General features: G+C 60.3%; 55 protein-coding genes, 1 tRNA gene and 1 riboswitch (2 of these 57 running past the window's edge). Of the genes, 35 read left to right on the top strand and 21 right to left on the bottom strand.

What is annotated here, in order from left to right; all coding sequences use genetic code 11:
* On the bottom strand, positions 1 to 289 hold the 5' end (the start) of the coding sequence (rpoE, locus tag U5A08_RS07390; RefSeq protein ID WP_003172477.1) for an RNA polymerase sigma factor RpoE/AlgU. It extends 293 nt beyond the left edge of the window; only the first 289 of its 582 coding nucleotides appear in the window; the start codon lies at positions 287 to 289; its stop codon lies beyond the left edge, outside the window.
* 462 nt (positions 290 to 751) lie between these two features.
* On the opposite strand from rpoE, the gene nadB reads away from it, so the two are divergent.
* Positions 752 to 2,368: an L-aspartate oxidase gene (gene nadB, locus U5A08_RS07385; RefSeq protein WP_253394004.1), complete on the top strand. Its 1,617-nt coding sequence runs from the start codon at positions 752 to 754 to the stop codon at positions 2,366 to 2,368.
* Here nadB and U5A08_RS07380 read toward each other — a convergent pair.
* A complete protein-coding gene (locus U5A08_RS07380) occupies positions 2,337 to 2,786 on the bottom strand; it encodes a protein YgfX (protein ID WP_321851012.1) in 450 nt (149 codons plus the stop codon). The two genes, nadB and U5A08_RS07380, sit on opposite strands and share 32 nt — an antisense overlap.
* Entirely contained in the window at positions 2,770 to 3,024 is a 255-nt protein-coding gene (locus tag U5A08_RS07375; protein WP_247400426.1) for an FAD assembly factor SdhE, read from the bottom strand. Before U5A08_RS07375 ends, U5A08_RS07380 begins: the two co-directional genes overlap by 17 nt.
* 140 nt (positions 3,025 to 3,164) lie before the next feature.
* On the opposite strand from U5A08_RS07375, the gene ygfZ reads away from it, so the two are divergent.
* Together ygfZ and U5A08_RS07365 are read left to right on the top strand one after the other, a co-directional pair.
* Positions 3,165 to 4,106 carry a CAF17-like 4Fe-4S cluster assembly/insertion protein YgfZ gene (gene ygfZ, locus U5A08_RS07370; protein WP_253394002.1) on the top strand — a complete coding sequence of 314 codons (942 nt, stop codon included), beginning with the start codon at positions 3,165 to 3,167 and terminating at the stop codon, positions 4,104 to 4,106.
* Between the two features lie 36 nt (positions 4,107 to 4,142).
* Positions 4,143 to 4,964: an HDOD domain-containing protein gene (locus U5A08_RS07365; protein ID WP_253394001.1), complete on the top strand. Its 822-nt coding sequence runs from the start codon at positions 4,143 to 4,145 to the stop codon at positions 4,962 to 4,964.
* On the opposite strand, the gene U5A08_RS07360 is transcribed toward U5A08_RS07365, so the two are convergent.
* Both U5A08_RS07360 and U5A08_RS07355 read right to left on the bottom strand, forming a co-directional pair.
* Positions 4,965 to 6,350, bottom strand: coding sequence for a sensor histidine kinase (locus tag U5A08_RS07360; RefSeq protein WP_321851009.1), 1,386 nt, complete (start codon positions 6,348 to 6,350; stop codon positions 4,965 to 4,967).
* Positions 6,343 to 7,014, bottom strand: coding sequence for a response regulator (locus U5A08_RS07355; protein WP_253393997.1), 672 nt, complete (start codon positions 7,012 to 7,014; stop codon positions 6,343 to 6,345). Before U5A08_RS07355 ends, U5A08_RS07360 begins: the two co-directional genes overlap by 8 nt.
* A 235-nt stretch (positions 7,015 to 7,249) precedes the next feature.
* On the opposite strand from U5A08_RS07355, the gene U5A08_RS07350 reads away from it, so the two are divergent.
* The 6 genes from U5A08_RS07350 (at position 7,250) to U5A08_RS07325 (ending at position 16,319) form a co-directional block, all read left to right on the top strand.
* Complete coding sequence (locus U5A08_RS07350) at positions 7,250 to 8,542, top strand: OprD family porin (protein ID WP_321851008.1); 1,293 nt, start codon at positions 7,250 to 7,252, stop codon at positions 8,540 to 8,542.
* Positions 8,543 to 8,583: 41 nt separating this feature from the next.
* Positions 8,584 to 9,573, top strand: coding sequence for a Bug family tripartite tricarboxylate transporter substrate binding protein (locus tag U5A08_RS07345; RefSeq protein ID WP_321852186.1), 990 nt, complete (start codon positions 8,584 to 8,586; stop codon positions 9,571 to 9,573).
* A gap of 61 nt (positions 9,574 to 9,634) precedes the next feature.
* On the top strand, positions 9,635 to 10,093 hold the full coding sequence (locus U5A08_RS07340) for a tripartite tricarboxylate transporter TctB family protein (protein ID WP_253393993.1): 459 nt from the start codon (positions 9,635 to 9,637) through the stop codon (positions 10,091 to 10,093).
* A 1-nt stretch (position 10,094) separates the two neighbouring features.
* Positions 10,095 to 11,609 (top strand): tripartite tricarboxylate transporter permease, encoded by a 1,515-nt coding sequence (locus U5A08_RS07335; RefSeq protein WP_253393991.1) that lies wholly within the window; start codon positions 10,095 to 10,097, stop codon positions 11,607 to 11,609.
* Entirely contained in the window at positions 11,602 to 12,630 is a 1,029-nt protein-coding gene (locus U5A08_RS07330; RefSeq protein WP_321851007.1) for an AbrB family transcriptional regulator, read from the top strand. The genes U5A08_RS07335 and U5A08_RS07330 overlap by 8 nt, the downstream gene beginning before the upstream one ends.
* 122 nt (positions 12,631 to 12,752) lie before the next feature.
* Positions 12,753 to 16,319: a YncE family protein gene (locus U5A08_RS07325; protein WP_321851006.1), complete on the top strand. Its 3,567-nt coding sequence runs from the start codon at positions 12,753 to 12,755 to the stop codon at positions 16,317 to 16,319.
* A 120-nt stretch (positions 16,320 to 16,439) separates the two neighbouring features.
* On the opposite strand, the gene U5A08_RS07320 is transcribed toward U5A08_RS07325, so the two are convergent.
* From U5A08_RS07320 to ung, 4 genes are all read right to left on the bottom strand, one after another.
* Positions 16,440 to 18,710, bottom strand: coding sequence for an autotransporter outer membrane beta-barrel domain-containing protein (locus tag U5A08_RS07320; protein ID WP_321851004.1), 2,271 nt, complete (start codon positions 18,708 to 18,710; stop codon positions 16,440 to 16,442).
* Between the two features lie 306 nt (positions 18,711 to 19,016).
* Positions 19,017 to 20,954, bottom strand: a complete 1,938-nt coding sequence (locus U5A08_RS07315; protein WP_321851002.1) for a hypothetical protein — start codon at positions 20,952 to 20,954, stop codon at positions 19,017 to 19,019.
* 364 nt (positions 20,955 to 21,318) lie between these two features.
* The gene (locus U5A08_RS07310; RefSeq protein WP_321851000.1) at positions 21,319 to 23,325 is read right to left on the bottom strand and encodes a hypothetical protein; all 2,007 of its coding nucleotides are present in this window, start codon (positions 23,323 to 23,325) and stop codon (positions 21,319 to 21,321) included.
* A 141-nt stretch (positions 23,326 to 23,466) separates the two neighbouring features.
* Entirely contained in the window at positions 23,467 to 24,159 is a 693-nt protein-coding gene (gene ung / locus U5A08_RS07305; protein ID WP_253393978.1) for a uracil-DNA glycosylase, read from the bottom strand.
* Between the two features lie 136 nt (positions 24,160 to 24,295).
* Here ung and U5A08_RS07300 point away from each other — a divergent pair, with 136 nt between their 5' ends.
* The gene (locus U5A08_RS07300) at positions 24,296 to 25,408 is read left to right on the top strand and encodes an enoyl-CoA hydratase/isomerase DspII (protein ID WP_321850997.1); all 1,113 of its coding nucleotides are present in this window, start codon (positions 24,296 to 24,298) and stop codon (positions 25,406 to 25,408) included.
* 3 nt (positions 25,409 to 25,411) lie between these two features.
* Here U5A08_RS07300 and U5A08_RS07295 read toward each other — a convergent pair whose 3' ends face one another.
* Positions 25,412 to 25,846, bottom strand: coding sequence for a DUF3757 domain-containing protein (locus U5A08_RS07295; RefSeq protein ID WP_253393974.1), 435 nt, complete (start codon positions 25,844 to 25,846; stop codon positions 25,412 to 25,414).
* 154 nt (positions 25,847 to 26,000) lie between these two features.
* Positions 26,001 to 26,345, bottom strand: coding sequence for a hypothetical protein (locus tag U5A08_RS07290; RefSeq protein WP_253393972.1), 345 nt, complete (start codon positions 26,343 to 26,345; stop codon positions 26,001 to 26,003).
* 313 nt (positions 26,346 to 26,658) lie between these two features.
* A riboswitch (guanidine-I (ykkC/yxkD leader) is annotated at positions 26,659 to 26,760 on the top strand.
* A 60-nt stretch (positions 26,761 to 26,820) separates the two neighbouring features.
* Here U5A08_RS07290 and U5A08_RS07285 point away from each other — a divergent pair.
* The 14 genes from U5A08_RS07285 (at position 26,821) to U5A08_RS07220 (ending at position 40,029) form a co-directional block, all read left to right on the top strand.
* Positions 26,821 to 27,888, top strand: coding sequence for a putative urea ABC transporter substrate-binding protein (locus U5A08_RS07285; RefSeq protein ID WP_321850992.1), 1,068 nt, complete (start codon positions 26,821 to 26,823; stop codon positions 27,886 to 27,888).
* Between the two features lie 12 nt (positions 27,889 to 27,900).
* Positions 27,901 to 28,716, top strand: a complete 816-nt coding sequence (locus tag U5A08_RS07280; protein WP_321850989.1) for an ABC transporter permease — start codon at positions 27,901 to 27,903, stop codon at positions 28,714 to 28,716.
* Positions 28,713 to 29,477 carry an ABC transporter ATP-binding protein gene (locus U5A08_RS07275; protein ID WP_321850988.1) on the top strand — a complete coding sequence of 255 codons (765 nt, stop codon included), beginning with the start codon at positions 28,713 to 28,715 and terminating at the stop codon, positions 29,475 to 29,477. Before U5A08_RS07280 ends, U5A08_RS07275 begins: the two co-directional genes overlap by 4 nt.
* Positions 29,474 to 30,199, top strand: coding sequence for an urea amidolyase associated protein UAAP1 (locus U5A08_RS07270; protein WP_321850986.1), 726 nt, complete (start codon positions 29,474 to 29,476; stop codon positions 30,197 to 30,199). Before U5A08_RS07275 ends, U5A08_RS07270 begins: the two co-directional genes overlap by 4 nt.
* 9 nt (positions 30,200 to 30,208) lie before the next feature.
* Positions 30,209 to 30,838 (top strand): urea amidolyase associated protein UAAP2, encoded by a 630-nt coding sequence (locus tag U5A08_RS07265; RefSeq protein ID WP_321850984.1) that lies wholly within the window; start codon positions 30,209 to 30,211, stop codon positions 30,836 to 30,838.
* Positions 30,839 to 31,071: 233 nt separating this feature from the next.
* The gene (uca, locus tag U5A08_RS07260) at positions 31,072 to 34,695 is read left to right on the top strand and encodes an urea carboxylase (RefSeq protein ID WP_321850982.1); all 3,624 of its coding nucleotides are present in this window, start codon (positions 31,072 to 31,074) and stop codon (positions 34,693 to 34,695) included.
* 59 nt (positions 34,696 to 34,754) lie between these two features.
* The gene (locus tag U5A08_RS07255) at positions 34,755 to 34,967 is read left to right on the top strand and encodes a cysteine-rich CWC family protein (RefSeq protein ID WP_321850980.1); all 213 of its coding nucleotides are present in this window, start codon (positions 34,755 to 34,757) and stop codon (positions 34,965 to 34,967) included.
* Positions 34,967 to 35,659 (top strand): pseudouridine synthase, encoded by a 693-nt coding sequence (locus U5A08_RS07250; RefSeq protein ID WP_321850979.1) that lies wholly within the window; start codon positions 34,967 to 34,969, stop codon positions 35,657 to 35,659. The genes U5A08_RS07255 and U5A08_RS07250 overlap by 1 nt, the downstream gene beginning before the upstream one ends.
* 304 nt (positions 35,660 to 35,963) lie before the next feature.
* Positions 35,964 to 36,848: an alpha/beta fold hydrolase gene (locus U5A08_RS07245; RefSeq protein ID WP_321850977.1), complete on the top strand. Its 885-nt coding sequence runs from the start codon at positions 35,964 to 35,966 to the stop codon at positions 36,846 to 36,848.
* Between the two features lie 142 nt (positions 36,849 to 36,990).
* Positions 36,991 to 37,064, top strand: a tRNA-Gly gene (locus tag U5A08_RS07240).
* A 737-nt stretch (positions 37,065 to 37,801) separates the two neighbouring features.
* Positions 37,802 to 38,296: an ImmA/IrrE family metallo-endopeptidase gene (locus U5A08_RS07235; protein WP_253393954.1), complete on the top strand. Its 495-nt coding sequence runs from the start codon at positions 37,802 to 37,804 to the stop codon at positions 38,294 to 38,296.
* 10 nt (positions 38,297 to 38,306) lie between these two features.
* The gene (locus tag U5A08_RS07230; RefSeq protein WP_321850975.1) at positions 38,307 to 38,828 is read left to right on the top strand and encodes a hypothetical protein; all 522 of its coding nucleotides are present in this window, start codon (positions 38,307 to 38,309) and stop codon (positions 38,826 to 38,828) included.
* 347 nt (positions 38,829 to 39,175) lie between these two features.
* Complete coding sequence (locus U5A08_RS07225; RefSeq protein ID WP_253393949.1) at positions 39,176 to 39,700, top strand: DUF3833 domain-containing protein; 525 nt, start codon at positions 39,176 to 39,178, stop codon at positions 39,698 to 39,700.
* A gap of 23 nt (positions 39,701 to 39,723) precedes the next feature.
* The gene (locus U5A08_RS07220) at positions 39,724 to 40,029 is read left to right on the top strand and encodes a DUF6482 family protein (RefSeq protein WP_253393947.1); all 306 of its coding nucleotides are present in this window, start codon (positions 39,724 to 39,726) and stop codon (positions 40,027 to 40,029) included.
* A 104-nt stretch (positions 40,030 to 40,133) separates the two neighbouring features.
* Here the strand turns inward: U5A08_RS07220 and U5A08_RS07215 are convergent, their stop codons facing one another.
* From U5A08_RS07215 to U5A08_RS07200, 4 genes are all read right to left on the bottom strand, one after another.
* Positions 40,134 to 40,427: a helix-turn-helix domain-containing protein gene (locus tag U5A08_RS07215; RefSeq protein ID WP_253393945.1), complete on the bottom strand. Its 294-nt coding sequence runs from the start codon at positions 40,425 to 40,427 to the stop codon at positions 40,134 to 40,136.
* Positions 40,427 to 40,741, bottom strand: coding sequence for a hypothetical protein (locus U5A08_RS07210; RefSeq protein WP_321852184.1), 315 nt, complete (start codon positions 40,739 to 40,741; stop codon positions 40,427 to 40,429). Before U5A08_RS07210 ends, U5A08_RS07215 begins: the two co-directional genes overlap by 1 nt.
* Positions 40,742 to 40,930: 189 nt before the next feature.
* Entirely contained in the window at positions 40,931 to 42,124 is a 1,194-nt protein-coding gene (locus tag U5A08_RS07205) for an MFS transporter (protein ID WP_321850970.1), read from the bottom strand.
* Positions 42,121 to 43,284 carry an MFS transporter gene (locus tag U5A08_RS07200; RefSeq protein ID WP_253393941.1) on the bottom strand — a complete coding sequence of 388 codons (1,164 nt, stop codon included), beginning with the start codon at positions 43,282 to 43,284 and terminating at the stop codon, positions 42,121 to 42,123. The genes U5A08_RS07205 and U5A08_RS07200 overlap by 4 nt, the downstream gene beginning before the upstream one ends.
* A gap of 95 nt (positions 43,285 to 43,379) precedes the next feature.
* On the opposite strand from U5A08_RS07200, the gene U5A08_RS07195 reads away from it, so the two are divergent.
* The 5 genes from U5A08_RS07195 (at position 43,380) to U5A08_RS07175 (ending at position 46,071) form a co-directional block, all read left to right on the top strand.
* Positions 43,380 to 44,273, top strand: a complete 894-nt coding sequence (locus tag U5A08_RS07195) for a LysR family transcriptional regulator (RefSeq protein ID WP_321850968.1) — start codon at positions 43,380 to 43,382, stop codon at positions 44,271 to 44,273.
* Between the two features lie 168 nt (positions 44,274 to 44,441).
* Entirely contained in the window at positions 44,442 to 44,624 is a 183-nt protein-coding gene (locus tag U5A08_RS07190) for a type II toxin-antitoxin system HicA family toxin (protein WP_253393937.1), read from the top strand.
* Between the two features lie 22 nt (positions 44,625 to 44,646).
* On the top strand, positions 44,647 to 45,057 hold the full coding sequence (locus U5A08_RS07185; protein ID WP_253393935.1) for a type II toxin-antitoxin system HicB family antitoxin: 411 nt from the start codon (positions 44,647 to 44,649) through the stop codon (positions 45,055 to 45,057).
* An 88-nt stretch (positions 45,058 to 45,145) separates the two neighbouring features.
* On the top strand, positions 45,146 to 45,478 hold the full coding sequence (locus tag U5A08_RS07180; RefSeq protein ID WP_253400349.1) for a hypothetical protein: 333 nt from the start codon (positions 45,146 to 45,148) through the stop codon (positions 45,476 to 45,478).
* Between the two features lie 92 nt (positions 45,479 to 45,570).
* Positions 45,571 to 46,071 (top strand): methylated-DNA--[protein]-cysteine S-methyltransferase, encoded by a 501-nt coding sequence (locus U5A08_RS07175; protein WP_253393933.1) that lies wholly within the window; start codon positions 45,571 to 45,573, stop codon positions 46,069 to 46,071.
* An 85-nt stretch (positions 46,072 to 46,156) separates the two neighbouring features.
* On the opposite strand, the gene U5A08_RS07170 is transcribed toward U5A08_RS07175, so the two are convergent.
* The 4 genes from U5A08_RS07170 to U5A08_RS07155 all read right to left on the bottom strand — a co-directional run bounded on the left by U5A08_RS07170 (position 46,157) and on the right by U5A08_RS07155 (position 48,841).
* Positions 46,157 to 46,684, bottom strand: a complete 528-nt coding sequence (locus tag U5A08_RS07170; RefSeq protein WP_016975135.1) for a DUF4142 domain-containing protein — start codon at positions 46,682 to 46,684, stop codon at positions 46,157 to 46,159.
* A 119-nt stretch (positions 46,685 to 46,803) separates the two neighbouring features.
* On the bottom strand, positions 46,804 to 47,445 hold the full coding sequence (locus tag U5A08_RS07165) for a LysE family translocator (RefSeq protein WP_321850964.1): 642 nt from the start codon (positions 47,443 to 47,445) through the stop codon (positions 46,804 to 46,806).
* 54 nt (positions 47,446 to 47,499) lie between these two features.
* Entirely contained in the window at positions 47,500 to 47,910 is a 411-nt protein-coding gene (gene fos, locus U5A08_RS07160) for a fosfomycin resistance glutathione transferase (RefSeq protein ID WP_321850962.1), read from the bottom strand.
* Positions 47,911 to 47,923: 13 nt separating this feature from the next.
* A complete protein-coding gene (locus U5A08_RS07155) occupies positions 47,924 to 48,841 on the bottom strand; it encodes a LysR family transcriptional regulator (RefSeq protein ID WP_321850961.1) in 918 nt (305 codons plus the stop codon).
* A gap of 77 nt (positions 48,842 to 48,918) precedes the next feature.
* Between U5A08_RS07155 and U5A08_RS07150 the strand changes: the two genes are divergently transcribed.
* Entirely contained in the window at positions 48,919 to 49,407 is a 489-nt protein-coding gene (locus U5A08_RS07150; RefSeq protein WP_253393927.1) for a DMT family transporter, read from the top strand.
* 11 nt (positions 49,408 to 49,418) lie between these two features.
* Here U5A08_RS07150 and U5A08_RS07145 read toward each other — a convergent pair whose 3' ends face one another.
* Positions 49,419 to 50,093 carry an NAD(P)H-binding protein gene (locus U5A08_RS07145; protein WP_321850959.1) on the bottom strand — a complete coding sequence of 225 codons (675 nt, stop codon included), beginning with the start codon at positions 50,091 to 50,093 and terminating at the stop codon, positions 49,419 to 49,421.
* 109 nt (positions 50,094 to 50,202) lie between these two features.
* Between U5A08_RS07145 and U5A08_RS07140 the strand changes: the two genes are divergently transcribed.
* A complete protein-coding gene (locus tag U5A08_RS07140) occupies positions 50,203 to 51,390 on the top strand; it encodes an MFS transporter (RefSeq protein WP_321850958.1) in 1,188 nt (395 codons plus the stop codon).
* Here U5A08_RS07140 and yiaY read toward each other — a convergent pair.
* Positions 51,357 to 52,505 carry an L-threonine dehydrogenase gene (gene yiaY / locus U5A08_RS07135; protein ID WP_247406975.1) on the bottom strand — a complete coding sequence of 383 codons (1,149 nt, stop codon included), beginning with the start codon at positions 52,503 to 52,505 and terminating at the stop codon, positions 51,357 to 51,359. The genes U5A08_RS07140 and yiaY overlap by 34 nt on opposite strands.
* Positions 52,506 to 52,628: 123 nt before the next feature.
* Here yiaY and U5A08_RS07130 point away from each other — a divergent pair, with 123 nt between their 5' ends.
* From U5A08_RS07130 to U5A08_RS07115, 4 genes are all read left to right on the top strand, one after another.
* Positions 52,629 to 53,645, top strand: a complete 1,017-nt coding sequence (locus U5A08_RS07130) for a DUF4917 family protein (RefSeq protein ID WP_253393921.1) — start codon at positions 52,629 to 52,631, stop codon at positions 53,643 to 53,645.
* A gap of 110 nt (positions 53,646 to 53,755) precedes the next feature.
* Positions 53,756 to 54,295, top strand: coding sequence for an RNA polymerase sigma factor (locus U5A08_RS07125; RefSeq protein ID WP_253393920.1), 540 nt, complete (start codon positions 53,756 to 53,758; stop codon positions 54,293 to 54,295).
* Entirely contained in the window at positions 54,292 to 55,260 is a 969-nt protein-coding gene (locus U5A08_RS07120; RefSeq protein WP_321850956.1) for a FecR family protein, read from the top strand. The genes U5A08_RS07125 and U5A08_RS07120 overlap by 4 nt, the downstream gene beginning before the upstream one ends.
* Positions 55,261 to 55,388: 128 nt before the next feature.
* Positions 55,389 to 56,358, top strand: partial view of a TonB-dependent receptor gene (locus tag U5A08_RS07115; protein WP_321850955.1) — the 5' end (the start) only. 1,589 nt of this gene lie beyond the right edge of the window; 970 of the gene's 2,559 nt are visible here — the first part of the coding sequence; its start codon is at positions 55,389 to 55,391; the stop codon falls past the right edge of the window.

Here is a 56,358-nt window from a genome sequence, read left to right as displayed (position 1 = left end):
TATCCGGTGGGCGGCGTCCGCGAGACACCAGATAGTTCTTCGCCGTGTTGATGGCGATGCGGTAGAGCCACGTGTAAAACGCACTGTCACCGCGAAAATTGCCCAGTGCACGGTATGCCTTGATAAAGGCTTCCTGTGCAACGTCCTGCGCTTCATGGGTGTCGTGCACAAACCGCACGATCAACCCGAGAATTTTGTGCTGGTATTTCAGCACTAGCAGATCAAAAGCTCGCTTGTCGCCGCGTTGAACGCGCTCGACCAGCTGCTGATCCTCTTCCTGGGTTAGCATGAACACTCCTCGTTGTACTTGAAGGAGGCTTGCATAACTGAACGATCAGGCTTGCAAACATAGACTCGGACTTTCCGCAAAAGTTCTCCCCTCCAAGCAAGTTTCCGGCATGCACTGATTTGGCACACACGAAAAACGCAGCACGGGCAATGCCGGCTGCGCGAATAATCTTGTCGCCGGTTCCCTGACGCGTCCAATGCTCCCGACGGGCCAATAAACTCAACGTTTTCCCAGCTTTCGGGCAACCTGCTATTGAGTCGGGGCTTATGCAAAAAGTTCCCACTTCAATAACCGGTCTATTTACCTTGGCCGTGCACCGTAATTTCACACTGCCACGAATGCGCGGCTATTGTGCCGCTCCCCCCCTCTATATACTAGTAGCCCGTGTGACCCTTTGATTCGCCGATCCAGGCGTCCTGTTTGCGCCAGCCCCTGTGGATCGCTTTTTGCGGAATCCTTCAAATGAGCCAACAGTTTCAACACGATGTCCTGGTGATTGGCAGCGGCGCGGCCGGCTTAAGCCTTGCGCTGACCCTCCCCAGCCACCTGCGCATTGCAGTGCTGAGTAAAGGCGACCTGGCCAATGGCTCGACGTTCTGGGCCCAGGGCGGTGTTGCCGCCGTGCTGGACGACACCGACACGGTGCAGTCCCACGTCGAAGACACCCTCAACGCCGGCGGCGGCCTGTGCCACGAAGACGCGGTGCGCTTTACCGTCGAACATAGCCGCGAAGCGATTCAATGGCTGATCGACCAGGGCGTGCCGTTTACCCGTGATGATCACGCGGGCAGTGATGACGGCGGCTTCGAGTTCCACCTGACCCGCGAAGGCGGGCACAGCCATCGGCGCATCATCCACGCCGCCGACGCCACCGGTGCCGCGATCTTCAAGACCCTGCTCGAACAAGCCCGCCAACGCCCGAACATCGAATTGCTCGAGCAACGGGTCGCCGTCGACCTGATCACCGAGAAACGCCTGGGCCTGCCGGGCGAGCGCTGCCTCGGCGCCTACGTGCTCAACCGCAACAGCGGCGAAGTCGACACCTACGGCGCCCGCTTCACCCTTCTCGCCTCGGGCGGCGCGGCCAAGGTCTATCTCTATACCAGCAACCCCGACGGTGCCTGTGGCGACGGCATCGCCATGGCCTGGCGCTCGGGCTGCCGGGTGGCCAACCTGGAATTCAACCAGTTCCACCCCACCTGCCTGTACCACCCGCAGGCCAAGAGTTTCCTGATCACCGAAGCCCTGCGTGGCGAAGGCGCACACCTGAAACTGCCGAATGGCGAGCGCTTCATGCAGCGCTTCGACCCGCGCGCCGAACTGGCCCCACGCGACATCGTCGCCCGCGCCATCGACCATGAAATGAAGCGCCTGGGCATCGACTGCGTCTACCTGGACATCAGCCACAAACCCGAAGCATTCATCAAGACCCACTTCCCGACGGTCTACGAGCGCTGCCTGACCTTCAACATCGACATCACCAAAGGCCCGATCCCGGTGGTGCCGGCCGCGCACTATACCTGCGGCGGCGTGATGGTCGACCAACACGGGCGCACCGACGTACCCGGCCTGTACGCAATCGGCGAAACCAGCTTCACCGGCCTGCACGGTGCCAACCGCATGGCCAGCAACTCGCTGCTCGAATGTTTCGTCTATGCGCGCTCGGCGGCGGCAGACATTCTTGAACAATTGCCGCACATCCCCGTACCCGCCGCCCTTCCCCGCTGGGACGCCAGCCAGGTGACCGATTCGGACGAAGACGTGATCATCGCCCACAACTGGGACGAACTGCGGCGCTTCATGTGGGACTATGTAGGCATCGTGCGCACCAACAAACGCCTGCAACGCGCGCAACACCGCGTGCGACTGTTGCTGGATGAGATCGACGAGTTCTACAGCAACTATAAAGTCAGCCGCGACTTGATTGAGTTGCGCAACCTGGCCCAAGTGGCGGAACTGATGATCCGCTCGGCCATGGAACGCAAGGAAAGCCGGGGCCTGCATTACACCCTCGACTACCCGCAGATGCTGCCCGAGGCCCGCGATACTATTCTGGTGCCAACCACCTACGGCGACTGAACTTCAGGCGAACCCGCAGGCGCCGGTGGACATCGGCGGCCTGCGAATCGCTGGGCACGCAGATCGACCGCACCGCCCATTCGCCCTGTACCCGATAGCGCAGCACTACGATCAACGGCAGCGCCAGGCTGTCGGGACGTAGCTGCACGCGGTGCCAGCCACGCGCAGCGCTCCATAACTGCCACCCGTTTTCATCACGGCGCAGGCCGCGAATCGACGAACGGTGAGTCAGCCGGATATGGCGCGGGATAACCCAGGCGGCGTGAGCCAGGCACAGCAACAGGCCAAGGCTTGAATAAGGCAGGTCGAGCAGCAGCAGCGCACCCAGCGCGAACGACTGGGCAAGGAGATAGGCCGCCAGCAACAGCCGCGAGGCCTGCCAGCGGCATTCGAAGACGGGATTACTTGGGCTGGACACGATCCAGAATCATCCGAACCATGCGCTGCAGCTCCGGATCTTCCGATTCGGCGCGTTCCATGAACCAGCCAAACATGTCCTGGTCTTCGCATTCCAGCAGGCGGACGTAACAGTCGCGATCCACTTGGTTGAGCGTCGAGTAAACCTCTCGGACGAACGGCACCAACAACACATCCAGCTCAAGCATGCCGCGACGGCTGTGCCAGTAGAGGCGATTAAGTTCTACATCTTCGACCATGGAACGCTCCTCAAATAGATTGCAAGTATACAGGCCCTAAGGCGCCGGAACAGTCGGCTTTGGTCGCCCCCTACAGAAACTATCCATTTGTCGGGCGCCCCTCTATGATGCACCTATGACTTTTTGACCTGCGATGACCCATGGCTGACTCTGCTTTCTTCTGCCCCCTCACCCACGAAGGCGTTCTGGCCGTCCGCGGCGCCGACGCTGCCAAGTTCCTGCAAGGCCAACTCACCTGTAACCTTAATTACCTGAGCGACACCCAGGCCAGCCTCGGCGCGCGCTGCACGCAGAAAGGCCGCATGCAGTCGAGCTTTCGCATCCTGTTGCAAAGTGATGGCGTGCTGCTTGCCATGGCCACCGAGTTGCTGGAACCGCAACTGGCGGACCTGAAGAAGTACGCGGTGTTCTCCAAATCCAAACTCACCGACGAAAGCGCCGCCTGGGCGCGTTTCGGCCTGGCGGACGCGGATCAGGCGCTGGCAAGCCTCGGTCTGGAGCTGCCGGCCGCGACCGACAGCGTCGCCCGCAGCGAACAGTTGATCGCTATCCGCGTATCCCCAGGTCGCATCGAACTGTGGGCGCCCGCCGAGCAAGCCGAAGCCGTGCGCAGCCAATTGGCCGCGCAGTTGCAACAGGCTGACTTGAATGAATGGCTGCTGGGCCAAGTCCGCGCCGGCATCGGCCAGGTCATGCCGCAGACCCGCGAGCTGTTTATCCCACAGATGCTCAACCTGCAGGCCGTGGGCGGCGTCAGCTTCAAGAAAGGCTGCTACACCGGCCAGGAAATCGTCGCGCGTATGCAATACCTGGGCAAACTCAAGCGTCGCCTGTACCGCCTGAGCCTGAATGCCGCTGAATTGCCCGAGCCCGGCACCCCACTGTTTTCTCCCAGCCACAACAGTTCGATCGGCGAAGTGGTGATCGCGGCAAAAGCTGACCAAGGGGTTGAACTTCTGGCCGTACTGCAAGCCGAAGCTGCCGAGAGTGGCGATGTGCATTTAGGCACCCTCGAAGGTCCCGGCTTGCAACTGCTTGAGCTGCCGTACCAACTGGACCGGGATCGAGAGATCCAGCACTGATCGCCGCACCCCTTTGCAACACCTTAGAGAGCATGAATGAACGAGCTGGCGGAAAAAGTCCAACAGGCTTTGATTGCGGCCATCAACAACGATGACCTGGTGCTACCGACATTACCGGAAGTGGCCCTGAACATTCGTCAGGCCGCCGAAGACCCGGAGATCGGCATCAGCCACTTGAGCAAAGTGATCGGTCGCGACACCGCGTTGTCGGCGCGCTTGATCAAAGTGGTCAACAGCCCGCTGTTGCGGGCCACGCAGGAAGTCACCGACCTGCACACCGCCATCACCCGGCTGGGCACCAACTACAGCAGCAACCTGGCGATCGGCCTGGTGATGGAGCAGATCTTCCACGCCCGCTCCGAAGTGGTCGAACAGAAAATGCGCGACGTCTGGCGCCGCAGCCTGGAAGTGGCCGGCGTCAGCTATGCCTTGTGCCGCAGCCACAGCCAGCTCAAGCCGGACCAGGCAGCACTCGGCGGGCTGGTGCATCAGATCGGTGTGCTGCCGATCCTGACCTACGCCGAAGACCATTACGAATTGCTCTCTGACCCGGTCAGCCTCAACCACATGATCGAGAGCATCCACCCGATGCTCGGCGACAAACTGCTGGCTGTCTGGGACTTCCCGGAAATGCTGGCGAAACTGCCAGGCCAATACCTCGACCTGGAACGCGACTCTGCGAGCCTCGACTATATCGACCTGGTCCAAGTTGCCGTGCTGTATTGCCATCGTGGCACCGCGCATCCGCTGGCGGATGTGCCGGTCTCCAGCCTGCCGGCGATCAAGAAACTGCGCCTGGACCCTTACAGCGACAGCGTGCGTGCAGAGCTGGATGAAGCACGGTCGATGTTCTACTGATCAACCGGCGATAAAACTGACCCGCACTTTCAAGCCTGCCGATTCGCCATCATGCAGGCTGATCTGGGCCAGATGCGCGCGACAGATTTCACCGACAATCGCCAGGCCCAGGCCAGAGCCCATGCCCTGCTGGCTGCGGCGATAGAAGCGCTCGAACACGCGGTCGCGCTCGCCCAGCGGAATGCCCGGGCCATCATCTTCCACTTCCAGCACCGCCGGCGCCGTCACGCGCAGGATCACATTGCCGCCGGGCCGCGTATGGGCCAGGGCGTTATCCACCAGGTTGCTCAGCAGTTCGTTGAGCAGCGTCGGTTCCCCGCGCAGCCACACGGGAGTATCCGCCTCCAACGCCAGCGCCACCCCACGCGCATGGGCCAACGGCGCCATGGCCATGCCCAGCTCGCGGGCCAACTGGCTGAGGTCGAGCAATTGCGCGCCACCTTCGGCAATCGCCCGTGCGCCGTTTTCAATGCGCGCCAGGGACAGCAATTGATTGGCCAGATGGGTCAGGCGGTCGGTGCCTTGCGCAGCAGTTTCCAAGGTGCTGCGCCAGATGGCCGGGTCTTCGGCGCGCAGGCCGAGTTCCAGGCGCGCCTTGAGCGCGGCCAGTGGCGTGCGCAGTTCGTGGGCAGCGTCGGCGATAAACTGTGCCTGACGCTCGAACTGGCCCCGCAGGCGTTCGGTGAAATGGTTGAGGGAACGCACCAGCGGGCCGAACTCAAGCTGCACTTCGACCAGTGGTAATGGCCGCAGGTCATCGGGCTGGCGCTCTTCCACGGCCGTGCGCAGGCGCTCCAGCGGGCGCAGCGCCGCGCTCACGGCAAACCACACCAGCAACAATGCGCCGATGGCGAGCATGCCCAGGCGCAGCAAGGTGTCGGCCATCAGGCCGCGGGCCATGCTGACGCGCGCTTCATCGGTCTCGGCCACGCGGATTTCCGCCATGCCGTTCATGTTCGGTTCGGAGACCGCCTTGAGCAGGCTCACTACGCGCACTGCCTGGCCCTGGTACGTGGCGTCGTAAAAACGTGCCAACGCCGGGTAGTCATCGGTGCGCGGCGTGCCAGGCGGCGGGCCGGGCAGGTTTTCATAACCGGAAATCAGCTTCTGATTGATGTCATTGACCTGGTAATAAATACGCCCGGCGCTGTCGTAGGCAAACGTGTCCAGGGCCACATATGGCACATTCGCGCTCAAGGTGCCGTCGACCTGGGTCAGGCCGGCGGCAATCGTGCGTGCCGAGGCCAACAAGGTGCGGTCATAGGCGGTGTCGGCGGCTTCGCGGCCGTTCCAGTAGGCGCTCATGCCGCTGGCGACCATCAACAGCACCAGCAACAGCGCCAGGTTCCATAACAGCCGCCAGCGCAGGCTGCTGGGCTTATGCATCGCGGGCTTCCAGCAGGTAGCCGAGGCCACGGAACGTCACGATGGCGATGGGCTGGCCGTCGAGTTTCTTGCGCAGGCGATGTATGTAGATTTCGATGGCATCCGGGCTGGCCTCTTCGTCGAGGCCAAACACCTGGGAAGCCAGTTGCTCCTTACTCATCACCCGGCCCGGCCGCGCGATCAGCGCTTCAAGCACGGCTTGCTCGCGGGACGTGAGGGTCATCAACTCGCCGCCGACCGTGAAGCGGCGGGTGTCGAGGTCGTAGACCAGCACGCCGCACGCCTGCTGGCGCTCGCCGCCGAGCACGCTGCGCCGCAACAGCGCCTTGACCCGCGCCTCCAGCTCCGTCAGCTCGAACGGCTTGGCCAGGTAGTCGTCGGCGCCCAGGTTCAGGCCATGCACGCGGTCTTTCACATCACTGCGCGCCGTCAGCATCAGCACTGGCAGATTTTTCCCACGCGCTCGCAAACGCGCCAGCACCTCGAAACCATCCATGCGCGGCAAGCCCACATCAAGGATCGCCACCGCGTATTCCTCACTGCTCAAGGCCAGGTCAGCGGACACGCCATCGTGCAATACGTCGACGGTCAACCCCGTGCTCTTGAGCGCCTGGGCGACACTTTCAGCCAGTTGCAAATGGTCTTCAACCAGGAGGACGCGCATGGATTTCTACCTCATTCGGGGGTGGTCGGCGCCACGCTTTGCGAGGCAGTTTACAGGCGCGGCCTGGCCTGTGAAGCCCGAAAACATTGAAAGGCAACTGAAAGGTTAGTGAAAGCTTCGCCGTTTAGCATCCAGCCACGGTAGGCCATGCCCGCCGAGCTACCTGACCCGTAGCGCCCGAAAAACGCCTCGAAGCGTTTTCGCCAAAATAAGAACAATAACGGAGTACTCAACGATGCTGTCGACACAGCCCCAGGCTTACCCGCCTGTGCGTTTTTCCCGCCTGACCCAGACCGCCCTTGCCAGTGCCGCCGCCCTTGCCGGCTTTTCGCCGCTTGCCCAAGCCGCCTTCTTCGAAGACAGCAGCGCGACCCTGGAAACCCGCAACATGTACTTCAACCGCGACTTTCGCGACGGCACCAGCGCGCAGCAATCCAAACGTGACGAATGGGCCCAGGGCTTCATGCTCAACCTGCAATCGGGCTACACCGACGGCACCGTCGGCTTTGGCGTGGATGCGCTGGGCATGCTCGGCGTCAAGCTCGACTCCAGCCCCGACCGCACCGGCACCGGCCTGCTGCCCACGCATGACGATGGCCGCGCCGCCAACGAGTATTCCAAGCTGGGCCTGACCGGCAAAGTGAAGATCTCCGCCACCGAGCTGAAGATCGGCGCGCTGATCCCCGAGCTGCCGATCCTCAAGCCCAACGACGGGCGCATCCTGCCGCAAACCTTCAACGGCGGCCTGATCACCTCGAAAGAATTCAAAAACCTGGTGTTCACCGGCGGCCGCCTGGATAAAGCCAAGGACCGCGACGACACCAATTACGAGGACATCGCCCTCAACAACAAGAACAGCCGCTTCCTCAGCGGCGCCACCGGTAAGCATTTCAACTTCGGCGGCGTCGACTACAAGTTCGCCGACAAGATCACCGGCAGCTACCACTTCGCCCAGCTCGATGACGTGTACCGTCAGCACTTCCTCGGCCTGGTGGCCGCGCGCCCGATGGGCCCCGGCACCTTCGGCGCCGACCTGCGCCTGGCGATCAGCGATGACACCGGCGTCGCCCGTGGCGGTAAAATCGACAACACCTCCCTCAACGGCCTGTTCAGCTATGCCCTAAATGGCCATAAGCTCAGCGCCGGCTACCAGCACATGTCCGGCGACAGCGCGTTTCCGTATGTGGATGGCAGCGACCCGTACCTGGTCAACTTCGTGCAGATCAACGACTTTGCCGGCGCCGAAGAGCGCTCCTGGCAGGCACGCTACGACTTCGACTTCGCCAAGCTGGGCATTCCCGGCCTGAGTTTCATGAGCCGTTACCTCTCGGGTGACCATATCAAGCTCAAGAACGGCGAAACCGGCAAGGAGTGGGAGCGCAACAGCGAGATCAAGTACGTGGTGCAAAGCGGCACGTTCAAGGATGTGGCCGTGCGCCTGCGCAATGCGACCTATCGCTCCAACTATTCAGCCCGTGATGCGGACGAAGTACGCCTGCTGGTCAGCTACAGCGTCGCGCTCTGGTAAGCAGTGCCTGGTAATAGCCACTCATAACAACAACGACGGAGATCACCATGACCCTTTCATTGCGTAAATTCGCCCTCGCCGCCGGCTGCATGCTGTTCGCCGGCCAACTGCTGGCCGCCGACGAACCCAAGCGCCCGGAATGCATCGCGCCGGCCTCCCCCGGCGGCGGTTTTGACCTGACCTGCAAACTGGCGCAAAGCGCGCTGGTCAACGAGAGGCTGCTGAGCAAGCCGATGCGCGTGACCTACATGCCCGGCGGCGTCGGCGCGGTGGCCTACAACGCCGTGGTCGCGCAACGCCCGGCGGACGGTGGGACCCTGGTGGCCTGGTCCAGCGGTTCGCTGTTGAACCTGGCCCAGGGCAAGTTCGGGCGTTTCGATGAAAGCGCCGTGCGGTGGCTGGCGGCAGTCGGCACCAGCTACGGCGCGATTGCGGTAAAAAGTGATTCGCCTTACAAAAATCTCGACGATCTGGTGCAAGCACTGAAGAAAGATCCGAGCAAAGTGGTCATCGGTTCCGGCGGCACCGTGGGTAGCCAGGACTGGATGCAAACCGCCCTGATCGCCAAAGCCGCCGGGATCAACCCACGCGACCTGCGCTATGTGGCGCTGGAAGGCGGCGGTGAAATCGCCACCGCCCTGCTCGGTGGGCATATCCAAGTGGGCAGTACCGACATCTCCGACTCCATGCCGCACATCCTCAGCGGCGACATGCGTCTGCTCGCGGTGTTCTCTGACGAGCGCCTGGACGAGCCGGAAATGAAGAATATTCCCACCGCCAAAGAGCAAGGCTACGACATCGTCTGGCCGGTGGTACGCGGCTTCTACCTCGGGCCAAAAGTCAGCGATGCCGACTACGCCTGGTGGAAAGATGCCTTCGACAAACTGCTGGCCTCCGAAGACTTCGCCAAGCTGCGTGACCAGCGCGAGCTGTTCCCATTCGCCATGACCGGCCCGGAGCTGGACACCTACGTGAAGAAACAGGTGGCGGACTACAAAGTGCTGGCCAAAGAGTTCGGCCTGATCCAGTAATCGCCCCCTCTGCCGTTCGGCCACGCCCTGCTGAACCCGGGGCGTGACCCAGGAGTTCTAGATGCTCTTACAACGCATATTCGCCGCCGTGCTGCTGCTGGCCTGCGCGGTCCTGGCATTGATGGCCTGGCCCTACCAGGCGTCGTTTTCCTACGAACCCGTGGGGCCTCGGGCCTTTCCACTGCTGATGCTCGGGCTGATGAGCCTGGCGCTGATCTACATGCTGTTTCGCCCGCAGCCGACCAAACACACCGAAGAAGAACCCGCGCTGGACCGCGCCACCCTGATCAAGATCGGCATCTGCGTCGCACTGTTGATCGTGTTTGCCGGCACCTTCGAATCCCTGGGTTTCATTCTCAGCAGCATGTTGATCGGTATTCCAATGGCACGGCTGTATGGCGGCCGCTGGTTGCCCGGTGCGGTGATCATCACCTTGATGAGCGTCGGCCTTTATCTGCTGTTCGATAAAGCCATGGACGTTCCGCTGCCCCTCGGCCTGCTCGACGTTCTGGAGAACTGATATGGATACTTTCGGCTATTTGGGCCAGGGCTTCGGCGTGGCACTGTCCCCCTACAACCTGGTGACCGCGCTGTGCGGCACCTTGATCGGCACCGTGGTCGGCCTGCTGCCGGGCCTGGGCCCGATCAACGGCGTGGCGCTGTTGATCCCCATCGCGTTCGCCCTGGGCCTGCCGCCGGAGTCGGCGCTGATCCTGCTGGCGGCCGTGTACCTGGGCTGCGAATACGGCGGGCGTATCAGCTCGATCCTGCTGAACATCCCGGGCGAAGCCTCCACCGTGATGACCACCCTCGACGGTTACCCGATGGCCCGCAAAGGCCTGGCCGGTGTGGCCTTGTCGTTGTCAGCGTGGAGTTCGTTCATCGGCGCGTTTATCGCCACCTGCGGCATGGTGCTGTTTGCCCCGCTGCTGGCCAAATGGGCGATTGCTTTTGGCCCGGCGGAATATTTCGTACTGATGGTGTTCGCGATTGTCTGCCTCGGCGGCATGGCCGGTGACAAACCGCTGAAGACCTTTGTCGCGGCGCTGATCGGCCTGTTCCTGTCGGCGGTGGGCATCGACGCCAACAGCGGCGTGTACCGTTTTACCGGCGATAATATCCACCTGACCGACGGCATCCAGTTCGTGGTGTTGGTGTTGGGCCTGTTCTCCATCAGCGAGATCCTGTTGCTGCTGGAAAAAACCCACCGTGGCCAGGAAGCGGTAAAAGCCACCGGACGGATGATGTTTAACCTGAAGGAAGCCTCGTCGGTGTTTGTGGTGAACATCCGTTGCGGCCTGCTCGGTTTCATCATGGGCGTATTACCGGGCGCCGGTGCGACCTTGGCGTCGGCGGTGGCCTACATGACCGAGAAACGCCTGGCCGGGGCCAGCGGTAAATTCGGACAGGGTGACATGCGCGGTCTGGCGGCACCGGAAACCGCCATCGGCGCCTCCGCCTGCGGCGCGCTGGTGCCGATGCTGACCCTGGGCGTACCGGGTTCGGGCACCACGGCGGTGATGATCGGCGCCCTGTCGCTGTATAACATCACGCCCGGCCCGCTGTTGTTCCAACAGCAACCGGATATCGTCTGGGGCCTGATCGCCTCGTTGTTCATCGCCAACACCATGCTGGTGATCCTCAACATCCCGATGATCCGCCTCTTCACGCGCATCCTTGCCGTACCGAACTGGGCGCTGGTGCCGGTGATCGCGATCATCACTGCAATCGGGGTGTACGCGGTTCACGCCACCACGTTCGATCTGTTCCTGATGATCGGGATCGGCATCTTCGGCTACATCCTGCGCAAACTGGACTTCCCGCTGTCGCCGGTGTTGCTGGGCTTTATCCTCGGCGGCCTGATGGAACAGAACCTGCGCCGTGCGCTGTCGATCTCCAACGGTGCGCTGGAGATCCTGTGGTCGAGCCCGATCACCTTCGGCGTCTGGGTATTGACCGCCGTGATGCTGCTGTTGCCGCTGGTACGCATCTACCGCAAACGTGCGCTGCAGCGGCGTGCCGTGGCCGATGTCTGAAGTCACCTTTAAACATTGGTGGGGAACACCGCTGGTCGGTCTGGCCGGCGGTTACCTGGCCAGCCTGATCGGCTGGCCATTGCCGTATATGGTCGGTTCATTGCTGGCGATCATCCTCGTGCGTTGCCTCACGCCGTGGCAGTTGGCGGAGATTCCCGGCGGGCGCAAAGGCGGCCAATGGGTGGTGGGTATCGGCATCGGCCTGCACTTCACTCCGCTGGTGATCGAACAGGTGATGAGCCACTTCGGTTTGATCTTCTTCGGCGCGCTGGTTACCAGCCTGTCGAGCGTGGTCGGCGTGTGGTTGATGCGCCGCAGTGGTGAAGACCGCGCCACCGCGTTTTTCTCCAGCATGCCGGGCGGTTCCGGCGAGATGGTCAACCTCGGCGCGCGCAATGGCGCGGTGCTCAGCCGGGTCGCGGCGGGGCAGAGTCTGCGAGTGTTGGTGGTGGTGCTGTGCGTACCGGCGATCTTCAAGTATGTGCTCGACGGTGGCGCGCCGCAGTTTCATCCAGCACCCGTGAGCTGGGCCTGGCTGGCGCTGCTGTTTCCCGCCGGCGCGCTGGTGGCCTGGGGCTGGCAGCGCTTGCGTCAGCCGAACCCATGGTTGTTCGGGCCGCTGCTGGTGAGTGCCACCGCCAGTGTGGTGTGGGACCTGCACATCGGCCTGCCCGACGGCGGCAGCCAGCTCGGCCAGTGGCTGATCGGCAGCGGCTTGGGTTGCCACTTCAATCGTCAGTTCTTTCGCAGTGCGCCGTCGTTCATGGCGCGCACCTTGATCGGCACCGCCTTGACCATGGTGCTGGCGACGCTGGCCGCCGTGGGCTTGAGTGCGCTGACCCAACTGGACCTGCGCTCATTGACCCTGGGCATGATGCCCGGCGGTATTGCCGAGATGAGTTTGACCGCTGAAACCCTGCAACTGTCGGTGCCGTTGGTGACGGCGATGCAGGTGATGCGCTTGTTGTTCGTGTTGTTTCTGGCGGAGCCGCTGTTCAGGCATTGGAACCGCCAGCCCTGACCGTTAGTCGGCACTGTCAATTCTCACAGCTGTCGCCGTACTTTTCTTTGGCATTGAATGGATATGAGGTCTCATTTAGTGATGGTGGCGAGGCCTTCATCTTCCACTCAAGGATCACGACCATGCCAAACGTACCCAATGCCCCTTTCCAAAGTGAGTACGACTGCCAATGTCCGGAGATTGTGCCTATGTCTGTGCCAACGCCCGGACCGACACCTCGCCCCTCGCCTGAAACAGGGAACATCTATGAATTCGACCTTGAAAACCCCGAGGTTCGAACCCCGATCCCCTTCTCCGACCTGGTCCTCGATATTCCGGGCCTCAGGCAGCCCTATATCGGTTATGACGGGGCCATCAATGAATCGGCGAAAAACCTCAACCCGGAAAAAGGTTTGCTCTGCATTCTGCGCCCCTACCTACTCATGCAAGAGTTTGACTTCATTGAGCTCTTTTTTGGAAAAAGTGAAATCCCGGCAGACTCAACGACGGTTACCGATATTCAGGCGGATCGGGGACTGTCAATACCGCTGTATGTATCTCAGGCCTGGCTGGACTATGGTGCGGTAGCCCCTTGTTTCTTTAGGGTTACCCGAGCAGGCGGCGGAACTGACGAGACAGCGCACTTCAGATTTTTTGTCGACGATTTCAAGCCTGGCGGACCGGACCCGGATCAGGATCTTTCGTATAATCAGAATGTCGATGCGCCCCAATTTGAACAGCACATTATTGACGACGGCGTTACTGATGAAGATGCAGGAACAGGTGTCGCCGTCAGCATCAACAGGTACCCTAATCGAACAGGTCTTTCACCTCGCTATAACTGGGCCGCTCGAGACGTTATATGGCTCCTTCTCAACGGTCATGTCGTCAAGCATTCGGTAACGGAAGGTGAAGCGGCGGGCACGGAGCCTATCGTCATAATGGTTTACAACAGTACCTGGATCAACGTCGGCTACGGCGATATCGTCTCTCAGTACTTTGTGATTGACGAGGCAGGAAACAGAATGGACGGTGCTTCCCCCGTCACAATCATTCAATCGCTGATCGGTAACCCACATCCACTGCTGGACAAGCCCTTTATTGCTGAGGTTGACGATAATGGCCGCGTAGACATTAATTTGCTCGAGGGGGAACCCGCGACACTTGTCATCAACGTCCCCGGTAAGGATTACTTGAAATTCGATGAAATCAAAGTTCGCGCCGAAGGACACACTGCCGGAGGCTCGGTTGTGGTTAAAGAATACTTCGGCACCATCAACTCAATTTTCGTAAATTTACATATCCCCATTCCGTTCGCAGACCTGCAGGAAGTGGTTGGAGGCTCCTGGCGCGTGCGCTTCGAACGTGTGCGTACCGGCGTTACACCCAATCGCCGTTCACGAGTCAATGTACTGGAGGTGATCGGCAACTCCACTCCAGTCGAGCTACCTCCCGCACATATACTTCAGGCACCCGACGGCAATATACCAGCGGAGTCTTTAAACGTAACCATCAAAATCAACGCCTATACCGGTCAAGATTATTTTGACGCGGTACTGGTACATCTGATTGGTACCTATCCCACTGGCGGCAACTACTACCGACCCATCGGTCCCCGGCCGGCCGGCGACGGCAATATAACCTTCAATATTACAAATGGCCCCAATGGAGAGATTGCTCAACTGGAAGGCGGCACATTGGATGTCAGTTATGAAGTAACAAACTCTGAAGGTACTCGTCACTCCCAGATTGCCAACTTCAATGTCGGTAACCTTGTCGAATCAATGCCGATAGTACGGATCGAAGAAGCTCCACCACCGGATCATGTATTCAATCCGGAAGTCAGTCACTTCGGAGCAACTATTATCGTCCCACGGAATGCGGCGTTCGTCGCTGGCTCTACCATCACCCTGTACTTCGAAGGATCTGCAGCGGGCGGCAGCTACAACAAACCATTCCCTATGACAGATCTATGGTTAAACCAAGACCTCTATTTCGACGTCCCTCGAACTATTGTCTTAGCAAACCTCAACTACTCGGCGAAAATATATTACATACTGAAGAAAGATGGCCAGCGTGATCGCCTTTCCTTCCCGGTGGATATGCGGGTCGGCGCACCACTGAATCTTGATGTTCCGGAAATTCTTGAGGCGACCGTCATAGTGCCCGGGCAAAGCGCTACGATAAACCCCACACACGTGCTAAACCCGCCGGTGTTTACGCTTCGTGTGAGGTACGACATGCTCAACACCGATTTGATCAAACCTTACTTCAGAGGACCGTCTGGCGCGGGTACCCCATCAATTTCGCCGAAAAGCGGTAACGCCAATGCGGGATTCGTCGATTTTCAGGTCACCAACAGCGCTATTGCTGCCACCCTCAATCAACATGCGCAAGTGGGGTACACAGTGGAACGTGCGAGTTCCACTATACCTTCCAATATACTGGACCTAGAGGTGCAGCCACTTCCAGACGCGTCCGTGGACGTCGTATCAGTACCCGAGGCAGTCGAAAATCAATTCGATACGCATACGAATAACACTGTGCGGATTCTGGGCTATCCATTCATGAGCTCGGGCCAAAGCCTATGGATCGCGTTGGACGGTGAGAACGACACTGAATTGGCCGATGGAAGACGCGTAACGATAGCAGAGGCAAATGCGAAAGAGATCAACGAGCCTATTCCACTTGACTATCAACTACCACTGTCCGCTGGGACGACGCTAGATGTCAAAGTCAGGGTTTCTCTTGATGGCACCAACCAGTTCAATACTGCAACTGAGCTAAAAATACCTCGCTATATTGTTAAAAGAGAAACAGGCGTAATAAAAGAGATCACTGTCGGCACTTTCCCGGTTCACATTGTACTGAGTGCAGATGGCGCTCGTGCCTATGTAACGAATTATACCTCGCACACAGTATCCGTTATCAACACTCGTACCAACACAGTGATTGACACCATCTCAGGGTTCTCAAGCCCCTACAGGCTTGCCATTCACCCTGATGGCGCGCGCCTCTTCGTGGGCAACCTGGGCACAAAAACCGCTTCGGTCGTCAACCTCGCGACAAACACCATCATCCAGACCATAACCGGCTTTAACCGTATTTATGGGATAGCTTTCAACGAAGACGGAACAAAAGCATATTTTTCCTGCAATTACGATGCATTTGTATATGTTCACAATGCCCAAACAGGAGCACGCCTGAACAGCCTGAAAGTCATCTACCCCACTGGACTAGCATTCAACCCTGAATATACTCGACTGTATGCTCCCTCCCAAAGTGTCATTACGATGATCAACCCGGCAGGCAATGGAAGTCTCATTGGCGACATTTCAGGCACCTCTTACCCAAGAGATATCGCCACCAGCCCGCATAACTTCCACGCACCAAAAGCTTATATTACCAACCGCGGGCTAAACAACACTGGCACCACTGTTCTAGTACTAAATATGGTCACCAATACAATCAGCAAAATACTGACCGGCTTCAACGCACCCAATGGAGTTGCAATGAATCCGATTACAGAGAGAGCCTACATATCTGAAGCCATTGGTAACAGGGTGCACATTATTGACACCAGCACGGACACTGTTATCAGCAGCATCAGTGGCTTCAACACCCCCGAAGGCATTGGTGTAAGCAAGAACGGCGCTTTCGCTTATGTTTGCAATACAGGCAGTAACAAAGTGTCCGTTATAGCGCTATAAAAGACGCTTACGCGATTATATTTAATGCGCGCCCAAACCATAAGGCCGGTTTCTTTTGAAACCGGCCTTATGTTTATTCATGCACAATCGCCAACCTGAATAACAAGCCTGTGAAGCGGCTTAAAAATCATACCGCAACCCCACATTCATCCCAAACGGCTGTTTGATGTTCTTGCCCGTGCTGTGTTCCAGATCCGCATGCAGCTTCACGTTCTGCGACACCGACATCGCCACACCCGCACCCAGCTTCAGGCGCGAACCCGACAAGTCGTTGTTAAACGCGTTGTCGTTGACGAACACTTTGTTGCTCTGGTCGAACTCGTGGGCCACCGCCGCCTTCAAGTACGGCTGCAATACGCCGCCGCTTTCCAGCTGGATAGTGCGCCCCACGGTGGTACCGAGCTCACCGATCACCGTGCTGGAGCGGTCACCCTTGGCATCCAGGCCGTTGTCCAGCGTGTAGCTCTGCGCCTGGGTGATCACAGCAGCAAGTTGACCATACGGTTCAACGAAGAAACCGTCGTCCAGCGTGATGTGGCGACCGACTTCTGCCGACGCGCCCACCGCGTTTTGCGTGTAGTTGCCCTTGGCTTTCTTGCCGTCGCTCATGGCCACATTGGACTCGTTGTGCAAGCGGTTGAACTTGAGCACGCCGTCGAAGTAGAAGCCGCTCTCGGCATCCAGCCAGGTGGCGTAACCGCCGACATAGTAGCTGTTGACGGTTGCACTGCTGCCACGGTTCAAGTCCAGGTCCGAGGTGCTGTGACCGACCATTGCACCGATCAACCACTGGCCATCGCCAGCCGCTACCGGCGCGTCGGCACCGAGGGTAAAGCCGCGTTGCGACTGGTTGTAGCCCAGGCCGGTCTTGTCGTTGGACACCTCATACTTGTTGCCATAGGCGCGGGTCCAGAACCCGGCCGACTGGCCTTCGCTGAAGCGCAGTTCGCCCATGCGGGTACGCAGGGTGGTCATTTCACCCAGCAGCACAGTGGGGGCTGCGTTGAACAACGCCAACACCGAGTTGGTGCTCGGGCTGATCACCTTGCTGTCCGGATCGAGCAGCCAATCCTGGCCGTCGTTTTCATTGATCAGGCTGTAGGAGTAGGTACCCACATCCACGCGGTCGCCGATCAGGCTGAACTGGGCGCCACCGTCGGCGGTGTGTACCACGTGCAGGCGGTCATCGCTCAACGGGTCGGCGCCGCTGCTGGCGATCAGCAGTTTGTGGTCGCCCGACGAGGTGCCGGTCACGTTAAGGAAATCGCCGGTCAGGGTGGCAAAGTCCGCGCTCATGATGAAGGTGCCGTTACCCGACAGGTTGGCCACGTCCAACTGGTAGAACGTACCGGTCTCGCCGAACTTGACGTTACCGCCGCTCAGGGACAAGTCGCCGACCTGCTGGTGGTCGACCATCACCCAGGTGGCGTCGCTGTTGATCGCCAGTTTGTCGACGTTCTCCAGGCGGCCGGTGAGGATCGAGCCGTTGTTGAGACCGACACTCGCGTTGCCGCCAGTGTTGATCACGTCGCCGTTCATGATGGCGCGGTCAAGGCTCAGGTCCAGTGTGCTGTCCATACCGACCAGGATGTTACCGGCCAGCATGCTGCTGTTAACACGCATGTTGGCGTTGCCGCTATTGGCCAGTTCGACCATCGTGCCGTCACTGCCAATAAGCGTGGAGCCGTTATTCACATCGATTTCAGCAGTGATCGGCGTATCGACCCTGATCGCAGCACCAGCAAGCCCTTCTACGCGTGTACCTTCCAAGCGCAATTGCGGAGAGTTGGGTACAGTGCTGTGTTCGCGAGTCATGCGGATGCCGTTGGTAGCACCGGTGATTTCGCTGTTGAACGCCTCAGCCGCACCACCGCGCAAGATCAGGCCGGCCTGGCTACCGCCGAACAGTTTCGAGTCGTTGAGATACAGCGTGCTGTGCGAGGTCACATTGGCGCCGTAGGTGGCACCACGTACTTCGCTGAAGTTAAGGTACGCTTCGCTGCCCGTAGAGGTAGTCGAATTGCGCACGACATCCAGGCCGCCCGCCACGGAGCTGGTGATCAGCGAGTTGTTGATCTGCGCCTTGCTGTTGGTCAACACGACCGCGGTGCCAGCGGTGGTCGACGCAACCCGCGCACCCTCCATGTTCAAGGTCGAGTTGGCCGCCACAACACTACGTGCCAATGCGCCTTCATAAAGATTCAGCGTGGCATTGTTTCTCAGCGTGAAAGAGTCCGCAAAGTCGCCGGCGTAGACGTTTTTGGTTTTACCATCAAGATCCTCCAGCGCCATGGCCTGGGAGCTCATGAAGTAGAGGGGTGCGACGGCGATCAGCTTAATCGCTGTCGATAAACGAGAGTATTTAAAACGGGAAGAGTCAGTCGTATGCATGTCCAGTTAACCTCAGTAAAAGTACCAGTTCGAACCCGGAGGCCCTACCGACTAGGCTTCCGTTTTCCACGGCGCGAAGACTAAAGACTGGAGTTACCGCGTTATGTAGGACTTTCCTTAACTGCTCCTTTTCAACCTGAATCGCGCTGACATCGGTTGCCGATACCGATCAGTGCTGACTTGCTCATGATGATGACCTGCGAAAACAAAAACACCCTGTGAAGGCGTAGCCATCACAGGGTGTAAGGGGTGACCATCTCATTAACCCTGTGGCTGCCGAGGCGGGTCACAGGGTCAACGGGTCGATCAAAGCGTACCGGCCCGCGTCGCACCAGGTACACACGTGTTCAGCGGTGGAGCCGCGACACGGAAATCCCACTGGATTTGCACTTCGTCCGAGGTGCCTCGATCGCCTGTACTTGGTCGGAAAATGCTCCAAGTGACGCCCACCCACCCGCGCCCCCCACTGGCGGTGTGAGCCCTGAACCACGCCCCAAGGTCGAGCGTTACAGTGAAGCCATTCTGGATATCGTTGAACGAGACCTCTTGCTCCGGCGACTCTATGGGATCGCCTACCGGTGTGGTGTTATCGGCAAAGGCATAGCGGACCGCATGAACAGTAACCAAGTCATTCAATGCCAGCGTGACGGTGTCTTTGATAAAGATAGGGACCCCCACCCAAGGCCGCGGGCTAAGCCCCGCTTCACAATTGAGCGTACCTCGTGTCGGGCTTTTCACCGTGAACTCTGCATCCGCCAGGCCATTGAGGCTGTAGATGCTGACTTCTACCTCTTGACTAGGTGAATGCTTGTAGTTGTTCGCGTTGCGGATCCTGTAATAACACGGGATATCTCCATTGCCGTACAGCTCGATAATCGACCAAGCAATAGGCAGTACGACCTCAAAATCCGGAAGTTCGGTTCCCGTTACAGTATAGGTGGAGCCCGCCATCCCTCCCATGGTGCCGTAAATAATGTCAATGAAATCGCCGACCACCAGGTTTTCTGGAATCGTGAAAGTGGCGGTGGCGGCGGTGTTGCGATCACTTTCCACCAATTGGTTTTCGAGCATTTCAACGCCGCCGCGAACAACCGGTTTATCAAGCAAGTCATCCACCGGCCCCGGGCCTGGGTTGCCGGTACCGGGCTCAACCAGGTCCACCTCCACGGTCGTGGTAACGGGAGCAGTTGCACGGCTTACCGTACACTCAATATTGGCTGTATAGAGCTCGCCGGGCTCGGCGATTTGGGCGAACAAAACAGGGAACTCGAAAGGAAAAATCGGAAACAATCCGACCGGCCTTGAAGCGACCGGCGTGCCTTCCCAGAACACCCGAACAATATCGTCCGACAAAAAATCTGTAATCGTCGAAAGCTGCACCGTAACACCGTTACGCGCCTCTTCCTTGTTCACCAAAGGCCCTTCCACGACTGACAGCGTACCGAGCACCGGCGGCTCGCTGACTCTGACAGTGACCGTCCTGGGAAAGGAGAACTGCGTGGCGTTACCCGCACGATCAGTCGCGATAAACCTGATAGCGTAATCGCCAGGCCCGGCAGACATGATATTAGCGGTGATGAACGTACAGCTGGCATTGCCAGTGTCGGGAAAAACACCGCTGACGCCGATTTCATCGGCATCTCCGAAAAACGCTTGCCACGTGTCTCCCGGCCGGGTGTCTGCCAACCGTGGAATGGAGCAGATCAGCCCGGGCTTACCGGTCAAATATGCCGGCGTGATGTCTCCTGTCAAATCGACAGGTAGACCAATCGCAGGCGGCTGGTTGTTGTAGTTAGGATCGATAGTGTCGACAAACACCGTCTCTATCTCTGAGAACGCGGTATTGCCGTTGGCATGCTCAATCTTAAAGGTGATTTCCTTGATACCGTGGGTGCGAAGCTCCGCGACGGAGTTAAGGGTGATCTCGACCGGATCAGGTGGGGCAGGATCATCACCGTCATAGGTGTAGAACCCGACCAGCTTGCCATTGGCGTAGAAAAAAGCGGTATCGACTTCACCCGGATCAGCAAGAGGAAACCATCGATCTATAGATATCTTCATACCCAAGAGCTGAACGGATCTGGAAAGCACATTGTGTTGATCGTCCCCTGCTACATCAGGAAGCGCATTCAAAATAATAGGCGGGGGGGCCAACGGGTCGTCGGCGACTCGACGGTAACGCGAACGCCGCGCCCCCTCATCGGCGAGCGGTTTGGCACTCATTGAAGACTGTTTGTTTGACATGATCCTAAGCTCCTTGCATCAATGGACGGATCAGGATCGGACAACGGCATTTCACCCTCAGACCTGCGACCCTGTTATTGGAGATATCGCTTTTCATCACCGCAGATCAGTACAACCTGACGACGGTAGGCTCATTAAACAGGGGTCTCAGTGATTGCGTAACTGTCAAGACTCACAACTTGTCAAAGACAAAAAAGTATGCTGCTGCGCAATCAACAGCTAAAAACAGTGAGCCTTCTTTTTTTCACTACCTGCGCGCATTTACCAGGCTTTGAAAAGCACAAATGGTTCTATCAGAAAGTGCTTTCAACTGCGTTCCGATCAAAGGGGAAGGGCATTGCGCCCTTCCCCTTCGTACGCTAACTCAGTCAGGTGCAATACAAGGCGGTGCATTGTTTGGGCGAATCAAAGTGACCAGCACCAAGCTAGGATTCGACCCGCCGACTGTCACCCCACCACGAATCACCTTGTAACTTGTAGTGGCTGAGCCGTAGATCGGCTTATGGGGATAGTCGTCTGGTTTGACCAACCCAGGTAACGACACATGGGGATTGAACGGCACCGTGAACGGGTAACCGTTTTGCACCCATTCCAAGGTCAAGGGCGGAGAATCCCACTCGCCTTCAGAGCCGCTGATCACATGACTGAGGTTGCCATTGGGGCTGGCATAGCCCACCCAGCTCAATCGCAACACATCGCCTACCCGAAGGCGCGTATCGTCCCCCGGGACAAACACCTGAACGCCATAAGAGGGGTGAGGAGTGAGCGCGCAACCAATAAACCCGGAATCGGGTCCTGGAGCGTAGTTCACGTCCGGGTATCGGGTGGACTTTAGCCCCAAAATCGGCGAAACCACCACAGTGATGACTTTGTTGTTTGAGCGCTGGCGATTCACGCCATTGAACGTGCGGTAGAAGAGATTGGTCAGTGCATTGCCAACCGGGTCGATGAGCGCCCAGGGAATCTGGAACGGGATGACCGCTCCCGGATTCTCACCGATAGCTACAGAGTGGGTATCCACCGGCACGGGGTTGTCATTCCAAATCAGCTCCAGCAGATCACCCACATTGAAGTCAACGCCCAACACCAATTCCACATTAGCGGGCTTATCTCGGTCGAGGATGGTCAATACATCATCGCCCGTCACACCTTTGACGGTTGGAAGCAGAAGCAGAGGGTTGATGAAATTGGGGTTCTCCGGGTTAAGTTCGCCCACTGCAGTCAGGTCTACGGGGACGAACCTGACGACGGATGGCCGGGCAGCACCGATTCCTCGCTGCCAGGTGTAGCTGGCCCGGATGATCCCGCCTGCCAGCTCGAAGCCGCCTTGGGCCAGGGTCAGCCAAGGGATTGGCACACGCACTGGCCACACCTGGAAAGGACCCACGATGATCTGTGGAAGGGGAATCAAGTTCCAGGAAGGCGTCACCACGTCGCCCTCATCTGCGCCAACGATTTCTAGGATATTCATGTAGACGCCACCATTTTCACGGGCATCTTCCAGATCAATCAGCCCGTTCGCTCCCAAGCCGAAGGCTTGTGGCACCTCTGGCGCGGGAAAAGCTATTGGCGAGGGCGTGATGGCATTCAGCACCACGGATGTACGCGACGCTGGCCCCTGCCAACCGGTGCGGTCAGTCAAATAGTATTGGGCGGAGAGCTCTCGATTGCTGGGCAGTAAGCGAAACGTTTCGCCTCTAAATGCCAGTTCGATGGGAGCACCGTTTTTATGAGCCTGAGTGATTTCCACCGATGCCACTATGTCGTCGTTGCGCGAATGTGGGCCTCGGAGCGCCGGCAACAGCGTCAACTTACCGTCAACGCGATCCTCCAGGCGCATATCGGGCCATCGCGGCACAATTGCCACGACTTCGTCATTGTTGGCGGGGTCGGCTAAATACTCATCAGTGACGCCGTTATTTTGAATGTAGTCGTCAAACATCAACCTGCTAGGTTGCTGCCCTTGATTAGGCGCGAACTTGTCCAAGTCAACCTGGATCGGAAATGAAGGGTCTGCATCGTTGCCAGGGACCAGCTCAACGATGTATTGCAAACTGTGCAAGCCGGGCACGTCCAGAAGGATGATCGGTATCTCCGTAGCCACTTTCGGTAGATCAAGTTCATTATAGGGGGCTTCCAATTGCTTCACATCGCCGACCGGCTGGTTATCCCATAGCCAGGTAATACGTGTCACCTCACCGGGGTCAAGCAGATCTACACCTGGCCAAAGTACAGACACTTCCACTGCCAACGGGGCGAGTTGATCCAACCGGTGTATCTTGTAAGCCACCTCATCATCCAGAAATGGCAGGGCTGCTGGAATCCAGGGCGCATCCAGCATCCGAGGGGTTGGGGCTTTGTTCTTGGGCATGTCCACTCTCCTAGTGCAATTGATCAATGACTGGCCATTGACCACCGACTGGAGCGCACCCAACCGACAAAGCCAGGTGGATCATTTAATGCGCAAAAACACCCTCTGGATACTGTCGAAAGTAACAGGTTGCCCTAATGATTAGAGCGGCGGCAGCCGCCACTCGATAGGCGTCTCGCCATTCTGCTCAAGAAACTTGTTGGTGCGGCTGAAATGCCCGCAGCCCAGAAACCCCCGATACGCCGACAACGGCGACGGGTGGACCGACGTCAGCACCAGGTGCTTGGTCGCATCGATCAGCTTCTGCTTGCTCTGCGCATGGGCGCCCCACAACAGGAACACCAGATGCGGCTGGTGTTCGCTGACGACTTCGATAATCCGGTCGGTAAAGAACTGCCAGCCCTTGCCCGCATGGGCGTTGGCGTTGGCGCGCTCCACGGTCATGGTGGTGTTGAGCAGCAACACGCCCTGGTCGGCCCAGCTCTGCAGGCAGCCATGATTGGGGATGTCGATGTTCAGGTCGCGCTTGAGCTCTTTATAGATATTGACCAGCGACGGCGGCGTCGGCACGCCCGGTTGCACCGAGAAGCACAAACCGTGGGCCTGGCCGGGGCCGTGGTAGGGGTCCTGGCCGAGGATCACCACCTTGACCTTGTCCAGCGGCGTGGAATTGAGCGCGTTGAAGATCAACGGGCCAGGCGGGTAGATCTCCTTGCCGGCCGCGTGTTCCTGGCGCAGGAACTCACGCAGTTGGGCCATGTAGGGCTGCTCGAACTCATCGCGCAGGGCGTGTTTCCAGCTGGGTTCGAGTTTGATACGGTCGCCTTCGGTCATGATTGACTGGCCTTGTAAAAAAGAATGAGGCGAACCCTAGGAAAGCCGACCCCGCTTGTCAATTGATCTGACACACAACCGGCGCTTTCCCATGAAGGGATCATACTCAACGTTCACCTTCCCGATTGAGGTCACGATGAACCTGCACTTCGAAGAGCTGACCGGCAGCGGCGGCGCGCGCATCGGCATCGCCAGCCTGGACGCCGAAAAGTCCCTCAACGCCCTCTCCCTGCCGATGATCCTGGCCTTGAGCGAACGCTTGGACGTCTGGGCCAAAGACCCGAACATCGTCTGCGTGCTATTGCGCGGCAATGGGCCCAAAGCGTTCTGCGCCGGCGGCGAAGTGCGCAGCCTGGCCCAGGCGTGTCGCGAACAACCCGGCGTGGTGCCGGAGCTGGCCGCGCAGTTTTTTGCCGCGGAATATCGCCTCGACTATCGCCTGCACACTTACCCCAAACCGTTGATCTGCTGGGGCCACGGCTACGTGCTGGGCGGCGGCATGGGCCTGCTGCAAAGCGCCTCGGTGCGCATCGTCACCCCCAGCAGCCGTTTGGCCATGCCCGAGATCAGCATCGGCCTGTACCCGGACGTGGGCGCCAGTTGGTTCCTGTCGCGCCTGCCGGGCAAGCTGGGGATGTTCCTCGGCCTGACCGGCGCACACATCAACGGCCGCGACGCGCTGGATTTGGGCCTGGCCGACCGTTTCCTGCGTGAGGACCAGCAAGACGAACTGCTCGAAGGCCTGCTGCAACTGAACTGGCAGGAACAGAGCGCGATGCAGCTCAACAGCCTGCTCAAGGCCTTGGCCCAGGAAGCCATCGACCAGCAACCCGAGGCGCAATGGCTGCCACGCCGAGCGCAGATCGATGAATGGCTGGATGTCAGTGACGTGCGCTGTGCCTGGCGTGCCTTGAGCCTGTTGCGCGACCATGCAGACCCGTTGTTCAGCCGCGCCGGCACGACCCTCAGCGAAGGCTGCCCGCTGACCGCGCACCTGGTGTGGGAACAACAGCAGCGCGTCCGTCACCTGTCGCTGGCCGAGGTGTTCCAGATGGACTACACCCTGAGCCTGAATTGCTGCCGCCACCCGGAATTCAGCGAAGGGGTCCGCGCGCGGTTGATCGACAAAGACCAGAAGCCTCATTGGCATTGGCCGGATATCAATGCCATTCCGCAGGCCGTGGTGCAGGCCCACTTCACCAAAGCCTGGGAAGGCCGCCATCCGCTTGCGGATTTCTCCTACTTTTGACAGTCAGGTTTTTGGCTTTTTAACGCTGAATGAACAATTGTCCGGCTGACTGTCCTGGCAGATATACACCGGCAGGTCGAAGGGGTCGTTGGCAAGGCGCCAATGCAACGTACCGGTCAGCGACATCGTCTCCACCTCCCCCGATCTGCCGTATCGCAAGTCCACCCTCTGCCCTTCGTTGGTGAGGTAGCTGCACTTGTCGATATAGCCGCCGTCCCGGTCCTGCTCCCTGCCCGGGGTAAAAATGGCGCCAATAAACTGGTCGACAAACGCCCGATGACCGATCTTCGGGCTTTGCCACACCAGTGTTCCAGCCGTCGCCTGGAAATAGCCGTCGACATATTTGATTGCCGAGGGATAAGGGCAGCCTTGCTCCGCTTGCACGTGTGCAACACCACCGACCATCAGGAGTAAAACGCACGCCAATTGTCTGATCATCTGGGCTCCATTCGCTCACTGGGCAATCGAAAAGGCGCAACGGCCTCCCCCAGTTAAATACACAAGAACCCCAAACAATAGCTGTTAAATCTGACAGTAGCGCTAAACGCTACGAAAAAGCGGCGCTTCCTGCGCCGCTTACCTTCAAGCCCTGTCAACGATGGCCACCGCGGCCTCCGCCATGATCGCCACCGCGACCACGCCCGCCATTGCCCCAGCGATCACCCCAGCCCTGGTTTGGATAAGGCCGGTAACCCATGCGGGGCCCTGGATAGTAACGCGGTGCTGGCTGGTAATAACGCGGCGCCGGCGCGTAGTAACGCGGGGCCGGGTAATAGTCACGCCGATATTGATACGCCGGGCCGCCGCCGTAGTAATACACCGGCGCGGGCGCGGTATAGACCTCGGAACGGTAATAACTTTGGCCTCCATCGTAATAGGGCACGCACGCAGAAAGGGTCAGACCGAGCACAGCAATAAGAAACAGTCGTCGATACATGGCGGCCTCCTGGACCGCGAAAGAGCACCGCCAGCGACGCTGGGGGGCGGCATTCAGCTTTTGCTGAATGACGAAACATCTGACATCAAAAAGCGAAACTGGTGCGATTTCGACACAGACTGAAACATCTGTTTCGGACAAACCAAGCGCCTCATTGCAGTGCGGCGACGCACCAGTGCAACGCACCCGCCCGCACTCAGGCGTGGGGCGTTTCGCGCAAACCCGCGATCTACACGCCCGCGTCCTACTTGGCACGACTCTCGCTTTGCCTCTTGCGTGCAGGATTCATCACAGGTTCGCGGCACCACAATTTGCAATGGCCGACTAGGGTTCCGGCTCGCGAAACGCGAGTGGCTGGTCCGAGAGTTGGCGACCTCCAGTTGAGGTTACACGGCGGGATAAAAGCCCGGGAGACAAGCCACCGTTCACGGTGCCGCGTTGCTCCTGCTCGCCCTCGATCAACTGGAGAAGCCCCATGCCCGCAATCCGTTTACCCGCCCTGCTCGCCGCCGCCTTTGCCGCTCTACTGAGCGTCCAGACCCAAGCCGCCGTCAAAGACCACTTCAGCGTGTGCTGGACGATCTATGCCGGCTGGATGCCATGGGAGTACGCCGGCAGCCAAGGCATCCTCGACAAGTGGGCCAAGAAGTACGGCATCAGCATCGACGTGGTGCAGCTCAATGACTACGTCGAGTCGATCAACCAGTACACCGCCGGCCAGTTCGACGGCTGCACCATGACCAACATGGACGCCCTGACCATCCCCGCCGCCGGTGGCGTCGACAGCACCGCACTGATCGTCAGCGACTTCTCCAACGGCAACGACGGCGTAGTGCTCAAAGGCAGCGGCAAGACCGTGGCCGACCTCAAGGGCATGAACGTCAACCTGGTGGAACTCTCGGTGTCGCACTACCTGCTGGCCCGTGCGCTGGAGTCGGCGGACCTCAGCGAAAAAGACCTGAAAGTGGTCAACACCTCCGACGCCGACATCGCCGCAGCCTTCAACACCGACCAGGTGCAAGCGGTGACGACCTGGAACCCGATGCTCTCCGCGATCAACGCCAAACCCGGCGTCACCCAAGTGTTCGACTCCAGCAAAGTGCCCGGCGAAATCATGGACATGATGGTGGTCAACACCCAGACCCTCAAAGACAACCCGGCCCTGGGCAAAGCCCTCACCGGCGCCTGGTTCGAAGTGGTCGCGCTGATGAACGCCAAAGGCGCCGCCAGCAGCGAAGCCCTGGAACACATGGCCAAGGCCTCGGGCACCGACCTCAAGGGCTTCCAGTCGCAACTGGACACCACCAAGTTGTTCGCCACGCCCAAGGAAGCCCTGGCCTTCGCCACCAGCGCGCAGTTGCCCGCGACCATGCGCAAGGTCGCCGAGTTCTCGTTTGAACACGGCCTGCTCGGCGAAGGGGCCAAGGACACCAGCGCCGTGGGCATGAGCTTCGCCAACGGCGTGACCAGCGGCGACAAGGCCAACCTCAAGCTGCAGTTCGACCCCCGCTACGTGCAGATGGCCGCCGACGGCACGTTGTAAGAGGACCCGGCCATGCGCCTGATCAACCGTCACCCGGACCGCTCCAGCCGCCTGTTGTTGGTGCTGCTGCCGTTCGCCCTGCTGCTGTTCGCCTACTTCGTGGGCTCGGCCGAGCGCCTGGCGGATAACCCCAACGACAAACTGCTGCCCAGCGCCGGGCAAATGCTCGAGGCGGTCAAGCGCCTGGCATTCAGCGCCGACAGCCGCACCGGCGAATACGTGCTGTGGCAGGACAGCGCGTCGAGCCTGCGCCGCCTCGCGCTCGGCCTGGGCATCAGTGCCCTCGCCGGCCTGTGCCTGGGCATCGCCGCCGGGACGTTGCCATTGTTCGGCGCGCCGTTGTCGCCGTTGCTGACGGTACTGTCGATGGTGCCGCCGCTGGCGATCCTGCCGATCCTGTTCATCGTGTTTGGCCTGGGGGAATTGTCCAAGGTGATGCTCATCGTCATCGGCGTCACCCCGTGCCTGGCCCGCGACCTGGAACAGCGCGCACGCGAGATTCCGCTGGAGTTGCTGGTGAAGGCACAGACCCTCGGCGCCTCGACCTGGACCCTGATGCTGCGCGTGGTGTTGCCGCAATTGCTGCCGCGCCTGCTGATCTCGCTGCGGCTGATGCTGGGCTCGGCGTGGTTGTTCCTGATCGCCGCCGAAGCCATCGCCTCCACCGACGGCCTGGGCTACCGGATCTTCCTGGTGCGCCGCTACCTGGCGATGGACGTGATCTTGCCCTACGTGGTGTGGATCACCCTGCTCGCCTGGCTGATGGACTGGGGCCTCAAGGCCCTGACCCGGCGCGCGTTCCCCTGGTACGAAGGAGCGCGGGCATGAGCTTTATCAGCGTCAACAACGTGTGGCAGCGCTATGGCGATCAGGTGGTGCTGGAGGGTTTGAATCTGCAGGTCGCCGAGGGCGAATTTTGCACCCTGGTCGGCACCTCGGGCTGTGGCAAATCGACGTTTCTGCGCCTGCTGCTGGGCCAGGAAACCGCGAGCAAGGGCCACATCCTGCTGGACGGCCAACCGCTCGCCAGCGAACCGGATGCCAGCCGTGGCGTGGTGTTCCAGCGCTACTCGGTGTTCCCGCACCTGAGCGTGCTCGACAACGTCACCCTCGGCCTCGAGCTGCCGCGCGCGCCGTTGCTCGGACGGCTGTTCGGCAAAGCCAAAAAAGCCGCCCGCGAACAGGCCGCCGCGCTGCTGCACACAGTCGGCCTCGGCCACGCCCTCGACAAGTACCCGGCGCAGCTCTCCGGCGGCATGCAACAACGCCTGGCCATCGCCCAGGCCTTGATCATGAAACCGCGCATATTGCTGCTGGACGAACCCTTCGGCGCCCTCGACCCCGGCATTCGCAAAGACATGCACCAGCTACTGCTGGAACTGTGGCGCGAAACCCGGCTGACGGTGTTCATGGTCACCCACGACCTCAGCGAAGGCTTCAGCCTCGGCACGCGCCTGCTGGTGTTCGACAAAGTCCGCGTCGACCCCCACGCCCCCGGCGCCTATGGCGCGCGTATCACCTACGACATCCCTTTGAACAGCGAGCGGCGCAAGGCGTTCGCTGCCGAACTTGGAGCGACTTCCCAATGACCGATTCGACTCAACTGTTCCCGCCGTTCGCCGAAGAAATGCTGCCCGGCGGCGGCCACCGTTCCTTCGTGCTCAAGCGCGGCCAACTGCTGCGCCTCACCGATATTCGCGGCGGCGCCAACGTCAGCCTGACCCTGCTCAACGCCAACGAAAAAACCGAACGCCTGAACCTGCCCGACAGCCTCAAATGCCAACACACCGCCAAGCTCACCCGCGGCCATTGCCTGTACTCGGACATGGGCCGCGTGCTGGCGGCGATTACCGCCGACACCTGCGGTTGGAGTGACAGCATCGGCGGCGTGCTGTGCGCGACCGAGGTGGCCGAGAAGTACGGCCAGGGCCGCTACCAGGAACTGCGCAACGGCTTCTACCGCAACGGCACCGACAACCTGCTGGTGGAATTGGGCAAGTGGGGCCTGGGCCTGTCCGACCTGCTGATGACCCTCAACCTGTTCAGCAAAGTCAGCGCGGACGACGACGGCGGCCTGCACTTCGTGCCGGGCAACTCCAAGGCTGGCGACTACATCGAACTCTACGCGCCGATGGACACCCTGGTGGTGCTCACCGCCCTGCAACACCCGATGGACCCCAACCCCGCATACGCCCCACAACCGCTGAAACTGAGCTGGATGAACGCCGACCCAAGCGTCGCCGAACACTGCCGCACCTCGCGCCCGGAAAACGCGCGCGGCTTCATCAACACCGACCGTCTGTTCGCCTGAGGAACTGCCATGTCTATCGCACTGAAACAACCCGACACGGCGGTGTACCGCGCCACCATTCCCGCTGGCGAGCCATGGCTGATGGAGGTCAAGGCCGGACAGACCCTGCGCATCCTTGATCTGGAGGGCAACCAGGCAGTCGATACGCTGTTCTACAGCGCAAAAAACCCGCGCGAGCGCTACGACGTGCAACGCACGTTGCGCCGCCAGAACAACGTGTACCTGGGCACCGGCAGCGTGCTGTATTCCAACCTCGGCCAGCCGATGCTGACCCTCGTCGCAGACACCTGCGGGCGCCACGACACCCTCGGCGGCGCCTGCGCCCAAGAGAGCAACACCGTGCGCTACGCCCTGGAAAAACGCTACATGCACAGCTGCCGCGACAACTACCTGCGGGCCTGCGCCCACGACGGTCGCCTGGGCAAACGCGACATCGGGCCGAACATCAATTTCTTCATGAATGTGCCGGTCACGGCCGACGGCGGGCTGACCTTCGAAGACGGCATTTCCGCCCCCGGCAAGTACGTCGACCTGCGCGCCGAGATGGACGTGATCGTGCTGATCTCCAACTGCCCGCAATTGAACAACCCGTGCAACGCCTACAACCCGACCCCGGCGGAGTTACTCGTATGGAACTGACACTCAAGCGCTTGCGCAGTTGGTTATTTGCACTCTGCCAGGCCCGAGCCGGGCAGTGTCTTCAAAACCGCTGAACCCTGTGGGAGGGGGCTTGCCCCCGATGGCGGCAAGTCAGCCAAACACGCACCCACTGGCTCACCACCATCGGGAGCCCCCCTCCCACACTCACGACATGCACTGCGGACGACCGTAGTGCTCCTTCACTTTGCGGGACGGCCCGCAGGGTTTTGCCCATGTTCGAAAAACTGCTGATTGCCAACCGTGGCGCCATCGCCTGCCGCATCCTGCGAACCTTGCGCAAACTGCACGTCAAGGGCGTCGCCGTGTACGCCGAAGCCGATGCGGCCAGCCTGCACATCCAACACGCCGACGAAGCCTACAGCCTCGGTGAAGGCGCGGCGGCCGGCACCTACCTGGCGGTGGACAAAATCCTCGCCATCGCCAAGGCCAGCGGCGCCACGGCGATTCATCCCGGCTACGGTTTTCTCTCGGAAAACGCCGCCTTCGCGCAAGCGTGCGAAAACGCCGGCATCGCCTTCATCGGGCCGACCCCGCACCAACTGCGCGTATTCGGCCTCAAGCACACGGCCCGGGCGCTGGCCAAGCAACAGCAGATTCCCTTGCTCGAAGGCAGCGAACTGCTCGACAGCCTCGACGCCGCCTTGTTCGCCGCCGACCGTGTGGGCTACCCGGTGATGCTCAAGAGCACCGCCGGCGGTGGCGGCATCGGCATGCGCGTGTGCCGCAACGTCGCGGAGTTGAACGAGTGCTTCGAGGCCGTCAAACGCCTGGGGCAGAACAATTTCAGCGATGCCGGGGTGTTTATCGAGAAGTACATCGAGCACGCTCGCCACCTGGAGGTGCAGGTGTTCGGCGACGGCGCGGGCGCGGTGATCGCCCTTGGCGTGCGCGACTGTTCGGTGCAGCGGCGCAACCAGAAAGTCCTCGAAGAAACCCCTGCGCCGAACCTGCCGGAAGGCATGGCCGAGGCCCTGTGCGCGGCCGCCATCACCCTGGCCAAGGCGGTCAATTACCGCAGCGCCGGCACCGTGGAATTCATCTTCGATAGCGCAGACAGTCGCTTCTACTTCCTGGAAGTGAACACGCGGTTGCAGGTGGAACACGGCGTCACCGAACAGGTGTGGGGCGTGGACCTGGTGCGCTGGATGGTGCAACTGGCGGCGGGAGAAATGCCGCCGTTGAGTGAACTGGCTTTGCAGCCCCAGGGCCATGCGATCCAGGCACGCTTGTATGCCGAAGACCCTGGCCGCGATTTCCAGCCGAGCCCGGGCCTGTTGACCCACGTGGACTTTCCACTGGCCGAGGGCTTGCGCATCGACACGTGGGTCGAGGCCGGTTGCGAGATCCCGCCGTACTTCGACCCGCTGATCGCCAAGCTCATCACCTGGGCGCCCAGCCGCGAACAGGCGCGCCTGGATTTGCATCGCGCCCTGAGCGACAGCCAGCTCTACGGCGTGGAAACCAACCGCGATTACCTGCGCCAGATCCTGCTGGCCGCGCCCTTTGCCGGTGGCCATCCGTGGACGCGCTGCCTGGAAGATCTGGTCTACGTCGCCCACACGTTCGAAGTGCTCAGCGCGGGCACGCAAACCAGCGTGCAGGACTATCCCGGACGCCTCGGTTATTGGGCCGTGGGCGTACCGCCTTCCGGGCCGATGGACAGCCGCGCACTGCGCCTGGGCAATCGTCTGCTGGGCAATCGCGAAGGCGCCGCCGCGTTGGAAATCACCATGAGCGGGCCGCTGTTGCGCTTCAATTGCGCCGCCGTGGTGGCGGTGACGGGCGCGGATATTGCGCTGCTGCTCAACGATCAACCCGTGCCGATGAACACCGCGCTGCTGATCGAAGCCGGGGCGGTGCTGAGCCTCGGCGCCCTCGCCGGGGCCGGCGCGCGCAGTTACCTGTGCCTGCGCGGCGGGCTGCAAGTGCCGGACTATCTGGGCAGCCAAAGCACCTTCACCCTGGGCCAGTTCGGCGGGCACGGCGGGCGGGCTTTGCGCGCGGGCGACGTGCTGCATCTGTTGCCGCTGGTCGACGTCAACGCGGGCCAGCAGTTGCTCGCTGAACCGCTGGCGCAGGTGCGCACGCTGCGGGTGATTTATGGCCCCCACGGCGCGCCGGAATACTTCCAGCCGGAGTACATCGACACGTTCTTCGCCACGCAGTGGGAAGTGCATTTCAACTCCAGCCGCACCGGCGTGCGCTTGATCGGCCCCAAGCCGATGTGGGCGCGCACCGATGGCGGCGAAGCCGGGCTGCATCCGTCGAATATCCACGACAACCCCTATGCAATCGGCGCGGTAGATTTTACTGGAGACATGCCGGTGATCCTCGGGCCGGACGGGCCGAGCCTGGGTGGGTTCGTGTGCCCGGTGACGGTGATCGAAGCCGACCTGTGGCAACTCGGACAACTCAAGGCCGGCGACAAACTGCGCTTCGAACCGGTGGACCTCAAGACCGCCCGCGATCTCGCGCTGAAATGGGATCAAATGCCGGAGCCAGGCTTGCCCGCGATGCAAACGACGCGGTCTCACAGCAACACCGAAGCGATGCCATCGCGAGCAAGCCCGCTCCCACATTGGCCGGCGTCGCCTGTGGTGTTGGATATCGGCCAGGAAGATACGCGTCTGGTTGCCCGATTGGCCGGCGACACCCACCTGCTGCTGGAAATCGGCGCGCCCGAGCTCGACCTGGTGCTGCGTTTTCGCGCCCACGCGCTGATGCAGGCCCTCGAAACCCGCGCACTGCATGGCGTGATCGACCTGACGCCGGGCATCCGCTCGTTGCAGGTCCACTACCAGCCGGAACAATTGCCCCTGGCCGACCTGCTGGCGCTGATCAGCGGCGAATGGACGGCCGTATGCGCCACGCCCAACCTGCAAGTGCCTTCGCGCATCGTCCACTTGCCGCTGTCCTGGGATGACCCGGCGTGCCAACTGGCCATCGAAAAATACATGACCACCGTGCGCAAGGACGCGCCGTGGTGCCCGAGCAACCTGGAGTTCATCCGCCGCATCAACGACCTGACCAACGTCGACGCGGTGCGCCACTGCGTGTTCGAGGCGAGCTATCTGGTGATGGGCCTGGGCGACGTCTACCTCGGCGCCCCGGTGGCCACACCGCTGGACCCGCGTCATCGGCTGGTGACCACCAAATACAACCCGGCCCGCACCTGGACCGCCGAGAATTCGGTGGGCATCGGCGGCGCGTATTTGTGCGTGTACGGCATGGAAGGCCCCGGCGGTTATCAGTTTGTCGGGCGCACGTTGCAGATGTGGAACCGCTACCGGGAAGTCGCGGCCTTCGACGGCAAGCCGTGGCTGCTGCGGTTTTTCGACCAGATCCGCTTCTACCCGGTGAGTGCCGAAGAGCTGGTAAAGATTCGTCGGGATTTTCCGCTGGGGCGCTTTGCGTTGCACATCGAGGACAGCGTGTTGAACCTGGCGGACTACCAGGATTTTCTGGCGCGTGAAGCCACCGGTATCGAGGCGTTTCGGGAGCACCAGCAACAGGCGTTCAATGCCGAGCGCGAACGCTGGATCGCCAGCGGCCAGGCGCACTTCGACAGCGAGGAACCGCCAGCGCCGCTGGGGCAGGACACGCCGCTGAAGGCCAATGAGTACAGCATCGACAGCCATATCGCGGGCAATCTCTGGCAGGTCCAGGTAGCTGCGGGTGAACGTGCCGCGGCCGGCGATGTGTTGGTGGTGCTGGAGTCGATGAAAATGGAGATTCCACTGCTGGCGCCGTTTGCCGGCGTGGTGCGGGAAATCCCGGTGCAGCCCGGCAGCGCGATTGGCGCCGGCCAGCGGGTCGTGGTGCTGGAACGCGACTGAGCGGCGCTGTATCGTGCAGGGACCTTCGGCGCCCTGCCCGATCCAGCCTGAACCGAGCAATGACCACAGCCACCCTCTGCCCCGCCTGCGGCGTCCGCAACGACTGCACCCTGGCCGACCCACGTACCGCCGACCAGGCCTGCTGGTGCTACAGCGTCACCATCGACCCGGCGGTGCTCGAAGCCCTGCCCGATGCATTACGCAACCAGGCCTGCCTGTGCCCGCGCTGTGCCCAGGTGGACGCGCAGTTGCGTGGGGCTGAGCCGTTGTAATGCGGGTTGATCGATTCCTCAGCAACCTGCCGCGTTTCAATCGCCAGCAAGTCCGCCTGTTGTTGGTGGAACGGCGGGTGAGCGTCGACGGCGTCCCCGTCAGCGATCCTCACCACGAGGTGCGCGAATTCAGCCGGGTGTGCGTGGACGATGAAGTGCTGCAGGCGGGTAAACCGGCGCGCTATTTCATGCTGCACAAACCCCAGGGCTGCGTCAGCGCCACCTGCGACCCACAGCACCCGACGGTGCTGGATTGGCTGGATGAACCGGACAAGGACGAGCTGCATATCGCCGGTCGCCTGGACTTCAACACCACCGGGCTGATGTTGATCACCAACGACGGCCAATGGTCGCGGCGCCTGACGCAACCGACGACCAAACTGCCCAAGGTCTACCGTGTGGAGACCGAGCAGGAGATCGGTCCGGAATACGCCGCCACCTTCGCGGCGGGGGTGTATTTCGCGTTTGAAGACCTGACGACTCAACCGGCCGAGCTGGAACTGTTGGCACCGCGCCTGGCCCGCTTGGGCATCATCGAAGGTCGCTATCACCAGGTGAAGCGCATGTTCGGGCACTTCGACAACAAGGTGCTGCGCTTGCATCGGGAACGCATGGGGCCGCTGGCGTTGGATGACGCGCTGGCGCCCGGCGAGTATCGAGCGTTGAGCGCCGATGAAATTTCGTTGGTCTGATGACCGTTCGGCCGGGGATGGCTAAAAACCCGTTTGGCGCCTTGCAGGCTGGCGCCTGTGCTGCTTGAATCAAACCGTCAGCCCCATTATGACTGGCGAGTCATCTATAACCTCCAAGAAACACCTTGCCCCGCCCGCGCTTGATCCACGGGCCTCCCCGGCAAATAGCCCGCCCTGGTAACACCCGTCGGCCAGCCGTCATCGGCGCGACATGGGCACTCATCTTCCAGGCGTATGCCTACCTGTCATAAAGCTCGTGCAGAGTGATCTGCGCGCACTACCCGCTTGCCAGGAGTCTTACGACATGAGGCCAGAAATCGCTGTGTTGGATATACAGGGTCAGTATCGGGTTTACACGGAGTTCTATCGCGCGGACGCGGCCGAAAAGACCATCATCCTGGTCAACGGCTCCATGGCCACCACGGCGTCCTTCGCCCAAACCGTGAAAAGCCTGTACCCGCAGTTCAATGTGGTTTTGTACGACCAGCCCTACGCCGGTCGCTCCAAAATCCATAACCGCCATGAGCAAATGCTGACGAAGGAAGTCGAAGGCCAGATCCTCCTGGAACTCATCGACCACTTCGCCGCCGAACACGTGCTGTCGTTCTCCTGGGGCGGCGCCGCCACCCTCGTCGCCCTCGCCCAGCGCCCGCGCCGCGTGGAAAAGGCCGTGATCAGCTCGTTCTCGCCGGTGATCAACGCGCCCATGCGCGACTACCTCGAACGCGGCGTCGACTACCTCGGCAAGCTCGACCGCGACCGCGTCGGCCACCTCGTCAACAGCACCATCGGCAAACACCTGCCGTCGCTGTTCAAGCGCTTCAACTACCGCCACGTCAGCAGCCTGGCCGAGCACGAGTACGGGCAGATGCACTTCCACATCAGCCACGTCCTCAACAGCGACCGGCTGTGCTACCTCAAGGCCGCGCGCCAGATCAGCGTGCCGGTGCTGTTTTTGAACGGCGAATGGGACGAATACACCAGCGCCGAGGATGCCCAGTTGTTCGGGCAATACGTGGCGAACAGCAGCTTCAGCACAATCCAGGCGACCGGGCATTTTCTGGACATGGAACACAAAGCCGCCTGCCGCGACAGCCGGGACGCCGTGGTGGGCTTTCTGAAGCCTGCGCGGCAGACCAGCCGATTGCGCTATCGCCAGGGCCAGACGCAGCATGCCTTTGCACTCTGAAACACAACCGACTGCAGGAGCGAGCATGCCCGCTCCTACAGTCGGTCGGCGCGTTGCCTACGCAAACACACGCAACCTGCACATTTTTCGAAGAAAAACTTCAAATCCCGGCGCACATCTGGTACAAAGTCAGCCGCTCTGAGCGGGTGTCGTATAATGGCATTACTCCAGCTTCCCAAGCTGATAACGAGGGTTCGATTCCCTTCACCCGCTCCACTATTTTCAAGGCTTCCAGCCTTCCTCGCTTCAACTTGGTGTCTGTTAAGGTGTCTGTTTGTAGTTTTTCGCAGACTCCGTATGAACTGAACAGACACCCGAACCTAAACACTCCTCCTCCTGAAATATCCCCCGCGTCCTGCAGGCCGACCACCGCAGCATCACGTCCGCCCCTCCATTTTCTACACCACCGTGACACCTCCGGTTTCAACGTGGGGCTCTAGAATCGTTCCCGTTCGCGTGTTTTACTGTATAAATAAACAGCACTCGGGAGATTGTGTGATGACGGCGAAAATTATCAACCTTGAACAGATCAGAGCGTTAAAGGAGGCGGGAGTCGAATGCGGACCTGCCCCATTCATGGATGACCTGCCGCCGTCCTTTCGGGCAGTCCACTGCGCCGCCGCCCGCGCCATGCTGAACTGGTCAGTAGAGGCACTCTCATTCCGGTCCGGGGTTTCAGTCAAGGCAATCAGAGACCTTGAAGAAGGACGGCGGTAAACCCAATGATGGTCAATGGATCTCTAGAAAGAAAGATGAGGCACGTCAACCCACGCCTGTTGCTCAACCATAGCGCTCCCTTGTATGGCAGGGATTGAAATTGGCGTTTCTAGCCTTAAGTTACAAAGTCAGTTTGCCCCCCTTTTCGCGAGTTATGGAATGATAGGGGTCGATGTGGGATCATATACAGTCAAAAAATACCACTCTCAGCCCGAAACCAAAGGAGGGCGCCGCATATGTTTATGAATAATGACATGGCTTTCGCCAAGGCCTCTCAGGTGCTCAGGGAGCTCTGGGACGGTTACCTCCCGATTGACCCCGTTCAGCTTGCTCAAAAAATGGGAGCGAGGGTTGTCTTTGACTCAAGTTTGGATCGCGAAGGAATAAGCGGTTCATTCGAATACGACAGCTATGGCCCCTTGATCAAGGTGAATGCATACGACCCGCCAGCTCGCCAGCGTTTCACAGTCGCACATGAAATTGCCCACTGGATTTTGGGGCATGTGCAACCTGGAGAGTTAGCACATCGAGATCCAAGCGATCCTTACGCCGTCGTTGATACTCGAGAGGTAGATGCCAATCGTTTTGCCGCGCAATTGTTGATGCCTGCACACGTAGCTCAACATCTTGTCGAGCAGGTACCGCCTGCGCAAAAAACCAGTATTCTGGCCCAGCAATTTTCAGTTTCTGAAGCAGCAATGGGCTACCGGCTTCGTAACCTAGGTCTATAGGAAAGCCCCATTGTCTACAACTCAAGATTCAAACGAAGGTACAGCTGCAGGATCTCAACAGTTCACACCACCTGAGGCCCAGGATGGGCTTGCCCCTTTACCCAGCGGTAGTAATGGAGCGCCGCCTTCCGGACCTACCCCAGATCAGCCACGATTTAACTGGCTCGCGTACTCCCTCACCAGCAAGCTGTTGAAGGAGTATTTGGTCATCGGTATAACCGTTTGGGTCGTCTATAAACTCGTATCAATTCTCGCCAACTTCATGACAGGCCTTAGCGACCTGTTTAAACAGGCGGTGTACTTTAAGAGCGCTCCCGTCTTGATGGTAAAAACGATGGATTGGCACATTCTCGTGCTTGGTGGAACGCTTATCATCTCGATAACTACCATTTTGATGGTTATGCTACGAAGTGTTTTAGCTAGCAATGCAGTGAGCCCCGAAGAGAAAAAACAGCATAGCGCCTGGGAAGATATGCCATTGGCAAGCTTTGTGTCCTGGGTCGTCGATCAAATTAAAAGCCGCTTCAAGTAGCGTCGACTGCTGTTTGTATGTGAATTTTCCAGCAATCAGCAGCGTGTATGGTGACGTGTATGTCGAGAAGGTCAGATACCAGGGAGACCACGCTGTTTCTGACCAGTTCGATTCCCTTCACCCGCTCCGCTCAGATATAGGTCTCGCGTCAGGATGGTTTTGACGGGGATGTAAAAAACCGGTCCTGAGTGGCCGTTTTTTTATGAGTGAAATTTGGGTTCAGCGCTTCCACACCTCTCCAATCTCCAAAATAGCGCCCACTAAAAACATGTACAAATATATTTTTATGTACAACTATCACCCCTTGAACGTCGACACTCCGCCCCACACGATCAAGGAGCCGATCCATGGCACGCCTACTGGTTTCACTGTTTCTGGTATTGAGCCTGTGCAGTTGCGGCAACGTCGAGGTCGACCACTACGCCGACCAGCAACCGCAGTTGGACCTGGAGCGTTTCTTCAGCAAACCCGTCAAGGCCTGGGGCATATTCCAGAAGCGTTCGGGGGAAGTGGCCAAGCGCTTTGAGGTGGATATCGCCAGCCGACGCGAGGGCGATGCTTTGATTCTCGACGAGCGTTTTCTCTACAGCGACGGCACGCGCCAGCAGCGGGTGTGGACGTTGACACCGGATGGCCCCGGGCGCTGGCGCGGGCGCGCGGGGGACGTAGTTGGCGAGGCGATTGGCGAGGTCGCCGGCAACGCATTGCGTTGGCGCTACCGCCTCAACCTGGCGGTGGATGGCTCGATTTACGAAGTCAGTTTTGACGATTGGATGTACTTGATGGACGAAGACACGTTGATCAACCGTTCGAGCATGTCCAAGTTTGGCGTCGAATGGGGCCAGGTCACGCTGTTCTTTCGTCGCCAATGAACGACCCACTGCGAGGGTGAATCATGAATATGCAAATGCTGACCGAACTGGCCGTGAAGGGTGAAGTACGCGAGTTGGAACTGCTGTCGCTGGAGGGCGGTTTCTACATCGCGCGCGTCAGCCTCGAGCATACGGCGATGACGCTGCTGGACGAGGATGCGAAGCCGATGCGCATCGGCTCCACCACGCATTTGCGCGACCTGTTGCAACGGGTTCCGGCGTTTCCTTGTGTGCTGGTGCAGCACTGCGTCCACGATGAAATGTGCGGTACACGTGAAGGCCCCATCGGTGCGTTGCGTATTCCGTTTACGTTGGCCCAGTCCTTCTAAGGCGCGTTTCATTCTTTGGCTGACCTTCCCGGCCAGGGAAGATCAGCCTAGCGCCTTGCGCGAAAGAACTTCCGCGGCTTAATCCACACGGTCATCACAGACGGTTATCTATGCTCCAGGGCCGCCAATACGTGACCAGGATCATTGTAGAGGGCACGCAATAATGCCCTTGCCGGTCCTTCAGGTTCACGTCGCCCCTGTTCCCAGTTCTGAAGCGTTCCCACGGGCACATCAATCGCCTTCGCAAAGCGCGCTTGCGAAAGCCCCGTGGCTTGTCGAATCTCTTTTATCTTCAGGGCATCAACAAAAAATTCGCGGGATGGGGGGCGTTCACCCCGGACAATCTCGTCCATCTGGGTCATGCTTTCTACCAGACGATTGAACAATTTTTTCTCCATCACTCCCACCTTCGGTTTATCTCGCTGAGGATTCTCTTTTCCGCCGACGAAAGATCATCTTTGACGCCCTTTCGATAGATCAGGATCAATCTAATTTGATAGGCCATACAGAGGTAGTAGTAGATCACTCTGACATCACCACTTTTCCCCTTACCCTGCGAAGCCCAGCGGATCTTCCTCAGGCCATTGGTCCCTTGAATAACATCACCGGCAGTGGGATTTTCCGCCAGAAACTCTTGGAATTCACTGTGGCTTTCTTCACTTAGAAGCTCTGCCAAATCCTCTGTAAATGCGATCGACTCTATAAATATCATGCTCACGCCTATACGTCATTGGCGCACAAACGGCTTATTCTGATCGTTTCCTATCACGCAACAACCACCCGTCACTCATTGATAGGCATACGAAACATGCACTGAGATTTATGAGGCGCAAACTCTATAACCAGGCAGCCAATGTCATGACGTAGGACGCAACTGAGTTTTCCATCCGAAAAGAGGCAATCAATCGTCCATCTCCAACCCTCTTCGCGCCTCCCACACCAACGGCAATGTCACCAGTAACATCCCCGCCAACACCATCACCGCCACCGGCACGCCCAGCGCATCCCCCACGCCGCCCATAAGCACCGGCGCCAGCGCGCCGCCGCCAATGGTGCCGGTGTAGAACAGCGCAAACGCCCGCTCCCGTTGGCCGGCGCTGGCCAGGTCCGGCACGGCGCCGTACAGCACCGACGAGGTGCCATTGAGCACCAGCCCCAGCACCGGCAACATCAGCATCAACCCAGCCAACGGCAGATACAGTGCGGTAACGATCAGCAGCGCCGTGCTGGTTTCCGTCAGCCAGACGGTTTTCATCATGCCGATGCGCACGCCGAGGTAGCCGCAGAACAGCTTGCCGAATGCGCCGCCGATGAACAGCAGCGTCAGCGCCAGGCCGATGCCCGCCGTGCCCGCGCCTTTGGCTTGCAGCAGGAACGGCAGGAAGGTGAGAAAACCCATGCGCACGGCACTGTCGAGGATGCCGGTGAGGATCAAGGCGCGCAGGCCGGTGGCGGAACCGGTTGCAGTGCAAGGCTGGGTCTTGGGTGTCGCTGTGGCAGCGCGGGGCTGAGCGGGGATCAGCCACCACAGCACCCCCGCCGCCGCCAGGCCGAGCAGCCCCAACAGGGTGGCGCTGGCCCGCCAACTGATCAGCGTGAGCAGCAGGCCAACCAGGCCGGGGATCAGGGTTTTACCGATGTCGCCGGAAAAGTTGTAGTGGGACAGCGCCTGCTTGACCCCTCCACCGTCCTCATACGCGTCGGTGATCATCGAGGACGCCAGCGGGTGTTGGGTGCTGGCGCCCAGGCCGCCGAGCAGCAGCGCCAGCAACAGCACGGTCAACCCGCTGGCTTGCCCGGCCAACAGGTAAGCGACACCCGCCAGCGCGGTGCCGCCCACCAGCATCGGTATACGCCCCCAGCGTGTCGCGGCGCGGCTGGCCATCAGTTGGAACACCGCCATCATCCCGGAATAGGCGCCGCGCAACAGGCCGATCTGGGCGTAGGACAAAGCGAATTGAGCTTGCCAGATAGGCAGCAGAACGTAGATCACATCGGTGAGGCCATCGTGTACGGCATGGGCGCTGCAGCCGGCGATGAGCGCGCGGCGGCGGGTGGATGTGTCAGGTGCAGGCAAAGCGACGGTGTCGTTCATGGTGTGCGGATCAATTGAGGTTTAGGAGGCTTCCAACCCGTCAACGCGATCAGCAAGGTCAGCAGTTGGAAAGCGATGATCAGCGCCACACACCCGGCCCAGCCCCAGCGCTGCCAGATCAGCGCCGGGACGACGGCCCCGCAACTGCCGCCCAGGTAGTAAGCAGTGAGATAGACCCCCACGGCGCCCGCCTTGTTGTCGCGAGCGCTGCCGGCAATGAAGGCATTGGCGGCGGCCTGGGCGAGAAAGACGCCGGTGGAACTGAGTGCCAACCCGACCACGATGCACCACAGCGACGGCAGCAGGGTCAGCGCCGAGCCGCTGATGCCAAGCACCGCCGCGACACTCAGCAGCTCGGCGGGCGGGCGGGCTTTGCTCAGGCGCCCGGCGATGGGGATCACGACCAGGGCCAACAGGAACACCATGTACAACGTACCCAAGGCCGCAGGCCCAAGGTTAAAAGGCGGTAGGCCGAGGTACAAACCTGCGTAGGTAAACGCCGCAACCTGGGAAAACAGCACGCAAAAACCTACGGCATACGCCGCCACCAGGGGTTTGCGAAACAGGCCCGCCGAAGACGCTTTAACCTGCATCGCTCGTGGCCGGCCGACGGGTAGCAGAAACTGGATAAACCCGCCCACCATCAGGCTCAACACCGCCAGCAACTCAAAGGCCTCGCGCCAGCCCACATACTCGGTCATCACACCGGTGACAAACCGCCCGGCGAACCCACCCAACACAGTGCCCGCGACATACAGGCTGGTGACTTCAGTCACCGTCCCGCCACGCCAGCGGTCGCCGATATAGGCCACGCTGGTCGCGAACACCACCGGAATCAACATGCCTTCGACAAAGCGCCAGACCAGCACTTCGGCGAAGCTATCGGCATAGGCCGTCATCAACGTCGGCAGCGCCAGCAGCAGCGCAGCCAAGCTGATCACGCTGCGCGGCTCGAAGCGCCCGGTCAGCCGATTGACAAACGGCGCGGTGATCGCCACCGCCAGCGTGGTCACGGTAATGCTCCAACCCGCCGCCTTGGCGCTGATTTGAAAGTGCGCGGCAAACGTCTGCAGGATGCTCTGGGTGGCATAGAGGTTGAGAAACGCCGCGCAGCCACACAGGAACAGGGCTAGACGGGCACAATGCAGGCGCGCTTTCATGAAACCTCTCGTCTTATTTTGAAAGGTCTTTATAGAATGGCGGGCGGGGCTTAAACCAATACCGAATTCGCACCGATTGATACCCAAGGATCAGGATGCTCGACCTACGCAAGCTGCGTTACTTTCTGACGGTCGCCGAAGAACTGCATTTCGGTCGTGCCGCCCTGCGCCTGCACCTGGCTCAGCCGCCACTGACCCGGCAGATTTCAGCGCTGGAAACGGAACTGGGTTTCAAACTGTTCGATCGCACCAGCCGCACGGTGTCCCTCACCGCCCAGGGCCGTGCGTTTTTGCCGTATGCCCGAGGGGTGTTGGAACAGGTCGAGTTGGCCCACGTCATCGCTGGCAAACTGGCCGCCGGAACGGCCGGGCAATTGGCGTTGGGGTATGTCAGTTCAATCGCCCTGTCGGATCTGTTCAGCCAGGCGATCCGGGCCTTCGCCCAACGCTTTCCCGATGTGCAATTGACCCTGGTGGAATGCGCCTCCGGCAGCCTGGGTGCGCAGGTCGCGGATGGGCGGCTGGATATCGGCTTGAGCCGGCTGTTACCGCAAAACGACGACGTGCAGGCGCTGTCGCTGGGCGAAGAGCGGCTGGTGGCGGCGGTGTCCAGTGACAGCCCACTGGCCAGCCAGGTTACCGTCAGTTTGGCGCAGCTCAGTGCGTACCCGCTGATTCTGTTTCCACCCGACTATGGGTCAGGACTGAACCAGGCCATCGAGCAGTTGTACCGCCACCACGGCGTGCCGCTGCGCGCGGGGCCAACCGGACGGCAGATCACCTCGATCATCGCGCTGGTGGCGGCCGCGCAAGGGGTGGCGCTGGTGCCGGCCTGTACGCAGAGTTTGATGAACAAGGGGGTAACGTATCGGCCGCTGGTCGAGGTGGATGCTTGCGCGCCGTTGCTCGTGCTGACCCCAACTGAACGGCGCAGCGGCCTGGTCGACGCATTTCTTGGATTGATTGAAGACGAGTCACACGCTCGCTGAATAGCCGGAAAAACCTGGCAATACCTCTCTGCTGTGTGCCGCCTGCGCACTCATACACTTCATCAACCACCTGTCGCGATACCCGTCATCGAATGACTGTGGGTAGAGTGTTGATAATTCAATTCTAGTGGTTATAGTCACCACCAACACACACCACAAGGAGGTGCTGTGGATAGCCGATATTTGATAGGTCATATCGTCGCGGACGGCGGGTACCTCGTGCGCATCAGGGGTAGCCACCACCACTTCAAGCATCCGACAAAACCTGGGCTGGTGACGATTCCCCATCCCAAGAAGGACCTGTTGGACAACACCGCCAAGAGCATCCTGAAACAAGCTCTGTTGAGTTAACCGTCCCTGGAGGACAACAAACATGCTGTATCCCATCGCCATTTCAACCGGTGACCAAGACCATGCCTGGGGCGTGGAAGTCCCGGATATTCCTGGTTGCTACTCTGCCGGCGACGACCTGGACGACGCCATGGCAATGGCGCGAGAAGCCATCGAAGGGCATTTCGAGATCCTCGCCGAAGACGGTGCGCCAATTCCCAGTGCGCAGAAGGTCACGCTGCATGCAGCCAATCCACAGTACGCCGGCTGCACCTGGGCAGTGGTGGACATCGATGTCACCAAATACCTGGGCAAGGCGCAGAAACTCAACATCACCTTGCCTGGCTATTTGCTCAATCGCATCGATGAATATGTGCTGCACCATCCGGAGGAAAAAAGCCGTTCGGGGTTCCTCGCGTCGGCAGCGCTCAAGGTGCTGCAACAGGATCGATAGCTACAACTCAAGCAAAGTCTGAATGCAGCAGCGCCTGCGTAGCGGGATGATGTCGCCCTGTCCAACCTGCAAGACCGGGATGCTTGCCATGCTTGAACCTGAACACCCCACGCCAAAACCCGTACTGCGCCAAGTGCTCGGCTGGGTGCTGGTATTGCCGTTGCTGGTCGCTCTGGTGAGGCTCCCATTCCCCCTGGGACTAGCCCTGGCGCTCGGGTCGATCGTCGCGTCCGCATATGGCGCATGGTTTGCCAGGCGCCATGCCAGCCGGCGTGTGATGGTGCTGGCGTTGACCGGCACCCTGCTTAACATCGTCTCGATGGTTGCGCTGGGAACCGCCTCGCCACTCATGGCGCTTTATTACCTTTCAAGGCTCTATTGGTATCCCTATCTTGCCGATTGGATTTACTGGAACGTCTAAAGTGGCGGAGAATTCAACCGCAAGAAACGCAGTTTCCAGTGGAATGGGTTGTTTTAGACTGAGCCATCACCCACCCGCCCAGGAGCCCGCTCATGCCCTACGAATACACACTCATGCCCTCCCCCGTCGGCGAGCTCACCCTGGTGGCGCGCAATGGCAAACTCAACGCCATCCTATGGGAATGCGAGCGCGCCAACCGAGTACGCCTGGGGGAATTGCGCGAGGTGAAAGACAACCCCGTGTTGCGGGAAACCGAGCGCCAGTTGCAGGAATACTTCGCCGGTGCCCGTCATCATTTCGAGCTGGAACTGGACTTCACCGGCACCGACTTTCAGAAGCAAGTCTGGCAGGCACTCCTGACCATCCCCTTTGGCGAAACCCGCAGCTACAGCCAGATCGCCCGGCAGATCGGCAACCCGAAAGCCGTGCGCGCCGTGGGCGCGGCCAATGGGCGTAATCCGATCTCGATCATTGCGCCGTGCCATCGGGTCATTGGCGCGTCGGGCAGCTTGACCGGGTTTGCCGGCGGGCTTGCGGCCAAGCAGTATCTGCTCGCACTGGAAGGAACAAGCCAGGCAGAACTGCGGTTCTGAGTACGCCAGCGACCGACCAGAACCCGGCATAAAAAACGGCGGTGGGATGAGCTCCAACCGCCGTTGTCCATATCAAGTACAGGCCTCAACCGTCGCCTTGATGGCCTTTACCGTAGGTAGAGGCCAGGGCGCGAGCCTTTTGCAGACGCTCTTCCAGCTTGGGCAGCGTCTCATCCACCAGCGCCTTTATTTCCGGAACATCCGACGCGGCCCCTTCCTGTTTGAACAGGGCGATAGCGTCTTCGTTTTCCTTGACCTGCTGCGCAGTGTAGGCGGCGTCAAAGGAGTCACCGTCCTTGAGCTCGGGCATCAGGGTTTCGGCTTTATCGACGATCTTCTCACGCGGCGCCACAGGCAGGTCGAGCTTCTTGGCGATGGCCGCCAGGTGTTGGTTGGCCAAGGTGCGCTCGTTGATCACCTCGATGGTGTAGTCCTTGATTTCCTGGGACGAGGTTTTGGCGTGGGCCATGCGGCTGGTTTCGATATCGGCCATGCCTTTGGCCGACGCCTGCTCGATGAACTCAGCCGGCGACTGGGCGAAAGCATTGCTGGCGCCGAGGCCCAGCAGCATCGCGAAACTGGCGGTGCGTAACCGGATAGCCATGCGGCTCATGATGGGTTCCTCCAGGGCAAAAATAGGTGCGGGGACAGACACCCCGCTCTGAATTCGAATTTTAACAGCCGCAAAGGTTTAGAAAAAACTTACCTGTGCGACGAACGGTCGTGGCCGCCTCAGGCCGGTTTACTGCCGAACAGGCCCGGCAACGCGTGGGCCAGCGCATTGATGGCGAAGCCGATAAACATCACCCCGCAGAGCTTGGTGATCAGGATTTCGTGACGCTGATACACCGTGCGCACCCGCTGTGCGCCCACTACGCCGATCAGAATCGCGTAGGCCAACAGCCCACCGATAAAGCTCAGCAAGATCAACGACGGCAGCATTGCCCAGGTCAGCAACTCGGCACGGCTGGACAGCAACGCGGTAAACGTGGCGACGGCCACCGGGTACGCCTTGGGGTTGGTCAGGCCAAACAGGATGCCGTGCCAGAACGGATGCCGCGCCGCGCCCTGGGGTGTATCACTGCTGCGGCGCTGGGTACGGATCGCGCGCCAGCCCAGCCAGAACAGGTACGTGCCACTGAGCACGCCCAGCACATCAAACGCGCTGCTGCCGACTTCCCGCGCCCCCACGATCGCAATCAGCGCGGTGCTGCACCACAGCACGTCGCCGAGCAAATGCCCGCACAGAAAACCGGCCCCGGCGCGACGGCCCCGGGCCGCGCCAATACCGAACACGGCCAACACCCCCGGGCCAGGCGTAATGCCGTAGATAAAACCCGAAGCAAGGACAGCGAACAGTAAGGACGGGGTCATGGGCGCGACTCTGACAAACGGTTGAGAGGTGGAGGGATTCTGCACGTTCCCGCGCTACGGGTAAAACTGCATACCGGCATAAGGCTTGGCGCGACACGCTTGCAGGCGCGAGGCCAGATCACCGACATGGGCTTCGAGCTTGTGGCCATCGGGGTCGAGAAAATAGAACGAGGCGCCCTCGCTGCGGTTGTCGCGCCACTCCGCTACGCCGGCGGCTCGCAGGCGTTGCGCCAGCGCGGCGAAGTCGTCCGCGCCGACCGTAAAGGCCACGTGGGTGTATTCAGCCGCCGGCACCGACGGGCGCGCCGGGTCGAGGGACAGGCACAGCCACAACCCGGGCAATGACAGGTAGGCGCCGTTGTCCCAGGTGGCGTCAAGGCGAAGTTGCAGCAGGTCATGGTAGAAGCTGACGCTGCGCGGCAGATCGGTGACGGCCAGGGTCAGATGGTTGAGGCCGGTGAGCATGTGGTCGTTCCTGTTAATGGCAACCTTCGGACAATACACCCTGCACCTGCGCCTTCAACCACAGCAACCCCGGATCTCCACCCCGCCGCGCATGCCATGCCAGCTCAAACGCAAACGACGGAATATGAAACGGCGGCGGCACCGTCGACAGTTGCTCACGGTCGACGTTGAGCACGCCCCTCGACGACACGGTCAGGATCAGGTCCGTACCCTCGATCAACTGTGGCGCCACGCCCCAATGCGGCAGACTGATCGCCACATGCCGCCGCTCACGGATCGCGGTCAACGCGCGCTCGATTTCCGGGGTGCCGCTGCCGCGCATTTCCAATAGCACATGGGGCCGCGACAGGTAGGTGGGCAGGTCGAGCGTACCGCTGGGTGGCAGGCTGGCGCGGTCGACCAGGCAGGTGTAATGCTCTTCGAATAACGGCGTAGTACGCAATTCGGCAGGCATGTCAGGGAAGACCCCGGCGGCCAGGTCGATATCGCCATTGAGCACGCCATCCACCATGCCTTCGCGGCTGGCCTGGATGATCTGCAGATCGATGCCGGGCGCTTCACGGCGCAAGGTGCGCACCAGCCTCGGCAGGAAAATCGCCGCACTGTAGTCCGACATTGCCACGCGAAACTTGCGCGTGGCCGATGCCGGATCAAAGCGATTCGGTGCCAGCAGCGCCTGCACCTGGGCCAAAGCCTGCGCCAACGGCGTCGCCAACTCCAGCGCGCGGGCAGTCGGCAGCAACCTGCCGCCGTGACGCACCAGCAGCGGATCACCGAGCATGTCGCGCAGGCGCGCCAAGGCGTGGCTGACCGCCGGCTGGCTCAGGTGCAAACGCGCAGCGGCGCGAGTGACGTGCTGCTCGCTGAGCAAGGCATCGAGGATCACCAACTGATTGAGATCGATGCGGCGCAGATCATTCATTAGCTGCATGCCCTGTATAAAAAACGGGAATTTAAATTTGCGTGACGAATAGCCTAGAGTCCAGCAAAACCTCTGGGAGATTCAACATGACGACGTTGCAGTGGGCAGGTTTATTGCTTTTGGCGGTGATTGCGGGGGCGGTGGTGCCGTTTCAAAGCGCGATCAATGCCAACCTCGGGCGCGGGCTCGGTCACCCGTTGTGGGCAACGCTGGCGTCGTTGCTGGTGAGCATTATCGTGCTGCTGCCAGTGATCATCGCCCTGCGCCTGCCGTTGCCGAGCCTGACGTTTATCAGCAAGGCGCCGCTGTGGATGTGGGCCGGTGGCGCATTTGGCGTGTGCTTTATCTCGTTGGCGTTGATGCTGCTGCCCAGGCTGGGCGCGTCGGGTTTTATCGCACTGGCCATGGCCGGGCAACTTCTCGCCTCGCTGCTGCTCGATCACTTCGGTCTGTTCGGCCTGGGAGAACGCCGACTGACAACGCCCCGGGTACTGGGCGCGTTGCTGTTGATCGGCGGCGTCGCGTTGATTCAATTCAGCGCCACACCCGCCCGCGCACTGGCGACGGCGAACTGATCAGCCGTTGTTCAGGAATTGCCGGCCGCCAGCCGATGGATCTCGGCTTGCTCCACCACCGGCTGCGGCGCGCCGTTACGCACCGCAGCCAACATCGCACGGCCGACGGTCTCGGTGCTGACTACCCAGCCTGGCTTTATCCGACGCACCAACGAGAGCAACGGCCCGAATACCGTATAGAACAACGGGTACAACGGTGTCTTCGAACGCACGCCGTGCAACGGCTGAATCACCCCCGGCCGGAACACATACACCGCCTTGAACGGCAGGCGCAGCAAGGCATTCTCGGTCTTGCCCTTGACCCGCGCCCACATCGACTGGCCCGCTTCGGAACTGTCGGTGCCGGCGCCGGACACATAGATAAACGTCATCTGCGGATTGAGCCGCGCCAGGGTGCTGGCGGCGACAAGAGTCAGATCATAGGTGAGATGGGTGTAGCGGGTTTCATTCATCCCCGCCGATGAAACACCGAGGCAAAAGAAACAGGCATCGAAGCCTTGCAGCAGGTTCTCCAGAGGTTGGAAATCCAGCATGTCCGCGTGCAGCACCTGATGCAGTTTGCCGTGCTCCTGCGTCAACGGCGTGCGGCCGACGGCGACGACTTCCTGCACGTCAGCAGCCAGCAGGCACTCGCGCAGAACGCCCTGGCCGACCATGCCGGTGGCACCGAATAACAGAACTCTCATAAGGTTTTACCTTCAATGGCCTGCCCTGAGCGGCACGCTAAAGACAAATACACTAACAGCTTGTAGCGTGCCGCCAGTAGCTTAGCGTCCAAAGAAGAGATCTGCGCCTTTGAAAAACTCCACTACCCTCACCCTCGCCTGCAGCGCCGCCTTCCTTTCCCAAGTCGGTATCAGCAGCTATTTGCCGGCGGTCCCGGCCATTGCCCAGTCCCTACCGGCGGCCGAAGACCACGTTGCCCTGGCCTTGGCAGTGTACCTAGTGGGTATGGCGCTTCCGATGTTGCTGTGGGGAAGCCTGGGCGAACGCTTTGGCAGAAAGCCAGTGTTGCTGGCGGCGCTGGCGGTGTATGCCTCGGCGAGTGCCGCGATTCCGTCGGCGTTCAATGTTGAATCTTTTCTGGCGTTGCGCCTGATTCAAGGCCTGGGCGCGGGCGGCGTATCGGTGATGGCACGGGTGTTGGTGCGGGACAGTTTCAGCGGTGCGCTGTTGGCCAAGGGCCTTTCTTGGCTGGGGATGACCTTTGTGATCGCGCTCGGCATCGGCCAGTTCGTGGGCTCGTTATTGCAGGTCGCGTTTGGCTGGGAGGCGATCTTTTATGGTCTGGCGATCGGCGCCGTCATGTTGATGCTGGTGTTGCCGCGCGTGATTTTTCCGACACTGGTGAAGGCAGATTCGTCGGCGTCAGCCTGGCGCATTTACACCCAAATTGTGCGACACCCCGCCTTCCTGCATGCGGCGTTGGCCGGCGGATTGGGCTATGGAGTGATCATTGCGTTCAACACCTGCGCGCCGCTGATTTTGCAGGGGCATTTCGAGTGGAGTGCCGCGCAATATGGCTGGCTGGGCTGGCCGATCAGCGCGGCGTATCTGGCGGGAGCGTTGATGGTCAATCGCTTCGTCGCGCGCACGGGACGGTTGACGATGATGGGCTGGGGCGTGGCGTTGGTGTTGCTCGGTACCGCGATCATGCTGCTTGGCAGTGTGTTTGCCAGCGGGCTCGCATTGCTGCTGTGGTTACCGTATTGCCTGGCGGTACTGGGGCAGTCGATGAGTTACCCCATCAGTTTGTCCGTGGCCAATGATGAGTCACCGGTCAGCGGCTCCTATGCCATGGCGTTGAGTGGTTTTATACATCAGTTGATGGCGGCGTTGATCGGTGGCGTGGCAAGCCTGCTGGTGAGTCAGCAGGCATGGCCGTTGGCGCTGTTGTGTGTGGCTCTGGCGGGCGGCGCGTTTGTGTGCGTCGCACGCTGCCGGTCGGATCAGAACGCGCTGCGGAAAATCTCCTCAATCTGACGCTGATCCGCCCGCCGCGGATTGGTCAGCCCACACGCGTCCTTCAGCGCGTTGGTGGCGAGCAGTGGAATGTCCTGCAACTTGGCGCCCAGTTCACGCAGGCCAGCGGGAATTTCAACGTCCTTAGACAAAGCACGAATGGCCGCGATGGCGGCCTGGGCGCCTTCTTCTGGCGAGTTGCCGGTGATGTCCGCACCCAGCGCACGGCCGACGTCGCTCAGGCGTTTGGCACTGACGCTGGCGTTGAAACTTTGCACATGAGGCAGCAGCACCGCGTTGCACACGCCGTGGGGCAAGTCATACAGGCCGCCCAGTTGGTGGGCCATGGCATGCACGAAGCCCAGGGAGGCGTTGTTGAACGCCATGCCAGCGAGGAACTGTGCGTAGGCCATGTTTTCCCGGGCGGCCTTGTCGCTGCCGTCGCGGACCGCCAGGCGCAGGTTGGCGCTGATCAGTTCGATGGCCTTGATCGCGCAGGCGTCGGTGATCGGCGTGGCGGCGGTGGACACGTAGGCTTCGATGGCGTGGGTCAGGGCGTCCATGCCGGTGGCGGCGGTGAGGCCCTTGGGCATGCCGACCATCAGGGACGGGTCGTTGACCGACAGCAGCGGCGTGACGTTGCGGTCGACGATGGCCATTTTCACGTGGCGGGTTTCGTCGGTGATGATGCAGAAGCGGGTCATCTCACTGGCGGTGCCAGCGGTGGTGTTGATCGCCACCAACGGCAGTTGTGGCTTGCTGGATTGGTCGACACCTTCATAGTCGCCGATATGCCCGCCGTTGGTCGCGCACAGTGCGATGCCCTTGGCGCAGTCATGGGGCGAACCGCCACCCAGGGACACCACGAAATCACAGGCACTCTGCTGCAGCAGCGCGAGGCCTTTCTCAACGTTATCCACATTGGGGTTAGGCTTGGCACCGTCGTAGATCACCGAATCGATGTCCTGCATCGCCAGTTTCTCGGCGATCATACTGGCCACGCCCGCCTTGGCCAGGCCGGCGTCGGTGACGATCAGGGCCTTGCGAAAACCGTAGTTGCGAATGGCGACCATCGCGTCGTCAAGGCAGTCTGTGCCCATGATGTTGACGGCGGGGATGAAGAAGGTGCTGCTCATGGCGAATCCTCAGAGGCGTTATGCCGACAGCATCAACGTTCATCACAGGGCCCACCTTGATCAGGATCAACCCTCGCTCGTGATAAAGTCACCGCCCCGCCGATTTTGAGTAGACCCGCCGCAATGAAGGATTTCCAGGATATTGACGCCCACCTTGAAGACTGGAGCGCACTGCGCAGCGCTATCGATTTCAATGGGATTCTGATCGGAAACGGCGCCAGCCGGGCGATTTGGGAAGACTTTGCCTACGACTCGCTGTTCGAAAACGCGCGCACCGTTGAAGAAAAACCCTTGAGCCAATCCGAACTGAGCGTGTTCGACGCCCTGCAAACCCGCAGTTTCGAGCAGGCCCTGAGCGCGTTGAAAACCACCAGCCGGGTCAACAAAGCCCTGGCAGTCAGTTCAGCGGCACCGCGCAATCGCTACTACGCGATCAAGGAAGCGTTGATCAACACCATCCACGCCGTACACATTCCGTGGCGCCTGGTGCAGCCGTCGACGCTGGCGACGATCAACGCGGAGCTGGCCAACTACTCCACGGTATTCACCAGCAACTACGACTTGCTCAACTACTGGGCGATCCTGCACACCCCCGGCATCGATGACCTGTTCCGCAGCGCCGACGCCAGCTTCGACCTGCGTGACACCCGCACCGACACCACGCGCATCCTCTACCTGCACGGCGGCCTGCACCTGGTGCGCAACCTCGACGGCACCGCACGTAAATTGCCCACCACCGACAGCACCTTGCTCAGCAGTTTTGCGATCAACAACACGATCAAGACCCTGGACGATGTGCCGTTGTTTGTCAGTGAGGGCAAGGTGGAGGAGAAGCTCAAGACCATCCGCAGTTCGGATTATCTGTCGTTCTGCTATGAGCAGTTGCTCGGCCATGAGGGGGCGCTGTGCATCTTCGGCCATGACCTGGGGCCGCAGGATAAACACCTGGTGGATGCGATTCGCCAGGCCAGGGTGACGACCCTCGCGATCGCGGTATCGGGGCGCAGTGATGGGTTTATCCGCCAGCAGAAGCGGCGGTATTCGCAGTTGTTTGATGGCAGCGGCGTGGCGTTGAGATTCTTTGCCGCGCGCACCCATGCGCTGGGTAATCCTGCACTGTCGGTGCCGGTCGAACGCTGAGGTCCTGAGCGGCTTCCACAGGGTCAATGTATTTGCCTGGAGACAAACGACAATAATTCTCGATATCATTTACGACTTTTCTACGTCGTGCTTCGTCAAGAAGGATATCCATGTCGCGTCCCAAGCCCGACCCGCTGTCGGCCGATGCCTTTCGCGGGTTTTATGCAGATATCCTGTATTTCCTGCGCAAGCGCACGGACAACGCCAGCGACGCAGCGGACATGACCCAGGATGTCTTCACCCAATGGCTGGACTACCGCGACCGGGCCAAGGTTGAGCAGCCGCGGGCGTTTCTGTTCCAGATGGCGCGCAACCTGTTGCGCGATCACTGGCGCAAACAGAAGGTGCGGCAGAGCGTCCACGCCGATCAAGCCGAAAGGGATGCCGAGCCGGTCATTGACGAGCAGAACGAGCCCATGGCCGCAGCGCTTCGTCTGCAACGCCTGGAACAGTTGAAAGAAGTCCTCGCCGAACTCTCGCCCCGCAGGCGAGAAGCCCTTATGCTGCATCGCTTCGAAGGTATGAGCCAGGCGCAGATCGCCGAGCGCATGGGCATTTCGACCAGCATGGTGGAAAAGCACATCGCGTTTGCCCTGCTGCATTGCAAGCGACGCCTTCAACCTGACCCCGGCACGGAGCAGCCAGTATGAACCGCCTGAGCGACATCGACGCCCTGGACATCGACGCGAGCGACGCCGTCGATGCCCAAGCCGCCAGCTGGTTTGCACGTAACCGCAACGCCATGGGACGCGCCGACCGCAAGGCCTTTGCCGCCTGGCAGGCCGTGCCGGCCCATGCCCGTGCCTACGCCGAATTCGAACAGCTGTGGGCCGACCTTGGCCAATTGCAGCAACTGAACACCCCCGTGGCGCTGCCCAAGCGCAAAACCGCGATCTGGCGCCCGGCCCTCGCCGTGGCTGCCGCCTTGCTCTGCGCCGTACTGGCCGCACCCGTCGGCGCCCCGCGCGAGCTGTATCACACCCAGGTCGCCGCCCACGCCAAGGGCATGCGCACCCTGAACCTGCCCGATGGCAGCCGCCTCTACGTGAATGCCAACACCCGCCTGCGCGTGGACTTCAGCGCCCACCAACGCATCGTTCACCTGGACAAGGGCCAGCTGTATATCGAAGTGGCCGCCGACAAGGAACGCCCCCTGTACGTGCAAGCCGGCGAAGCGACGGTGCGCGTGGTGGGCACCGCTTTTGACGTGCGACGCAGCCAGCAGCAACTGGTGGTCAGTGTTGCCCGCGGCCAGGTGGCGTTTGCGCCGGATGCGAAAAACCCGGTCGCGTTGCTCGACGCCCAGCAACGCGCCACCTTCAGCTACGCCAATGGCTCCGTGCAACAGCAATCCCTCATCGCCGAGGAGGTCGCCGACTGGCGCAGCGGGCACTTGTCGTTCCGCAATCGCGAACTGGCCAGCCTGATCGATGAATTGAGTTTGTACCGCCCCCAACCTCCGCTGCAGGTGAGTCACGCCGTGGCGCATCTGAAGGTGTCGGGCAATCTGGATGTGAATGACCCGGATGCCCTGCTCAACGCCCTGCCCGCCTTGTTGCCGGTGAAAACCGTGACCTCGGCCGAGGGCATTGTCAGAATCGAACCGCGGAAATAGCCCCGAAACAGCCAACATGAGAATATTTTTCATTCGCATGTGTGGTTTTTTTCGCCTGCCCCGTCTTCCTCCTGATTGTGTTTGATACGCACACCTTTTTGGCTATTTGGCCACTCCGGGGGGATTTCATGTTTCGCACGCCTTGCCACGCTTCTCACCTGTTGCTTCGACCGAGCCTTATTGCCACGTGCCTGGCCTTCAGCCTCAGCGCCCACGCGCAGTCGTTCACACTGCAACTGCCCGCCCAGGCGTTGGCCACGTCCCTGAGCCAGGTCGCGCAACAGACGAAAATCCAGTTGTTGTTCGATGAAAAGCAGCTCAAGAACGTCCAGGCACCGGCGCTCAACGGTGATTTCACCGCGGAAGTGGCGATTCGCAGCCTGCTGAACAATGGCGAGTTCACCCTGATCAAGGTCGGCAGCACCTACGTCGTGCGCCCCGATGAGGGCAAGACCACCAGCAGCAGCGTGATCCAGCTGGACACCCTGAGCGTGATCGGCACCGGTAATCAAGTCGACTCCAGCACCGTCGGCCGCTCGACCCTGAGCCAGGCCGACATCGACCGCTACCAGGCCAACAACATCCCCAGCCTGCTCCAGACGTTGCCTGGGGTCAGCCAGGGCGGTTCGCTCAAACCCGGTGGCCAGACCATCAATATCCGCGGTTTCGGCGATGCCGAAGACGTCCCGCTGACCGTCGACGGCGCCACCAAGAGCGGTTTCGAGCGCTACCAGCAAGGCACAGTGTTCATCGAGCCCGAGCTGATCAAGAGCATCGAAGTGGAGAAAGGCCCCAACTCGCCGTTCAGCGGCAACGGCGGTTTTGGCGGCACGGTGAACATGACCACCAAGGATGCCCCGGACCTGCTCGCGGACGGCCGCAACAGCGGCGCGATGCTCAAGTACGGTTATTCCAGCAACGACCACGAACAGGTCTACAGCAGCGCCGTGTATGGCCGCACCGACGATGGCCGGTTCGATGCCCTGGCCTACCTGACCCAACGCGACGGCGGCGACATGAAGGTGGCCGCCAAGCTGCCCAATGAGAACAATCAGTACCCGATCAACCCCCAGCGCCTGCCCAACACCGCCCAGGACG

This window comes from Pseudomonas paraveronii (assembly GCF_963681955.1).
Classification (GTDB): Bacteria; Pseudomonadota; Gammaproteobacteria; order Pseudomonadales; family Pseudomonadaceae; genus Aquipseudomonas; species Aquipseudomonas paraveronii.
Note: the sequence above shows the minus strand (reverse complement) of the source record. Positions and strands in the feature narration are given on the sequence as shown.

Excerpts from the sequence above, each read along its gene's own strand:
- nadB (WP_253394004.1), top strand. The coding sequence starts at position 752 with ATGAGCCAACAGTTTCAACACGATGTCCTGGTGATTGGCAGCGGCGCG.
- U5A08_RS07375 (WP_247400426.1), bottom strand. The coding sequence starts at position 3,024 with ATGGTCGAAGATGTAGAACTTAATCGCCTCTACTGGCACAGCCGTCGC.
- ygfZ (WP_253394002.1), top strand. The coding sequence starts at position 3,165 with ATGGCTGACTCTGCTTTCTTCTGCCCCCTCACCCACGAAGGCGTTCTG.
- U5A08_RS07365 (WP_253394001.1), top strand. The coding sequence starts at position 4,143 with ATGAACGAGCTGGCGGAAAAAGTCCAACAGGCTTTGATTGCGGCCATC.
- U5A08_RS07360 (WP_321851009.1), bottom strand. The coding sequence starts at position 6,350 with ATGCATAAGCCCAGCAGCCTGCGCTGGCGGCTGTTATGGAACCTGGCG.
- U5A08_RS07355 (WP_253393997.1), bottom strand. The coding sequence starts at position 7,014 with ATGCGCGTCCTCCTGGTTGAAGACCATTTGCAACTGGCTGAAAGTGTC.
- U5A08_RS07350 (WP_321851008.1), top strand. The coding sequence starts at position 7,250 with ATGCTGTCGACACAGCCCCAGGCTTACCCGCCTGTGCGTTTTTCCCGC.
- U5A08_RS07340 (WP_253393993.1), top strand. The coding sequence starts at position 9,635 with ATGCTCTTACAACGCATATTCGCCGCCGTGCTGCTGCTGGCCTGCGCG.
- U5A08_RS07335 (WP_253393991.1), top strand. The coding sequence starts at position 10,095 with ATGGATACTTTCGGCTATTTGGGCCAGGGCTTCGGCGTGGCACTGTCC.
- U5A08_RS07330 (WP_321851007.1), top strand. The coding sequence starts at position 11,602 with ATGTCTGAAGTCACCTTTAAACATTGGTGGGGAACACCGCTGGTCGGT.
- U5A08_RS07325 (WP_321851006.1), top strand. The coding sequence starts at position 12,753 with ATGCCAAACGTACCCAATGCCCCTTTCCAAAGTGAGTACGACTGCCAA.
- U5A08_RS07320 (WP_321851004.1), bottom strand. The coding sequence starts at position 18,710 with ATGCATACGACTGACTCTTCCCGTTTTAAATACTCTCGTTTATCGACA.
- U5A08_RS07315 (WP_321851002.1), bottom strand. The coding sequence starts at position 20,954 with ATGTCAAACAAACAGTCTTCAATGAGTGCCAAACCGCTCGCCGATGAG.
- U5A08_RS07310 (WP_321851000.1), bottom strand. The coding sequence starts at position 23,325 with ATGCCCAAGAACAAAGCCCCAACCCCTCGGATGCTGGATGCGCCCTGG.
- ung (WP_253393978.1), bottom strand. The coding sequence starts at position 24,159 with ATGACCGAAGGCGACCGTATCAAACTCGAACCCAGCTGGAAACACGCC.
- U5A08_RS07300 (WP_321850997.1), top strand. The coding sequence starts at position 24,296 with ATGAACCTGCACTTCGAAGAGCTGACCGGCAGCGGCGGCGCGCGCATC.
- U5A08_RS07295 (WP_253393974.1), bottom strand. The coding sequence starts at position 25,846 with ATGATCAGACAATTGGCGTGCGTTTTACTCCTGATGGTCGGTGGTGTT.
- U5A08_RS07290 (WP_253393972.1), bottom strand. The coding sequence starts at position 26,345 with ATGTATCGACGACTGTTTCTTATTGCTGTGCTCGGTCTGACCCTTTCT.
- U5A08_RS07285 (WP_321850992.1), top strand. The coding sequence starts at position 26,821 with ATGCCCGCAATCCGTTTACCCGCCCTGCTCGCCGCCGCCTTTGCCGCT.
- U5A08_RS07280 (WP_321850989.1), top strand. The coding sequence starts at position 27,901 with ATGCGCCTGATCAACCGTCACCCGGACCGCTCCAGCCGCCTGTTGTTG.
- U5A08_RS07275 (WP_321850988.1), top strand. The coding sequence starts at position 28,713 with ATGAGCTTTATCAGCGTCAACAACGTGTGGCAGCGCTATGGCGATCAG.
- U5A08_RS07270 (WP_321850986.1), top strand. The coding sequence starts at position 29,474 with ATGACCGATTCGACTCAACTGTTCCCGCCGTTCGCCGAAGAAATGCTG.
- U5A08_RS07265 (WP_321850984.1), top strand. The coding sequence starts at position 30,209 with ATGTCTATCGCACTGAAACAACCCGACACGGCGGTGTACCGCGCCACC.
- uca (WP_321850982.1), top strand. The coding sequence starts at position 31,072 with ATGTTCGAAAAACTGCTGATTGCCAACCGTGGCGCCATCGCCTGCCGC.
- U5A08_RS07255 (WP_321850980.1), top strand. The coding sequence starts at position 34,755 with ATGACCACAGCCACCCTCTGCCCCGCCTGCGGCGTCCGCAACGACTGC.
- U5A08_RS07250 (WP_321850979.1), top strand. The coding sequence starts at position 34,967 with ATGCGGGTTGATCGATTCCTCAGCAACCTGCCGCGTTTCAATCGCCAG.
- U5A08_RS07245 (WP_321850977.1), top strand. The coding sequence starts at position 35,964 with ATGAGGCCAGAAATCGCTGTGTTGGATATACAGGGTCAGTATCGGGTT.
- U5A08_RS07235 (WP_253393954.1), top strand. The coding sequence starts at position 37,802 with ATGTTTATGAATAATGACATGGCTTTCGCCAAGGCCTCTCAGGTGCTC.
- U5A08_RS07225 (WP_253393949.1), top strand. The coding sequence starts at position 39,176 with ATGGCACGCCTACTGGTTTCACTGTTTCTGGTATTGAGCCTGTGCAGT.
- U5A08_RS07220 (WP_253393947.1), top strand. The coding sequence starts at position 39,724 with ATGAATATGCAAATGCTGACCGAACTGGCCGTGAAGGGTGAAGTACGC.
- U5A08_RS07215 (WP_253393945.1), bottom strand. The coding sequence starts at position 40,427 with ATGGAGAAAAAATTGTTCAATCGTCTGGTAGAAAGCATGACCCAGATG.
- U5A08_RS07210 (WP_321852184.1), bottom strand. The coding sequence starts at position 40,741 with ATGATATTTATAGAGTCGATCGCATTTACAGAGGATTTGGCAGAGCTT.
- U5A08_RS07205 (WP_321850970.1), bottom strand. The coding sequence starts at position 42,124 with ATGAACGACACCGTCGCTTTGCCTGCACCTGACACATCCACCCGCCGC.
- U5A08_RS07200 (WP_253393941.1), bottom strand. The coding sequence starts at position 43,284 with ATGAAAGCGCGCCTGCATTGTGCCCGTCTAGCCCTGTTCCTGTGTGGC.
- U5A08_RS07195 (WP_321850968.1), top strand. The coding sequence starts at position 43,380 with ATGCTCGACCTACGCAAGCTGCGTTACTTTCTGACGGTCGCCGAAGAA.
- U5A08_RS07185 (WP_253393935.1), top strand. The coding sequence starts at position 44,647 with ATGCTGTATCCCATCGCCATTTCAACCGGTGACCAAGACCATGCCTGG.
- U5A08_RS07180 (WP_253400349.1), top strand. The coding sequence starts at position 45,146 with ATGCTTGAACCTGAACACCCCACGCCAAAACCCGTACTGCGCCAAGTG.
- U5A08_RS07175 (WP_253393933.1), top strand. The coding sequence starts at position 45,571 with ATGCCCTACGAATACACACTCATGCCCTCCCCCGTCGGCGAGCTCACC.
- U5A08_RS07170 (WP_016975135.1), bottom strand. The coding sequence starts at position 46,684 with ATGAGCCGCATGGCTATCCGGTTACGCACCGCCAGTTTCGCGATGCTG.
- U5A08_RS07165 (WP_321850964.1), bottom strand. The coding sequence starts at position 47,445 with ATGACCCCGTCCTTACTGTTCGCTGTCCTTGCTTCGGGTTTTATCTAC.
- fos (WP_321850962.1), bottom strand. The coding sequence starts at position 47,910 with ATGCTCACCGGCCTCAACCATCTGACCCTGGCCGTCACCGATCTGCCG.
- U5A08_RS07155 (WP_321850961.1), bottom strand. The coding sequence starts at position 48,841 with ATGCAGCTAATGAATGATCTGCGCCGCATCGATCTCAATCAGTTGGTG.
- U5A08_RS07150 (WP_253393927.1), top strand. The coding sequence starts at position 48,919 with ATGACGACGTTGCAGTGGGCAGGTTTATTGCTTTTGGCGGTGATTGCG.
- U5A08_RS07145 (WP_321850959.1), bottom strand. The coding sequence starts at position 50,093 with ATGAGAGTTCTGTTATTCGGTGCCACCGGCATGGTCGGCCAGGGCGTT.
- yiaY (WP_247406975.1), bottom strand. The coding sequence starts at position 52,505 with ATGAGCAGCACCTTCTTCATCCCCGCCGTCAACATCATGGGCACAGAC.
- U5A08_RS07130 (WP_253393921.1), top strand. The coding sequence starts at position 52,629 with ATGAAGGATTTCCAGGATATTGACGCCCACCTTGAAGACTGGAGCGCA.
- U5A08_RS07125 (WP_253393920.1), top strand. The coding sequence starts at position 53,756 with ATGTCGCGTCCCAAGCCCGACCCGCTGTCGGCCGATGCCTTTCGCGGG.
- U5A08_RS07120 (WP_321850956.1), top strand. The coding sequence starts at position 54,292 with ATGAACCGCCTGAGCGACATCGACGCCCTGGACATCGACGCGAGCGAC.